The 49,308-nt window shown below is 61.6% G+C and carries 45 protein-coding genes and 1 pseudogene; 26 read left to right on the top strand and 20 right to left on the bottom strand.

The genetic code is table 11. From position 1 onward, the window contains the following. On the top strand, positions 1-212 hold a 212-nt coding region (locus HU806_RS26490), incomplete at its 5' end, for a hypothetical protein (RefSeq protein WP_238350177.1). Between the two features lie 25 nt (positions 213-237). On the opposite strand, the gene HU806_RS14320 is transcribed toward HU806_RS26490, so the two are convergent. From HU806_RS14320 to HU806_RS14295, 6 genes are all read right to left on the bottom strand, one after another. Beyond that, on the bottom strand, positions 238-1,494 hold the full coding sequence (locus HU806_RS14320) for an NAD(P)/FAD-dependent oxidoreductase (RefSeq protein WP_186612003.1): 1,257 nt from the start codon (positions 1,492-1,494) through the stop codon (positions 238-240). Further along, on the bottom strand, positions 1,491-1,727 hold the full coding sequence (locus HU806_RS14315) for a 2Fe-2S iron-sulfur cluster-binding protein (protein ID WP_186612002.1): 237 nt from the start codon (positions 1,725-1,727) through the stop codon (positions 1,491-1,493). The genes HU806_RS14320 and HU806_RS14315 overlap by 4 nt, the downstream gene beginning before the upstream one ends. Continuing rightward, a complete protein-coding gene (locus HU806_RS14310) occupies positions 1,720-2,835 on the bottom strand; it encodes an FAD-dependent oxidoreductase (protein ID WP_186612001.1) in 1,116 nt (371 codons plus the stop codon). Before HU806_RS14310 ends, HU806_RS14315 begins: the two co-directional genes overlap by 8 nt. Further along, positions 2,832-3,764 carry a 4-hydroxyproline epimerase gene (locus tag HU806_RS14305; RefSeq protein ID WP_186612000.1) on the bottom strand — a complete coding sequence of 311 codons (933 nt, stop codon included), beginning with the start codon at positions 3,762-3,764 and terminating at the stop codon, positions 2,832-2,834. The genes HU806_RS14310 and HU806_RS14305 overlap by 4 nt, the downstream gene beginning before the upstream one ends. 111 nt (positions 3,765-3,875) lie before the next feature. Next, the gene (locus tag HU806_RS14300) at positions 3,876-4,547 is read right to left on the bottom strand and encodes an FCD domain-containing protein (protein WP_186611999.1); all 672 of its coding nucleotides are present in this window, start codon (positions 4,545-4,547) and stop codon (positions 3,876-3,878) included. 79 nt (positions 4,548-4,626) lie between these two features. Further along, positions 4,627-5,793 (bottom strand): MFS transporter, encoded by a 1,167-nt coding sequence (locus HU806_RS14295; RefSeq protein WP_186611998.1) that lies wholly within the window; start codon positions 5,791-5,793, stop codon positions 4,627-4,629. Positions 5,794-5,927: 134 nt separating this feature from the next. Here HU806_RS14295 and HU806_RS14290 point away from each other — a divergent pair, with 134 nt between their 5' ends. Continuing rightward, positions 5,928-7,340 carry an aminotransferase-like domain-containing protein gene (locus HU806_RS14290; RefSeq protein WP_186611997.1) on the top strand — a complete coding sequence of 471 codons (1,413 nt, stop codon included), beginning with the start codon at positions 5,928-5,930 and terminating at the stop codon, positions 7,338-7,340. Positions 7,341-7,421: 81 nt separating this feature from the next. Beyond that, positions 7,422-9,572: a TonB-dependent siderophore receptor gene (locus HU806_RS14285; protein ID WP_186611996.1), complete on the top strand. Its 2,151-nt coding sequence runs from the start codon at positions 7,422-7,424 to the stop codon at positions 9,570-9,572. 55 nt (positions 9,573-9,627) lie between these two features. Here the strand turns inward: HU806_RS14285 and HU806_RS14280 are convergent, their stop codons facing one another. Further along, positions 9,628-10,362, bottom strand: a complete 735-nt coding sequence (locus tag HU806_RS14280; protein WP_186611995.1) for an SDR family NAD(P)-dependent oxidoreductase — start codon at positions 10,360-10,362, stop codon at positions 9,628-9,630. Positions 10,363-10,743: 381 nt separating this feature from the next. On the opposite strand from HU806_RS14280, the gene HU806_RS14275 reads away from it, so the two are divergent. Continuing rightward, positions 10,744-11,109, top strand: coding sequence for a profilin (locus tag HU806_RS14275; RefSeq protein WP_186611994.1), 366 nt, complete (start codon positions 10,744-10,746; stop codon positions 11,107-11,109). A 302-nt stretch (positions 11,110-11,411) separates the two neighbouring features. On the opposite strand, the gene HU806_RS14270 is transcribed toward HU806_RS14275, so the two are convergent. Beyond that, on the bottom strand, positions 11,412-11,597 hold the full coding sequence (locus HU806_RS14270) for a tautomerase family protein (RefSeq protein ID WP_527251152.1): 186 nt from the start codon (positions 11,595-11,597) through the stop codon (positions 11,412-11,414). A 452-nt stretch (positions 11,598-12,049) separates the two neighbouring features. Here HU806_RS14270 and HU806_RS14265 point away from each other — a divergent pair, with 452 nt between their 5' ends. Next, the gene (locus HU806_RS14265) at positions 12,050-12,316 is read left to right on the top strand and encodes a hypothetical protein (RefSeq protein WP_186611993.1); all 267 of its coding nucleotides are present in this window, start codon (positions 12,050-12,052) and stop codon (positions 12,314-12,316) included. Positions 12,317-12,494: 178 nt separating this feature from the next. On the opposite strand, the gene HU806_RS14260 is transcribed toward HU806_RS14265, so the two are convergent. Next, on the bottom strand, positions 12,495-12,701 hold the full coding sequence (locus HU806_RS14260) for a tautomerase family protein (protein WP_186611992.1): 207 nt from the start codon (positions 12,699-12,701) through the stop codon (positions 12,495-12,497). 125 nt (positions 12,702-12,826) lie between these two features. Here HU806_RS14260 and HU806_RS14255 point away from each other — a divergent pair, with 125 nt between their 5' ends. After that, positions 12,827-13,750: a LysR family transcriptional regulator gene (locus tag HU806_RS14255; protein WP_186611991.1), complete on the top strand. Its 924-nt coding sequence runs from the start codon at positions 12,827-12,829 to the stop codon at positions 13,748-13,750. Positions 13,751-13,913: 163 nt separating this feature from the next. Here the strand turns inward: HU806_RS14255 and HU806_RS14250 are convergent, their stop codons facing one another. Together HU806_RS14250 and HU806_RS14245 are read right to left on the bottom strand one after the other, a co-directional pair. Next, positions 13,914-14,345, bottom strand: a complete 432-nt coding sequence (locus HU806_RS14250) for a nuclear transport factor 2 family protein (RefSeq protein WP_186611990.1) — start codon at positions 14,343-14,345, stop codon at positions 13,914-13,916. 147 nt (positions 14,346-14,492) lie between these two features. Continuing rightward, positions 14,493-15,389, bottom strand: coding sequence for a LysR family transcriptional regulator (locus HU806_RS14245; RefSeq protein ID WP_186611989.1), 897 nt, complete (start codon positions 15,387-15,389; stop codon positions 14,493-14,495). Between the two features lie 199 nt (positions 15,390-15,588). Between HU806_RS14245 and HU806_RS14240 the strand changes: the two genes are divergently transcribed. The 5 genes and pseudogenes from HU806_RS14240 (at position 15,589) to nahK (ending at position 23,620) form a co-directional block, all read left to right on the top strand. Continuing rightward, entirely contained in the window at positions 15,589-16,896 is a 1,308-nt protein-coding gene (locus tag HU806_RS14240) for an MFS transporter (protein WP_238350182.1), read from the top strand. Continuing rightward, positions 16,893-18,167: a glucarate dehydratase family protein gene (locus HU806_RS14235; RefSeq protein ID WP_186611987.1), complete on the top strand. Its 1,275-nt coding sequence runs from the start codon at positions 16,893-16,895 to the stop codon at positions 18,165-18,167. Before HU806_RS14240 ends, HU806_RS14235 begins: the two co-directional genes overlap by 4 nt. 371 nt (positions 18,168-18,538) lie before the next feature. Beyond that, positions 18,539-19,722 (top strand): annotated as a pseudogene (locus tag HU806_RS14230) (porin). Positions 19,723-19,884: 162 nt separating this feature from the next. Further along, on the top strand, positions 19,885-21,048 hold the full coding sequence (nosP, locus tag HU806_RS14225) for a nitric oxide-sensing protein NosP (protein WP_186611986.1): 1,164 nt from the start codon (positions 19,885-19,887) through the stop codon (positions 21,046-21,048). Beyond that, entirely contained in the window at positions 20,978-23,620 is a 2,643-nt protein-coding gene (gene nahK, locus HU806_RS14220; RefSeq protein WP_186611985.1) for a hybrid sensor histidine kinase/response regulator NahK/ErcS', read from the top strand. The genes nosP and nahK overlap by 71 nt, the downstream gene beginning before the upstream one ends. Before the next feature lie 71 nt (positions 23,621-23,691). Here the strand turns inward: nahK and HU806_RS14215 are convergent, their stop codons facing one another. The 6 genes from HU806_RS14215 to pedA1 all read right to left on the bottom strand — a co-directional run bounded on the left by HU806_RS14215 (position 23,692) and on the right by pedA1 (position 28,762). Then, positions 23,692-24,357 carry a response regulator transcription factor gene (locus tag HU806_RS14215; protein WP_186611984.1) on the bottom strand — a complete coding sequence of 222 codons (666 nt, stop codon included), beginning with the start codon at positions 24,355-24,357 and terminating at the stop codon, positions 23,692-23,694. Positions 24,358-24,408: 51 nt separating this feature from the next. Next, on the bottom strand, positions 24,409-24,942 hold the full coding sequence (locus tag HU806_RS14210) for a PQQ-dependent catabolism-associated CXXCW motif protein (RefSeq protein ID WP_186611983.1): 534 nt from the start codon (positions 24,940-24,942) through the stop codon (positions 24,409-24,411). A 115-nt stretch (positions 24,943-25,057) separates the two neighbouring features. Beyond that, positions 25,058-25,855, bottom strand: coding sequence for a lanthanide ABC transporter permease protein PedC (pedC, locus tag HU806_RS14205; RefSeq protein WP_186611982.1), 798 nt, complete (start codon positions 25,853-25,855; stop codon positions 25,058-25,060). Beyond that, positions 25,852-26,583, bottom strand: a complete 732-nt coding sequence (gene pedB / locus HU806_RS14200; protein ID WP_186611981.1) for a lanthanide ABC transporter ATP-binding protein PedB/LutE — start codon at positions 26,581-26,583, stop codon at positions 25,852-25,854. Before pedB ends, pedC begins: the two co-directional genes overlap by 4 nt. Next, positions 26,580-27,569, bottom strand: coding sequence for a YVTN family beta-propeller repeat protein (locus tag HU806_RS14195; protein ID WP_186611980.1), 990 nt, complete (start codon positions 27,567-27,569; stop codon positions 26,580-26,582). Before HU806_RS14195 ends, pedB begins: the two co-directional genes overlap by 4 nt. Positions 27,570-27,595: 26 nt before the next feature. Then, the gene (gene pedA1 / locus HU806_RS14190; RefSeq protein WP_186611979.1) at positions 27,596-28,762 is read right to left on the bottom strand and encodes a lanthanide ABC transporter ABC transporter substrate-binding protein PedA1; all 1,167 of its coding nucleotides are present in this window, start codon (positions 28,760-28,762) and stop codon (positions 27,596-27,598) included. Between the two features lie 178 nt (positions 28,763-28,940). Here pedA1 and HU806_RS14185 point away from each other — a divergent pair, with 178 nt between their 5' ends. Both HU806_RS14185 and HU806_RS14180 read left to right on the top strand, forming a co-directional pair. Further along, a complete protein-coding gene (locus tag HU806_RS14185) occupies positions 28,941-30,194 on the top strand; it encodes a sensor histidine kinase (protein ID WP_186611978.1) in 1,254 nt (417 codons plus the stop codon). Beyond that, entirely contained in the window at positions 30,194-30,832 is a 639-nt protein-coding gene (locus HU806_RS14180) for a response regulator (RefSeq protein ID WP_186611977.1), read from the top strand. Before HU806_RS14185 ends, HU806_RS14180 begins: the two co-directional genes overlap by 1 nt. A gap of 150 nt (positions 30,833-30,982) precedes the next feature. Here the strand turns inward: HU806_RS14180 and HU806_RS14175 are convergent, their stop codons facing one another. Together HU806_RS14175 and exaA are read right to left on the bottom strand one after the other, a co-directional pair. Beyond that, positions 30,983-31,627: a pentapeptide repeat-containing protein gene (locus tag HU806_RS14175; protein WP_186611976.1), complete on the bottom strand. Its 645-nt coding sequence runs from the start codon at positions 31,625-31,627 to the stop codon at positions 30,983-30,985. A 61-nt stretch (positions 31,628-31,688) separates the two neighbouring features. Beyond that, entirely contained in the window at positions 31,689-33,545 is a 1,857-nt protein-coding gene (gene exaA / locus HU806_RS14170) for a quinoprotein ethanol dehydrogenase (RefSeq protein ID WP_186611975.1), read from the bottom strand. A 251-nt stretch (positions 33,546-33,796) separates the two neighbouring features. Between exaA and pedF the strand changes: the two genes are divergently transcribed. From pedF to yghX, 12 genes are all read left to right on the top strand, one after another. Then, positions 33,797-34,258: a cytochrome c-550 PedF gene (pedF, locus tag HU806_RS14165; protein ID WP_186611974.1), complete on the top strand. Its 462-nt coding sequence runs from the start codon at positions 33,797-33,799 to the stop codon at positions 34,256-34,258. 5 nt (positions 34,259-34,263) lie between these two features. Beyond that, the gene (locus tag HU806_RS14160; protein WP_186611973.1) at positions 34,264-35,139 is read left to right on the top strand and encodes a substrate-binding periplasmic protein; all 876 of its coding nucleotides are present in this window, start codon (positions 34,264-34,266) and stop codon (positions 35,137-35,139) included. 10 nt (positions 35,140-35,149) lie between these two features. Continuing rightward, on the top strand, positions 35,150-35,905 hold the full coding sequence (locus HU806_RS14155; RefSeq protein WP_186611972.1) for a quinoprotein dehydrogenase-associated SoxYZ-like carrier: 756 nt from the start codon (positions 35,150-35,152) through the stop codon (positions 35,903-35,905). A gap of 16 nt (positions 35,906-35,921) precedes the next feature. After that, entirely contained in the window at positions 35,922-36,860 is a 939-nt protein-coding gene (locus tag HU806_RS14150; RefSeq protein WP_186611971.1) for a quinoprotein relay system zinc metallohydrolase 1, read from the top strand. A gap of 146 nt (positions 36,861-37,006) precedes the next feature. Beyond that, complete coding sequence (locus HU806_RS14145; protein WP_186611970.1) at positions 37,007-38,782, top strand: PQQ-dependent methanol/ethanol family dehydrogenase; 1,776 nt, start codon at positions 37,007-37,009, stop codon at positions 38,780-38,782. Between the two features lie 254 nt (positions 38,783-39,036). Beyond that, the gene (gene exaC / locus HU806_RS14140) at positions 39,037-40,557 is read left to right on the top strand and encodes an acetaldehyde dehydrogenase ExaC (protein WP_186611969.1); all 1,521 of its coding nucleotides are present in this window, start codon (positions 39,037-39,039) and stop codon (positions 40,555-40,557) included. Positions 40,558-40,673: 116 nt separating this feature from the next. Then, positions 40,674-40,745, top strand: coding sequence for a pyrroloquinoline quinone precursor peptide PqqA (gene pqqA / locus HU806_RS14135; protein WP_003243383.1), 72 nt, complete (start codon positions 40,674-40,676; stop codon positions 40,743-40,745). A gap of 129 nt (positions 40,746-40,874) precedes the next feature. Then, positions 40,875-42,032 (top strand): alcohol dehydrogenase-like regulatory protein ErcA, encoded by a 1,158-nt coding sequence (ercA, locus tag HU806_RS14130; RefSeq protein ID WP_186612009.1) that lies wholly within the window; start codon positions 40,875-40,877, stop codon positions 42,030-42,032. After that, entirely contained in the window at positions 42,016-43,386 is a 1,371-nt protein-coding gene (locus HU806_RS14125) for an ATP-binding response regulator (RefSeq protein WP_186611968.1), read from the top strand. Before ercA ends, HU806_RS14125 begins: the two co-directional genes overlap by 17 nt. Positions 43,387-43,503: 117 nt before the next feature. Next, a complete protein-coding gene (locus HU806_RS14120) occupies positions 43,504-44,709 on the top strand; it encodes an acetyltransferase domain-containing protein (protein ID WP_186611967.1) in 1,206 nt (401 codons plus the stop codon). A gap of 377 nt (positions 44,710-45,086) precedes the next feature. After that, positions 45,087-46,727: a malate dehydrogenase (quinone) gene (gene mqo / locus HU806_RS14115; protein ID WP_186611966.1), complete on the top strand. Its 1,641-nt coding sequence runs from the start codon at positions 45,087-45,089 to the stop codon at positions 46,725-46,727. A 91-nt stretch (positions 46,728-46,818) separates the two neighbouring features. Further along, a complete protein-coding gene (yghX, locus tag HU806_RS14110; protein WP_186611965.1) occupies positions 46,819-47,709 on the top strand; it encodes a YghX family hydrolase in 891 nt (296 codons plus the stop codon). Between the two features lie 45 nt (positions 47,710-47,754). Here the strand turns inward: yghX and HU806_RS14105 are convergent, their stop codons facing one another. After that, positions 47,755-48,225, bottom strand: a complete 471-nt coding sequence (locus tag HU806_RS14105; protein ID WP_186611964.1) for an Rrf2 family transcriptional regulator — start codon at positions 48,223-48,225, stop codon at positions 47,755-47,757. Between the two features lie 139 nt (positions 48,226-48,364). Here HU806_RS14105 and HU806_RS14100 point away from each other — a divergent pair, with 139 nt between their 5' ends. Continuing rightward, positions 48,365-49,264 carry an NAD(P)/FAD-dependent oxidoreductase gene (locus tag HU806_RS14100; protein WP_186611963.1) on the top strand — a complete coding sequence of 300 codons (900 nt, stop codon included), beginning with the start codon at positions 48,365-48,367 and terminating at the stop codon, positions 49,262-49,264. Positions 49,265-49,308: the final 44 nt, after the last annotated feature.

Raw genomic sequence — 49,308 nt, 5'->3', positions numbered from 1 at the left:
CGATTATCCAGATACACCTTGCTGAATGGTTTTGGGTCTGCTGCGCAGCCCAGCGGGAGCAAGCTCCCTCGCCACAGGTTTATCGTTTGCTCTCGAAAGCGGCGTTTGCTTGTGCCAATGAAGACGAGGGAATTTGCTTACTTTTACGCTTCCTAAAAGTGAGTCGCTGTAAAAGCGAAACCATTAGCAGCCATTACCAAAAAAACGGATAAACCCGCAAGAACCCAGAAGCACACCCTACAGCGGCGGTGAATCTTCCAGGCATAGCAACGTCTCAATCCGCGCCGGGCTAAACGGCGGACGCGGAAGGGGCGGCGTCCAGCCCAGCAAATGCTCCAGCGCCGCGCCACAGACCCGCCCCTGACAAGCCCCCATGCCACAACGACTCGCCAGTTTGGCCTCACGCCAGTTCCCATGACTGCTCAGCTCGCCAAAAGACACGTCCTCACAGCGACAAACCAACGTGTCATCCCGAACCAGCTGCTTCAAGCGCAAATCCAGCGCAAAGGCAGTGTTCAGCGACCTAGCAAAACCCTGCCATCGCGCCCGAGGGGGCCACAAGCGCTGGGCAGCCAAGGTATCGCCGACGGCGGCGTGGCCAGCAATGGCGCCTTCGACCAAGGCCAGTTCGCTGCCGCCAAAACCGGTGCATTCACCTGCGGCATAGTGTTGAGGGCGAGTGGTGGCTTGCCAGGCATCGACCGCCAGGGCCTGTGCGTCAAGGCCGCAGCCCAATGCCTGGCCCAGCTGGGTATTGGGAACAAGGCCGAAGCCACAGGCCAACCGGTCGACGGCCAGTTCCACGGTTTTGCCGTGTTGCAGCAGGCGCACGCCTTCGAGCTTGTCTGTTCCGAAGGCTTCCAGCACGTGGGTGGCGGTGCGGTAGTGCCCGTCGAACAGGCTGAACGATTGCAGGAATTTACCCGGCCAGCGCGGCAGCTGCATGGCGAAACCGGCCACGGAGGAGCGGCTGGCCTGTTCGGCGATTCGTAGCACCTGCGCCCCGTGATGTCTCGCCGTGGCCGCGCTGGCAAGCAACAGTGGGCCGCTGCCGGCCACCACCAGGCGTTCGCCACGCACCGGCAAGCCGCCCTTGATCAGCGCTTGCAGACCGCCGGCGCCGGTGACGCCGGGCAGCGTCCAGCCGGGGAAGGGCAGCAGCAGCTCGCGGGCACCGGTGCAGAGGATCAAGCGGTCGTAGCTGATCAGCCAACCCCGTTCGGCATCTTCCACCAGCAGGGTTTTCTCAGCGGCACTGGCGATCACCCGGGTGCCGGTTCGGCACTGTATGTTGCTGCAACCGTGCAAGCGGTTGCGTAGCCGACGTGCTTCGGTGGGGAGCTGGGCCTGGGGACCGTCGCGCCAGATCTGTCCGCCCGGGATCGGGTTATCGTCCAGCAGGACGATGCGTGCACCGCTGCTTGCCGCCGCGAGGGCTGCCGCCATGCCGGCCGGGCCGGCACCGATGATCAGGATGTCTGTGGATTCGTTCATGGTCGTGTGTGCACCTGCATGCCTTCGCGGCACGGCGTCTGGCAGGCCAGCCGCCGACGGCCGTCGATCATGACCCGGCATTCCTGGCAGACGCCCATGCCGCATAAAGGCGCGCGACGCTGGCCGGTCACCGAGGTGCGGCTGCAGCCGTCCGCGCCCAGGGCCAACGCCGCCGCGACGCTGGTGCCGTCGGCAACCGACAATGGATGGCCATCAAGGAATAATTCAGGCATGGGCAGGTTCTCCCAGGAAGCGCTGCGGCAGGTAAGGCTGCGGCGCAAGCGGCGAAGCTTCGTTGAACAGCTGCGCGGCCAGCAGATCGGCGGTCGCGGGGGCGGTGGTAACGCCCAATCCTTCATGGCCAACCGCCAGCCACAGGCCCTTGCGCTGTGGATGTCGACCCACCAGTGGTAGGCCGTCGGGGCTCGCCGCGCGAAAACCGGTCCAGGCCCGAATGCCGTTGAGCTGTGCCAGCCCTGGCATGTAGTCCACGGCGCGCTTGAGCATCTTTGCCAACATCCAGCCTTCAACTTGCGGATCGACGTTGCCAAATTGCCGCGAGGCGCCGATGAACAATTGCCCAGTGGGTCGCGGTTGGATATTGCACGCAACCGATGGCCCACTGGCGTTGTGGGCGCTGGTGACATAGCCCAGCTCGACCAGTGTGTGGGTGACGCTGGCGGGGTAGCGATCGGTGATTAACAGATGCCCTTTCTTGGGTTCGATCGGCAGCTCCGGGCACAGCTCGGTGGCCTGGATGCCGTTGGCCAACACCACGGCTTCGGCGCTCAGCCAGCGACCATCGGCGAGGCGGACGCGGTGGCCGTCGACTTCGCTGACTTCGGCACGCTGTTGGCAGATGTTGTCGTGATCGAGCATCCACCGGGCAGCGGCGGGCGCATAGAGAATGCCGTCGCCCTTGATCAGCAATCCACCTTCCAGGCCCGCCCGCAGTTCCGGTTCGCGCTGGGGCAGCGCGGCGCAACCGATCAGTTCGCAGGCCTCGCCGTGGGCCATCAGGTTCAGGTATTTGCTGTGGGCCACGGCCATTTCTTCGGCGTTGGCCGCCAGCCACAGCGTACCGTTATTGCGCCAGGCGCAGCTTTGGGGCAGGGCAGGCGCCAGTTCGCGCCATCGTCGCAGGGAATATTGGCTCAGGGCCAGTTCCGCCGGGTTGTCATCGAGCACCAGCAGATGGCCCATGCCGGCGGCCGTGGCGCCGTGCCAACCGGCGTCCAGCACCAGGACCCGCAAGCCACGCCGGGCCAAGGTCCGGGCGCAGGCGGCGCCGATGATCCCGGCGCCGATGATGATCACATCGGCGGCGTGGCCTTCATTCACGAACGAATGCCCCAGGCGAACGGGTCGTCCGGGTCGATGATCAGCGTGGATTGCGCGCTGATGTAGGCTCGGCCGCGAATGGTCGGCACGATGCGCTCGCCCGAGCGCTCATAAGAACCTTCGAATTGGCTGCCGATGACACTGGCCTGGCGCCAGATCTGCCCGGGTTGTAGTTTGCCGTCGGCCGCCAGGCACGCCAGTTTGGCGCTGGTACCGGTGCCGCACGGAGACCGGTCATAGGCCTTGCCCGGGCAGAGCACGAAGTTTCGGCTGTCGGCATGGGGATCCTCGGCGAACAGTTCGATGTGGTCGATCAGCCCGCCGTCCTCGCCACGAAAGCCTTGTTGCTCCAACGCCTGCTGGACCGCAAAGGTGTAGGCGGTCAGCGCGTCGAGGTTGTCACCGGCCACGCGCTGGCCGTGGTCGGCGACCAGGAAAAACCAGTTGCCGCCCCATGCCACATCGCCCACCACCGGGCCGATGCCGGGCACTTCCAGGCGCAGCGCCTGGCGATAACGGTAGGCCGGTACGTTGCGCACGCTGACGCTGTGATCGTCATGCAGGGTCGCCTGCACGGTGCCCACCGGCGTTTCGATGCTGTGCACGCCGGGGTCGATCCTGCCCAGATGCGCGAGTGACGCCACCAGGCCGATGGTGCCGTGGCCGCACATGCCCAGGTAACCGCTGTTATTGAAGAAGATCACCCCGGCACAGGCCGACGGGTCCACCGGTTCGCAGAGCAAGGCGCCCACCAGCACATCGCTGCCGCGTGGTTCCAGCACGCACGCGGTGCGCCAGGCGTCATGCTGGTCGGCCAGCCGTTGCCGGCGCTCGGCCATGCTGCCTTGGCCCAAGTAGGGGAAACCGTCGGTGACCAATCGGGTCGGTTCGCCGCCGGTGTGGGAATCGATCACGGTGATGCGTTTCATGGCGCCACGTCCGTTCAGGTGAGTGACGGCAAGCGTGGCCCGTGTCGAGGGCTGGCGGCTTGAGCGTTTTATCTGCCGTGCGTGACGAAATCGGCACAGCACCAAGATGCATTACCGACTCGAAGGCAGAAACTCGAACAGCGTCTTGCAGACACCGGCGATATGCTCGTCCAGCAGTTTTACCGCACGCTCTACGTCACCGGCGCGGCAGGCATCGACGATGTCCCGATGCTCATGATCGGCGCGCTCCTTGCCGGCGGACAGGCTCATCTGCATGCGCAGGTAACGTTCCAACTTGTCGTGGACCGAGCGGATCAACCCCACCATGAAGGGCCGTTGCGCCGGTTCGTAGAGGCAGGCGTGCAGCTGCCAGTTCAGCTCTGCCCAGCGGCCGACGTCGTCTTCGCCGATGAATTCCCGGCAGATGCTTTCAGCCCGGGCAAAGGTATCTTCGGTCATGTTGGGAATCGCCAGGCGCAGGACTTTGTCCTCCAACAACATCCGCACCTCGAACATCTGCGCCAGTTCAGCCTCGGACATGCGCGTAACCATGGCCCCGCGGTTGCGCTGGAACATCACCAACCCTTCGGCCTCCAGCCGCTTGAGGGCTTCGCGCACGGGGATCTTGCTGACGTTGAACTGCCGGGCGATGTCGTCCTGGCGAATCGGCTCGTCCTCGGCAAAATGTCCGGCCACGATGGCATCGCGCAGATGCCGGGTGATGATTTCCGAGGTGGAAGGGGTGTTGCCCAGATCAGGCAGATTGAACTTGGATAAAGTCACGGCGGCAGGTCGTTCGGCTGATTTGGGGATATGGTATACGAATTTGCCGATAAATCCCTTGCCACCAGTGGGCGTGCGTTCAGCCAGGAGACTGTTGGGTGATGAAGGCAGCTGTCCGCACGATTAACAGCCCGGTGATAGAGGCACCCGCCAGCAGCGCCAGGCCGAACACGATCAGCGCGACATCAGCGCCGAAATGATCGGCCAGCAACCCCGTCACCACCACCGGAAGACTGAACCCGACATAGGCGAACAGGAAGAATCCGGCCGTGACCCGGGCCTTCTGCGCACCGGCCATGGCGGTGATGGCCGACAATCCACCCAAGTACAGAAAACCGTAGCACGCGCTGCTGGCGCCCAGCGCACCCAACAACACGGCGGGCAGCGAACCCTGGCTCGCGCCCCAGGCCAGCAGGGCGTAACTCAGAGGCAAGACCAATAACCCCAATCCGGTGGCCCTGGCCGGGTGCATGCGGCGTACCCACGGTTGAAAGACCAACCCACAGCTGATGACCGTGAATGTCGACAGGCCGGACCATTGCTGCAAGTCATGGGCGGCGAGCACCGAGGGCAGGATGGCGATCACCAGGCCCGACGTCGCCCAGGCCAGCAGCATGGAAAAGCTGTAGGGCAGGCTGCCACAGGGAAACACAGGCAGGCGTAGCAACGGCGCATGCTTGATTCTCTCGGCGGGGTCCGGCAGGCGCCAGACCACGACCAGGGCAAAGGCAGCGAGCATCAATTGCAACCAGAAGCTGCCAGGCGTGACGCTGGGAAGGGCGAGCAAAAACAGGCTGGTCAACGCCGCGCCCAGGCCAAAACCCAGCGACGTACTGGCCGTGACTCGGTTAGCCGGCGAACGGGCGTCGCACGTCGGCATCAGTTCCATCATGTACGCAGTCGAGGTCGCCGAGGCCAGCCCGGTCCCGACACCCATCATCAGGCGCGCCACGCCCAGGGCGATCAGGTTCGGCCAAAGCATCGTGACCACCGTCGCCAGCATCGACAGGCCAAGCGCCGCAAGGATCAGCGGCTTGCGGCCCACCCGGTCGGCCAATCCGCCGAAGGCCAGCAGCACCGGCAACACGCCCAGCACATAACCGGAAAACGCCACCGCCGTGGCGGCGGCGCCGTAGCCGGACAACTGCGCATAAGTGGTGTACAGCGGCGCCTGCAGATTGACCGCCAAGGTGATCAGGCAAAGACCGAAAGCCAATCCCCATGAGTGTCGTTGCTGTGTGTTCAAAAGTGTTCCTTAGCCGCGGTAGAGAGTCCTTGGACTATCACGGCAGGGCACCGCGCAAACAAGGAACAGACGGTCACCTTTTATGCTTAACTGTTCGTCCGAAATGAGCGAACACTTGCTCGAGAACCCGCACCATGGACCTGAAGATCGATCGCAACGCTAGGGGGTCGCTGCTGCGGCACCTCGTCGCCCAAATCACGGGCTGGATCAACACCCATGGCGTCCGCGCCGGCGCTCGAATGCCTTCGATCCGCCAACTGGCAACGGAAAATGACCTGAGTCTGTCGAGCGTGATCAAGGCCTATGACCAGTTGGTGGCGAGCGGGGTGTTGGAATCACGGCATGGCTCGGGTTTTTTCGTCGCGCAACAGCTGCCGGAGGTATTAGCGCCGGAGGCCGAAGAAACGCTTGCGTGGCGGTTATTCGATCAGCAATCGACGCAACTCAAGCTAGGGTGCGGCTGGCTGCCGGACGCGTGGCGCGACGACACCGATCTGGCCCAGGCGATTCGCCAGGTGGTGCGCAGCGACAATCAGGCGCTGTTCAACTACAGCACGCCGTTGGGCTCCGCTCATCTGCGCCTGCACATCCAGAAACGCCTGGGCCTGATTGACATTCATGTCGATCCCCGTCAGATCCTCACCACCCAAGGCGCCAGCCATGGTCTCGACCTGTTGGTGCGCACGCTGCTCAAGCCGGGTGACCTGGTGCTGGTGGAAAGCCCTGGTTATTACAACCTGTTCAACCTGCTGAAGTTGCACGGGGTCAGGACCCTGTCGGTCCCTAGAACCGCTCAAGGGCCGGACATCGCCAGCCTGGAGCGGCTGCTCGAAGAGCATCGACCTTCGTATTTCTTCATCAATAGCATGTACCAGAACCCCACCGGCACGAGCCTGGCGCCCAGCGTGGCGTATCGCCTGTTGCAACTGGCGACACTGCATGACTTTCGTCTCATCGAGGACGATATCTATGCCGACTTCCAGAACGGCCCGACGTCTCGCCTGGCCTCCCTCGACGCCTTGGACCGAGTGATATACCTGGCGAGTTTTTCCAAGACGTTGTCCAGTTCGTTGCGCATCGGTTACGTGGTCGCCCAACCCGAAATCATCAACCGCCTGGCCGAAATCAAAATGGTCACCGGTATCGGCTGCTCATTGCTGGCGGAAAACGTCGTGGCAACCTTGTTGGCCAACGGCGCGTATCGCAAGTTGATCCAACGCTTGCGCCTGCGCTTGAACAAGCAGATGGCGAGCACGCTGCGGCAGCTCGATCCGGCTTATTGGCAGGTCTTCGCCGAACCGAGCGGAGGCCTGTTCGTGTGGGCCAGGCCGCGGCATGTGCCGGCCGAGCGGGTGCAGCAGATCGCCGCGCAACTGCAGGTGCAGCTGTCGCGGGGTTCTTCGTTCTTGCCTCAAGGTGAAGCGTGTGACTGGTTGCGGTTGAACGTGGCGTACACCCAGGATGCCCGTGCGCAGTCTTTTTTCAGACAGATCGAGAATGAATCGACAATTGGCACAACAGTACTAATGGGAATTGATATCAAATAGGAATGAGTTACTGTATCTTTCGCGACACATTCTTGTCGGTCCACCAGTGGGCCGACGTTCTTTGGTTAGGATTGTGCGTCGATGCGTCGGATACTCGTTTCACTGTGTGTGCTCCAGGCTTATTCCATTCCCACGTGGGCAGAAGAGCCCAGTCCTGCAGACAGGGCACCTCTGGAGCTGCAAGCCACCGATATCGTAGGCACCGCGGATTTCGAAACCGCCCAGGGACCCGTGAAGGGTTATCGCGCGACCCGTTCGGCCAGTGCTACACGTACCGACACCGCGATCCATGAAACCCCGCAGTCCATTTCTGTCGTGTCCCGCGACGTCGTCGAAGACCTCAGCGCCACTCGCCTGCAAGACGCTCTCGATTACGCCGGCGGCGTAGGCCGGGCCAACAACTTCGGCGGCCAGGGCTTGACCACGTTTACCGTGCGCGGCTTCACCACCGGCGAGTTCTACCGCAACGGTTTTCCGATCAATCGTGGCTACCCGAACATGCCCGACGCCAACACCATCGAGCGACTGGAAGTCTTGCGCGGCCCCGCGACGATGCTTTATGGCCGTGGCGATCCCGGCGGCACTTTCAACGTGGTCTCCAAGCAACCGCTGGCCGAGCGCGCGGTGACCCTGGGCAGCCAGGTCAGCGACCAAGGGATGCGTCGAGGCACCCTGGACGCGTCCGGCCCCTTGGACGAAGAAGGGCGGTTGGCGTATCGCCTGAATGTGATCGGCGAGGGCGGCGACACGTTCCGCGACGATGTCGAGACCGAGCGCTATGGCGTTGCGCCCGTGGTCTCCTGGCAGGTCAACGACACCACGCGCCTGATCTTCGAAGGCGATTTCATGCGCAACAATCATCCCCTGGACCGTGGCTTGACCCACTATGCCGGGCAGCGTGGCACAGCGTCCCGCGACACCTTTTTCGGCGAAAAAGACGTCGGCAAACTGCACAACGACAACAGCATGCTGCAGGTGCGTTTCGAGCACATGCTCAACGACGATTGGACCCTGGCCGGCGGCACCCAGTGGCTTGACGGGACGCTTCAAGGCAACGCGGTCGAAGGCAACGGCATCGCCGCCGACGGGCGCACCCTGGGGCGAAATTTCAACTACCGCAAGCTGGAATGGACTGACCGTGACACCCAGCTCAACCTCACCGGGCATTTCTCTACCGGCGGGTTCGAGCACACGCTGTTGACCGGCGTGGAATATGAAGATTATGACTACCAGTCGATCATCCGACGTTCCGCCGCGGGCGCAGGCGCATATCCGATCGACATCTTCGATCCGGTGTCCGGTCAGCCGCGCCCGGCATTGACCCGCACGCCCACCGACGACCAGGAAAACCTCAAGACGTTTGGTGTGTTCGTCCAGGATCAAGTGGCCCTGACCGAGCGTTTGAAGGTGTTGGCTGGTGCGCGTTTCGAGCGATTCGAGCATCAATACGAGACGTTTGTGCCCGTCCCGGCTAACCAACGGCCAGGCAGCCGCAACTGGGACGTCACCGAAAGCGCGGTCACGCCGCGCCTGGGCGTGATCTACGACCTGACCGACACGGTGGCCGTCTACGCCAACACCGCCCGTTCGTTCAAACCCAACAACGGCGCCAGCCGCGAAGGCGGTGGGTTCAAGCCGGAAGAGGGCAAGTCGTATGAAATGGGCGTCAAGTGGGAAGCCATGGATCGCCAGTTGAGCGTCGATGCGGCGGTGTACCAGATCGAAAAACGCAACGTCTTGACCCCGGATCCGCTGGATTCAACCTTCAACGTGGCCGCCGGTGAAGTCCGCAGCCGTGGCTTCGACCTGAACGTGGCGGGCAACCTGACACCCGAGTGGCGCGTCATCGGCGGCTACGCCTACGTGGATGCCGAAGTGACCAAGGACACCAACATCCCTACCGGCACTCGCTTGCTCAACGTGCCCAAGAACACCTTCAGCCTGTTGAACATGTACGAGTTCCAAGACGGCGGCCTCAAGGGGTTGGGCCTGGGCGTGGGCACCAAGTATGTCGATGAGCGGGCCGGCAACACGGCGGCTACCACCTTCACCATGGACAATTACACCGTGGTCGACCTGCTTGGCTACTACAAGGTCAACGAGCGCATTCGTCTCAACCTGGACCTGAAGAACCTGTTCGACGCGGATTATGAAGAAGGCGCGTTTGGTGGCGTGTACGCCTATCCGGGCGCGCCGCGCACCGTGCAGGCGGGGATCTCCTACTCGCTGTAAATCCCACGTTTTTATAAAAAAACCCCGAAGGTCCTGCCTTCGGGGTTTTGTTTTTTTACCACTTGCCAGTGCTCATTCCGCCGTCCACCGGCAGAATCGCGCCGGTCGTAAAATCCGCGCCGGCTAGGTACAACACGGCTTCGGCGATCTCATCAATGGTGCCCACCCGACCGGCCGGAGCCAGGTTATTGAGGAAATCGCGATGCGCCGGGTCATGCATGGGCGTGTCGATGATGCCGGGTGCCACCGCGTTGACCTTGATGTTGTGGGGCGATAATTCCAGGGCCAGGGCGCGGGTCATCTGGTTCACACCGCCCTTGATCAGCACCGGCAGCGCGGCTGGCACCTGGATGTTCGGTTGCAGCGCTACCGAGGCGGAGATGTTGATGATGAAACCCTGCTGTCGGCTGATCATGTGCGCGGCCGCGGCCTGACTGGCGTAAACGAGCCCTTTGAGGTTGGTGTCCAGCAGCGATTCGAGGTCTTGGGGGCTGTATTCAACGAAGGGTTTCGGCAGGAAGAACCCGGCATTGTTCACCAGCCCATCCACGGCACCGAAGGCCTCGATGGCTTTGCCGATGAGGGCGGTTGAAGTCGCAGGGTTGGCAATGTCGCCCGCCACGCCGATGAAACTGGCTGGATGACCCAGTTGCCCCGCCGCGTCGTCCAGGCCAGCCTGGGAACGGGCGTTGCCCACTACGTTATAGCCGCGTGCCAGGAACGCCTTGACCAAGCCAAGGCCAATGCCGCTGGATGCGCCGGTGACGATGACGGTTTTGTTGATGCTCATGATTGGACTCCTGATCGTAGTGAATTGGACCGATGCGCCGGGTTGGGCGGGGTTGATATCAGGTTATTGGTGCGCTTGGGTTTGATAAATAGAAGGTCGGGTACTTGAGTTGATACCTGATGTAATGAATTGCTGAGCTTTCCTCAGTTGGTTCATATGCTTTATATGAGGGGTGTGCAATGAAGTTAAGTTATAAAAAACTGTCACTTCTTACAGGTTGCGTAAAGAGAGGGGTAGCTTAGATTTATATGGAAGTGATCAGAATGGTTCGGGCATATATCTCGTCCATTCGCTACCCACCGCCGGGGCATGCGTTTTCAGCGCTTTTGGATGGCATGAAACGGGGTATTTTCTGATGATAAATTTCCAGGAAGACATATTATGAGTTGGCAAGAATATATTGATACAAATCTCGTAGGCACCGGACACGTGAAACAAGCAGTAATTGCCGGTACTGACGGAAGATCCTGGGCGACATCTTCAGGGTTTGCCCCCTCCATAGAGGAACTACAAGCGTTGATTGCAGGATTCGAAAACCCAAGTAGTGTTGTGGGCAAGAAGCTCTTGATTTCAGGGAAGGGATATACAGTGACTAAGGCCGACGGCACTACTATAACTGGGGCAGAGTCTGCTAATGGAATTGTGGCGTGCAAGTCAGGTACTGCTATTGTTTTAGGTGTTTATGCAGAAGGGATTTCACCAGGTTCCTGCCGCGTGACTGTCGAGAGCGTTGCTGAATATTTGTGAGGGAGCGGTTATTAATTTGGGTGCGAGGTGTTAGTGTCAAGCATCTAAATCAGTGTCTTGTTTTATAAGTGAAATTTTCTAACAAGTGGCTATACGTCGCGATGCGTCATGGACCGTTAAGGCGAGGTTAGCGTGTAGAAAAAACCATACCTACCGTACCGGTTCAGCTCGCTCGCATCAGCGATTTTCAGTCGCATCGGAGTTGACTGATCTGCTGTGATCGGGAGTAAGCTCGCTCACGAGGTAGCACGTTGGCAGGCAAAAAGCCCGGTCAATCGGACCGGGCTCACAAGGGTGAAGCCTTATTCCTTAGGAAGACCTCCATACTCCGTCGTCGTCATCCCCGCGTATCCCCAATTATCCGTGTCGACTTCTTCGATCACGATATGGGTCAAATGCGGGTCCTTGCCCAGCACGCGCTGGAGGGTTTCGGTGATTTCGCAAATTACCTGGGCTTTCTGTTCACGGGTGACGCCGTCTCGGGTGATTCATTGACGAAAGGCATCTTGCACTCCAGCTGATGAAAATGTGCGCAGGATCGAGGACCACTGTATTCATACGTCGCGTGCTGGCAAACAGGTTTTGGGAATCATCAGTGGATAGTCGAATCTGAATTACCTGCTCCGTTACACCTCACCTCAAATCTATTACTGTGTGAACGATTGTTATCGTGTGTTTGGTGAGCGTAGCTTTATGCTTGTTGTTTATAGCGTAGCATCGAAATTGATATAAAAAACTGTTATTTCTTACAGGTTTCACAGGTAAGTAACAGTGGTTAAATTTCTACGCGCCCAATTAAAAATCCAGCGGATGTGGTTTTTAGTAAAGCCCGTTAGGTGGCGCTGATGAGGAAAATGGCAAACAGCTAAATCGGCTTCTAGCATTCGCTATGAATTAATACGATTTAGCAATATAAGCAAAATAGTTTGAGGAGAAAATCATGATCAATGTGCTTGGTAAGATAGCTCTAGCGACCGCTACCTCTATCGCGTTAATAACCCATCTCGAACTTGCCTTCGCGGCGACACCTGGTTCGGCATGTACTGTTGAAGAGCGGGTTCTTACGACAGGAGAGCAGATAGTCCGCCAAGGTACAGTAACTAATGATGGGCGCTCCTGTGAAATTGGAAATGGTACCCCTCCCAAACCTTGCTCCAGTCAGATTCATATTGGTGAAAGTGTTTATTACGGCCAATGCCCCTCTTGAGCATCCTACCTATGCCAGATACATTTTCAATAAACCTACTCTGGACGATTCTTATCCGGAAAGGGAAGCAAATGGTAGAGGACTGCGCATAAATGGCATGCTCAGGCTATGACTCAAGATGGGCACGGCCTGCTGGCTGACGCCCGGTCACTCGGACCGGGCTCGGGATGTTTAAGCGTCACTCCTTAGGAAGACTTCGATACTGCGTCGTCGTTATCCCTGCATAGCCCCAGTTATCGGTGTCGACTTCCTCGATCACGATGTGGGTCAGGTGTGGGTCCTTACCCAGCACGCGCTGCAAGGTTTCGGTGATTTCGGAAATCACCTGGGCTTTCTGCTCGCGGGTAACGCCGTCGCGAGTGATACGAACGTTGACGAAAGGCATGCTGGACTCCAATTGGACAAATGTACGCAGGAAGAGCCCCGCGCAATCGAGGCCACTGTATTTATACGCCACGGGCTGATAAACAGGCATTGGGAATATTCAGTTGATACGCGGTGTAATGAATCATGAAGCGTCATTTCGAAGACTTGCAGTTGGGCAGCATCGAATTGTTCTGCCTGGCGGCGGAGGCGGGCAGTTTTACCGCGGCGGCCCAAGTCGCGGGCGTTACCCCGGCGGCGGTGAGCCGTTCGATCTTTCGCCTGGAGGAGCGCCTGGGGTCGCGGCTGTTCGTGCGCACCACCCGCAGCATCCGGCTGACCGACGCCGGCCGGACTTATTTCGAGCAATGCCGCCAGGCGCTGACGCAACTGGTCGAGGCGCAACAGGAAATGATGGGCGCGCAGTCGGTGCCGTCCGGGCAGTTGCGCATCAGCGTGCCGACGACCTACGGTCATCACCGTATCCTGCCGCTGCTGCCGATGTTTCGCGCGTTGTACCCGCAAGTCAGCGTGGACATCCATCTGAGCAACCGCAACATCGACTTCGTCGCCGAGGGTTACGACTTGGCGATACGGGTCCGGGCCCAGCCGGATTCCTCGATGATCGCCCGGTTGTTGGAGGATGCCAGGCTGGTGGTGGTCGCCGCGCCGGATTACTTGCGCAAGGCAGGCACGCCGCTGACGCTGGAAGACCTCGACGTACATGACTGCATCCAGTTTGAATTGCCCAGCAGCGGTCGGCGTATCTCCTGGCTGTTCAACGTCGAGGGCAAGGAAAGGGAAGTGGTCGCCCAGGGGAGCTATTGCTGCTCCGACGATGTGCTGGGTGGGGTGACGCTGGCCAAGCATGGCGCGGGATTGTTCCAGACCTATCGGTTCATCGTTGAACGGGAATTGGCGGACGGGCAACTGGTGGAAGTGCTTGCGCCTTTCTCCGGGCGCTCGCGGCCGTTCACCTTGCTGTATCCCCATGGCCGGTATGTGCCGCAGCGGGTGCGGGCGTTTGTGGATTTCCTGCTGGAGTACCGGCAGCAATGGGCCGGAGCCTGACGCAAGGCGCCAGGGCTGAAAAGGCATTCCTGTGGCGAGGGAGCTTGCTCCCGCTGGGCCGGTCCGACGCCTCGGGCGCAGCAGCCCCAAAATGTTGCGGTCGCTGCGCAACCGAGCGGGAGCAAGCTCCCTCGCCACGGAAGTTTCCCGGCTTAACCTGCGATCAGAACCGGAACGCCTGACGCCCAATCAACAGCCACTTGCTGTTCTGCTTCTGCCAGATCTGGAAGTTTTCGATTTCGGTCGGGACCACTTCGGTGCCCTTGAGCGCCTGGGCGGAGAAATGGTTGCGTACCAGCGCCACGTCGCCAGACAGGGTGATTTTCTGGTTTTTCATTTCCAGGGTCTTGAACGCGCTCTTGCCGGTTTCGATGTCGGCGATGAAGGCTTTCTTGTCCTGGATGTTGCCGCTGGAGTGGCCGTAGGTCAGGTTTTCGGCGGCCAGGGCCTGAAGCTGAGGGATGTCCTTATGCAGCATGGCCTGGGTCAGGTGATCGACCGCTTGGGCGACTTCTTTCTCGGCCGAGGCGGGGGCGGCGGCGACGTAGCCGCTGAAGAGGCAAACGAAACCAACAAGCAGGGTTGCTTTTCTCATGGGTCTTTCCTTGTTGTTGTAGGTATCAGGAATGCGAGCGCTCGGTGCTCGTCGGTCATCGTACAACTTGTCAGAGAAGACTGGAATAGGCTGCTGTTAATGTGGCGAGGGAGCCAAGCTGTCTCGCCACGGGTTTCACTCCGGTAATCAAACCCCGTCCCGAACCGCCCCGCGAATCCCTTCCAGCAGCATGGTGAACGCCGGGTTGTCATTGTCCTCGCGCCACACCAAGTGCAGCTCGCTCTGCACGCCTTCGCCCAGGTCGATCTCGCGAAACACCACGTGCTTGAACACCACGCTGGTCGCACAACGCGGCACCAGCGCCAGGCCCATGCCGGCGTTGACCAGCGCCAGGATGGTCAGCGACGATCCCAGCCATTGCACGAACTGCGGCGCGACCCTGGCCGAGCGCAGCATGCCGGTGAGCAGTTCGTTGAAGGGCGGGTAGGCCGAGTGGGAGTACATGAGGAAGGGTTGCCCATCCAGATCCTGCACGCTGACAGACTCGGCGCCCGCCAGCGGATGTCCGGCGGGCACCGCCAAAACGAACGGCTCGCGCACCAGGCATTCGGTGGCGTAGCCGGTTTCCAACAGCGGTGAGCGGACTATTCCCAAGTCGGTGCGTCGGGCACGCAGGGCTTCGTGTTGCTGGTAGGTGTTCATCTCCGACAGGACGATTTTCACCTGTGGCTGTTTCAGCCGCGCCTCGGCGATGACTTTGGGCAGGAATTCATACACCGCGCTGCCGACGAAGCTGATGTTGACCGAGCCGATGTCGCCTTGGGCGAAACGCTTGGCTGCTACGGCGGCCTGTTGCGCTTGTTGCAGCAGGTTCTGCGCTTCGATGAAAAACGCCCGGCCGGCGGCGGTGAGGGCGACGCTGCGGGTGCTGCGAGTGAGCAGCTCGACGCCCAGGTGATGTTCCAGCAATTGGATCTGCCGGCTCAAGGGTGGCTGGGTCATGTTCAGGCGTTCGGCGGCACGGCGAAAGTTGAGTTCGGTCGCCACGGTGGTGAAGCAGCGCAGCTGGGCCAGTTCAAACATTGATTCAATCCGGGTATCAATCAAGTGCCAAGTTAGATTAGACGGGAACAATCCACGGCGTCCATCATCGCATCGCTCCTCACAAAGAAAAGCCCCACAAAAACAATATTGGGAGGCACCCGTGGATCACGCATCGGATTCAACCCTGGCCATCGCGGCGGCCAAGGTCAAACGTCACGTCCTGCCGTTGGTGGTGGTGATGTTCATCGTCAACTACATAGACCGCGTCAACATCGGCTTCGTACGCAGCCACCTGGAAACCGACCTAGGCATCGGCGCTGCGGCCTACGGGCTCGGTGCCGGGCTGTTTTTCATCGGCTACGCGCTGTTCGAAGTGCCGTCCAACATGCTCCTGCAACGCTACGGCGCGCGGGCCTGGCTGACGCGCATCATGTTCACCTGGGGCGCGGCGGCCATGGCAATGGCCTTCGTGCGCGGCGAAACCAGCTTCTATGTGTTGCGCTTTATCCTCGGCGCGGCGGAGGCGGGGTTCTTTCCCGGCATCATCTATTACTTCACCCAGTGGCTGCCGGCGAACGAGCGCGGCAAGGCGATGGCGATATTCCTGAGCGGCTCGGCCATCGCTTCGGTGATTTCCGGACCGGTGTCTGGCGCCTTGTTGCACATCAGTGGGCTGGGCCTGCACGGCTGGCAGTGGATGTTCCTGATTGAAGGCGGCGCGTCCATCGTGCTGTGCGGGTTCGTCTGGTTCTGGCTGCAATCTCACCCCAGCCAGGCCAAATGGCTGACGGCCGAAGAGAAGACTGTCCTGATCGCCGCGATTGCCGAAGAACAGCGGGCGCGGGAGGCTGCGCAAGTGGTCAAGCCGTCGATGTTCAAGTTGCTTGCCGACCGACAGATTGCGCTGTTCTGCTTCATCTACTTTTCCATTGCCCTGACGATTTACGGCGCCACGTTCTGGCTGCCCAGCATGATCAAGAAAATGGGCAACCTGGGCGATTTCCAGGTCGGCTTGTTCAATTCCATCCCATGGATCATTTCCATCGTCGCGATGTACGGCTTCGCCGCCCTGGCCGGTAAATGGAAATTCCAGCAGGCCTGGGTCGCGGTGACGCTGGTGATTGCCGCGTTCGGCATGTTCATGTCCACCACTGGCGGGCCGATCTTCGCCTTCGTCGCCATCTGCTTCGCGGCGATCGGCTTCAAGGCTGCGTCTGCGTTGTTCTGGCCCATTCCCCAAGGTTATCTGGATGCGCGCATCGCGGCGGCGGTGATCGCCTTGATCAACTCCATCGGCAACCTCGGTGGCTTCGTCGCACCGACGGCCTTTGGGTTCCTGGAGCAGACCACCGGGTCTATCGAAGGCGGCTTGTACGGATTGGCCATCACTTCGTTGGTCGCCGCGGTGGTGATCTTTTTCGCCCGCACCACACCCAAGCGCGACACCCCCAATTCATTGTCCGGCCGGCGTGAAAGCGTTGCCGACGCCCAATCACCGGAAAAACCCCAAGCCCTGAACCCTGGCCCATCGGGAGCCGCTGTATGAAGATCAAACGCGTCACCGTGACACCCATTGCCTTTCGCGATCCACCGCTGCTGAACGCCAGCGGCATCCACGAGCCGTTCGCGCTGCGTTCGATCATCGAGATCGAAAGCGACAACGGCTACATCGGCCTCGGCGAGAGCTACGGCGATGCGCCGGCCCTGGCGATTCAGCAACAGGTCCAGAGCCAACTGATCGGCCTGGATCCGTTCAACCTCAACCAACTGCGGACCATCGTCCAGGCAACAGTCGCGGCCCATAAACCTGCAAGCGTCGCCGGTGCTGAGCTGGCGCCGGGTTCTCACGCGAGCAAAGCTGTCAGCAATGCCTATTCGGCGTTCGAGGTTGCCTGCCTGGACCTGCAAGCGCATTACCTGAATGTGCCGCTGGTGGATCTGCTGGGCGGCGCGATCCGTGACGAAATACCGTTCAGCGCCTACCTGTTTTTCAAGTACGCCGAGCATGTCGATTCACCGTACCCGGCGGACAGTTGGGGCGAAGCGTTGAATGAGCAACAGATCGTCGCCCAGGCCCGGCGCATGATCGAGGAATACGGTTTCAAGAGCATCAAGCTCAAGGCCGGCGCCTTGGAGCCTGAGCATGAAGTCGCCTGCATCAAGGCGTTGAAGCAGGCGTTTCCCGGTCACCCGTTGCGCATCGACCCGAATGGCAACTGGTCGTTGGAAACTTCGATCCGCATGGCCGAGCTGCTCGGGGATGACTTGCAGTATTACGAGGACCCGACGCCTGGGCTGGAGGGCATGGCCGAGCTGCACAAACGTACGGGCTTGCCGCTGGCGACGAATATGGTGGTGACCGATTTCAACGAGTTTCGCCGCAGCGTGGCCCAGGACAGCGTGCAGATCGTCCTCGCCGACCACCATTACTGGGGAGGGCTGCGGGACACCCAAGTGCTGGCGAAGATGTGCGACACCTTTGGCCTCGGGGTGTCGATGCATTCCAACTCGCACCTGGGCATCAGCTTGATGGCGATGGCCCACGTGGCGGCTTCGGTGCCGAACCTGGATTACGCCTGTGACACGCATTATCCCTGGCAGGAGCCGGATGAAGAGGTGATCAAGGGCGGCAAGCTGCCGTTTGTCGATGGCTGCGTGAAAATCACCCGGGCGCCGGGTCTCGGACTGGAGCTGGACCGCGATCAACTGGGCAAGCTGCATGAGCAGTTCCTCAGCTGCGGCATCCGCCAGCGTGACGATGTCCGGCAGATGCGCCGCTACCGGCCGGATTGGAAAACTGTCAAGCCGCGGTTCTGATCTGAAGGCGAGGGGGCCTGCTGCGCAGGCCAGCGGGAGCAAGCTCCCTCGCCACAAGAGAGCGGGTCCGACTTCATTCCCAAGTACGGATACAGCCCCCGTGGCGAGAGAGCTTGCTCCCGCTGGGTTGCGCAGCAGCCCCGAAAACAGACAACTCGATGTCACTGCTCATTGAGTTGGTCCTCCCAGCCCACCCTGCGGCCCACACCGAAAGTACCGCGCCCCGCGTCATCGGGGTCGTACGCCAAAACTGCCGCGCCAGTCCAGCGCTGCCAAAGCACCCGCCAATCACCTCCAAGGCAGCGTATGACGCGCCCGGGTGCCTTTCGATAATCGCCTCCGACATCCCGTCCCCTGTTGCGGAGCGCGCCATGCACAACAATAAAAATACCTGCCTGCGTTTTTTGCCTGCGATAATCGCTGGCTTTTCGACCTTGGGGCTGACGCCTTGGGCCCAAGCCGAAATCATGCTGTACGACAAGGACCAGACGACCTTTTCCACCGACGGCTACATCAACGCCTTCTACGTCAACAGTGACGTGGACCGCGCCGGGGAGCAATTCGATCGTCGCCAATCTCGGGTCAAGATGGGTTTCCTGCCCAACTACCTGGGCTTCAACATGGGCAAGCAGGTCGATGACCTCAAGCTCGGCGCCCGCGCCTCGTTCTGGGTGACCATCAACGACAGCGAAACCAATGGCACCGACACCGCCATCGACGTGCGGCAGTTCTACGGCACCGTCGCCAACCCAGAGTGGGGCGAGGTGCTGATCGGCAAGGACTTCGGCCTGTTCGCCCGCTCCAACATTCTCCTCGATGAACTGCTGGCCGGTTACGGCCAGGTCAGCGACACCCTCGGGCTGGTGGACGGTGGCGGTGTGTCGTTCGGCAATATCGGCAGCGGTTATCCGTATCCGTTCCCGACCTCGCAGATCACTTATCGCACACCTGTCATGGATGGGCTGCGCGTGGCTGTGGGCATCATGGACCCAGTGGACACCAACGACAGCAGCACCACGGGCAAGGCCTACCAGGAAAACCCGCGCACCGAGAGCGAGGTCACCTACCAGTTCGACCTGGCCGGGGCGAAGATCTACAGCTGGCTCAACGGCAGCTACCAGACTTCCGACAATACCGACTCCAGTGTCGAGTCGGTGACTTCCAAGGGCCTGGGCTATGGCGTGCAAGCGAAAATGGGCGGGCTGTCGCTCACCGGCTCCGGATTCCAGGCCAAGGGCATCAACCCGTTCTTCACCAACAATGCCGGCGAAGCCACGTTGCGCAACGTCGACAGCAAGGGCTACCTGCTCCAGGGTTCCTACAAACTGGGCAAGAACCGCCTGGCGCTGTCCTACGGCAAGACCGAGGATGACGGCAACGGCGTGGTCGGCAGCGGTGCGGATATGAGACCCGCGGTGTCGCGCTGTTCCACGACATCAACGACAACCTCAAGCTCGTGGCCGAATACAACCAGTTCGAGATCAGTGGCCACGACACCAGGGCCCAGAATGAAGACACCGATACGTTTGCGGTGGGGGCGGTGTTGACCTGGTAAAGACGAATCGGAACCGTGGCGAGGAAGCAAGCTTCCTCGCCACAAAAGCAATCCCCATTGTTCTCGTTCCATGGAAGCGTCTATCCGCTACCCAAGTAGCATTCGTGCGCCGTGCCCGGGTTCGTACACTCAGGGCTCTATCACGCGCCGCCGGAGGCGAAGATGCAGCAGGTCCAGAGCGAAGGCGTGGTCAGCGCCATGTCCCAGGCGAAGGACGTCGAGCAGGTGGCTCAGGAACTGGCCCGGCAGCTGCTACACCCGTACCTGGGTTTCGTGCTGTTTTTCTGTTCCGCCGAATACGACTTGCCGGCCTTGGGCACTGCGCTGTCCCAGAGCTTTGGTGGGATCCGCCTTGTGGGCTGCACCAGTGCCGGGGAAATCACCCCCCAGGGTTATGGCCGCAACTGCGTGACGGCGGTGGGTTTCGATCATCGGCATTTTTCCATTGCCGCCGAACTGATCGGCGAGATGGAGCATTTCAGCCTGATCGATGCCCAACAGATGGTCGAGCGTTTGGCGGGTGGCTGCCGCAGCAATGCCCTGGCGCCGATCAAGGGCCATAGCTTTGCGCTGACTTTGCTCGACGGCCTGTCCAGTCGCGAGGAAATGGTGCTGGCCGCACTGAGTGCGGCCTTGGGCGATATCCCGCATTTCGGCGGTTCTGCCGGCGACGATAATTACCTGACCCACACTCACGTCTACTTCGAGGGCCAGTTCCACAGCGGCGCGGCCGTGGTGGTGCTGATCAACACCTGGCTGGAGTTCGAGGTGTTCACCACCCATCACATCCTGCCCCGGCAAGAGAAACTGGTGGTGACCGGTGCCGACAGCGCGTCGCGGCGAGTCTACGAACTCAATGCCGAACCCGCCGCCGAGGAATATGCCCGGCATATCGGCGTGCCGGTGAGCGCGCTCGACTACCGGGTCTTCGCCGCTCATCCCTTGGCCGTGCGCATCAACGACCAATACTATGTGCGCGCCATCCAGCAGGTGCACCCGGACCTGAGCCTGAGTTTTTATTGCGCGGTGGAGAACGGCATCGTCCTCACCGCCATGACTCCCGGGCCGTTGCTGCACAACTTGCAAAGTCTCTTCGACGGCTTGCAGGCGCGCCTCGGCGACGTGCTGCTGACCATCGGCTGCGACTGTTTCCTCAGGCGCCTGGAGCTGGAAAGTCGCGCGGGGCTGGAAGAGATTGGCCAGTTCCTGCGGGACCATCGGGTGATGGGCTTCAACACCTACGGAGAACAGTTTAATGGCATGCACATCAACCAGACCTTTACCGGAGTTGCCATTGCACGCCATCGCGTCCCCGGCCATCGCTGAGCTGCAGGCGCAGGTCGCCGCCCTGCAACATGAAAACCGCAAGCTGCGGCGCATCAACGACGCGCTGATCGAGCGGGTGGAATCCGGCGCTACCCGGGGCAACGATCCGTATGCGGCGTTCCATCACTCAGTGGTGCTCGCCGAGCAAGTCCGCGAGCGCACCGATGCCTTGAACCAGGCGATGGCCGAGCTCAAGGCCGGCAACCATTTACTGGGCGAAGCACGGCTGCGGGCGGAAACGGCGCATCGGCACCTGATCGATGCAATCGAAAGCATTTCCGATGCGTTCGTGCTGTTTGACGAACAGCAACGCATCGTCCTGTTCAACAGCCGCTTCAAGGCGTTCTGGGCCCACAGCCGGGTGCGGATCATCGCCGGGATGCGCCTTGGCGAGGTCAAGCGCCTGATGACCGCCAACGGCTTGTTCAGCGAGGAAACCCGCGGCCAGCCCGATGAACCGGTGCTGTACCGTTTGCAAAATGGCCGCTGGTTGCAGGTCAGCGAACGACCGACCCAGGAAGGCGGGCGGGTGATCCTGTTCACCGACATCACCGACGTCAAACTCAGCGAAACCGTGCGCCGCGAGCAGGCCATCGCGCAGAAATCCCACCTATTGCAGCGTGCCGTGGACAACCTTTCCCAAGGCGTGGCAATGGTCAACGCCCATGGCGTGCTGGAGCTATGGAACCGGCGCTTCCTGGAGCTCAGCGGCCTGGCACCAGTGGCGGCTCATCGGCCGTTCAACGAGGTGATCGCCGACAGTGAACTGCGGCTCCTGACCCCGGCCAGTCGCGACGGCAATGGCCGGCTGATCCACGAATGCGAGCAGCGCCTGTCCGATGGCCGCGTCCTGGAGGTCCGCACCCATCCGCTGCCCACCGGCGGCTACGTCAACACATTCACTGACATCACCGAGCGCTACCAGCATGCCGAGGCGCTGAGCGAAAGCGAGCGTTGGATCCGCCTGATCACCGATCATGTACCGGCGCTGATCGCCTATCTCAACGCCGACCTGGTCTACGAATTTACCAACAAGGTCTACGAGCAGTGGTATTGCTGGCCCCGTGGCGTGATGCTCGGCCAGAACCTGCGCGAAGCCCACAGTGAACAGCATTACCAGCGGCTGGAGGCATATGTGGCCCGGGCCTTGGCCGGCGAGAGTGTGACGTTCGAATTCGCCGAGACCAACATCAACAACCAGGAACGCTACATGTTGCGCTCCTACGTACCCAATCGGCTGGCCAGCGGCGAGGTGGTCGGTATCTTCGTGTTGATCCGCGACATCACCGAACGTCGTCGCACCGCCGAGGCACTGCACCAGGCCTACCAGAACCTGGAGCAACGCGTGCAAGAGCGCACGGCCGAACTGACCACTCTCAACGATCAGTTGCTGCGCGAGATCGAGGAGCGCAGCCGGGTGGAGCTGCGCCTGCGCGAGGCCAAGCGAGAGGCCGAGCGGGCCAACCTGTCGAAAACCAAATTTCTTGCGGCGGTCAGTCACGACCTGTTGCAACCGCTCAACGCGGCACGGCTGTTCACCAGCGCCTTGCTTGAACGCCGCGAACCGGTGGCGAACGCGCAACTGGTGCGCAACGTCAGCAATTCGTTGCAGGACGTCGAGAATCTGCTCGGCACGCTGGTGGACATTTCCAAACTCGATGCCGGCGTGATCATGCCCGACGTCGCACCGTTCGCCCTCAGTGAGCTGCTCGACAACTTGGCCGCCGAGTACGTCCAGGTCGCGCGCAGCGAGGGCCTGGCGCTGCGCTTTGTACCGTGTTCCGTGCTGGTGCGCAGCGATATCCAGTTGCTGGCGCGAATCCTGCGCAACCTGTTGAGCAACGCCATCCGCTACACCCCCCACGGGCGAGTGGTGCTGGGATGCCGGCGGCACGGTGATCGTGTATCGATCGAGGTCTGGGACACCGGCATCGGTATCGCCCAGAATCGGCTGGAGGAGATTTTCCAGGAATTCAAGCGCGGCGACGTCCAGCGGCCGGACCAGGATCGTGGGCTGGGCCTGGGACTTGCCATCGTCGAGAAAATCGCCGGCATCCTCGGCCACCGGATCCAGGTGTGCTCATGGCCGGGCAAAGGCTCGGTGTTCGCCGTCGAGGTGCCGACCAGCGCCACCGCGCCCAAGCCGCTGCCGTGCCTGGACATGAGCGAGCCGATGCTCGAGCGCCTGCGCGGGGCACGGGTATGGGTCCTGGATAACGACGCGGCGATCTGCGCTGGCATGCGCACGTTGCTGGAGGGTTGGGGCTGCCGGGTAGTCACGGCGCTGTCGGAGCAGGACCTGGCGCGGCAGGTGGATGGCTACCGTGCCGAAGCGGACCTGTTGATCGCCGATTATCATCTGGACCATGACCAGAACGGTGTGGATGCGGTTGCGCGGATCAACGCCTGCCGCACCTCACCGATCCCGGCCATGATGATCACCGCCAACTACAGCAATGAACTCAAACAGCAGATCCGCGAACGCGGCCACACGCTGATGCACAAGCCGGTGCGGCCGATGAAACTCAAGATTGCGATGAGTCATTTGTTGGGCGGATCAACCAGCCGTTAACTCAACCGCTCTTGTGGCGAGGGAGCAAGCTCCCTCGCCACAAGAGGGTTCTACCCTGAATCAATTGGTGTTCAGCGCCGCAAATAAGCCCCGAAATCGATATCCCCCGCACTGAGAATCGCCTGCACCCGGTTATGCACGTTGAGCTTGCGCAGGATCGCCGAGACGTGGGCTTTCACCGTGGTTTCGGCGATGTCCAGCGTGTAGGCGATCTGCTTGTTCGATTCGCCCTTGGTCATGCGCTCAAGCACCAGTAATTGCTTGCGTGTCAGGGCCTGGAGCAGTTCGGGCGGGAATGCCGGGGTTTCGTTCAGGCGTCGGCCGGTCGGGCTCTTCTGCGTACGGATGATGTTGGGCGGCAGGTAAACGTTGCCATTGAGGATCTGCTCGATGGCGTCGGTCATTTGCGAGCGCGGCGACGACTTGGTGATGAAACCCACCGCGCCATAAGTAATGGCCTGCAGGACGATCTGCTTGTCCTGCTCGGCGGAAACGATCACCACCGGGATGGTCGGCGCCTCGTTGCGCAGGTTGATCAGGCCGTTGAGACCGTGCATGCCGGGCATGTTCAGGTCCAGCAAGATCAGGTCCAGGTCGTCGTGTTCGCGGGTCAGCGCCAGGGCACTGTCCAGGTCGGCGGTTTCCATCACCTCGCTACCGGCGAAACCATCGCTGATCACGTTGTGGATGGCTTCGCGAAACAGTGGGTGATCGTCGGCTATCAGGATTTTATACATGGCCATTCACCTCGTTATTGTCGTGTTGGAGCTGTTGCGCACGCTTGCAGATCAAGGAAAGGGTTCGGGGCGGGCCGCTTGCACGGGCAGATCGGCCGCCTCCCATGCATCGAGGCCGTCGCGGTACCAATACACCTGTTTATAGCCCATGGCCGCAGCGCGTTTTACCGCGTTCCAGCTCAGCCAGCAATCGGAGCGGCAGTAAAAGACCAGCGGTTGATCCGCGTGCCCGGCGGTGGCTTTGCGCAAGTGAAAAGTGAAGTAATCCTGCCAGGTCGCATCCAGCTCGCCGTCGCCGGTATTGGCCAGCCACAGGCTGCCGGGGAGATTGGAATGAGGCTCTGTGTCAATGAAACGGCCTTGGACCCAGGGGCGACGGTAGACGTCGATCAACACCGGAGCGGGCGTTTGCCCGAGCAAACGCTGTAAGGCTTGGGTGTCAAGGGTTTGCGCGCCTTCGGCAGATGCTGGCGTCGGGCTGCGGTACTGAGTGAGGCGATAACCCGCTGCGGAAAACAGCGCGGTGTCAGCCTGCGCGACATTCAGCGACAGGCCCAGCAAGACAATCGCCAGCAAACGGGGCATAGGATTTATCCTTTTTGTTATGCGCCCATTACATGCCAGGGTCGAGGCCTTGTGAATGCGACCATAGACAGGAAAACCGCTACTAAAGTAGTAAATTCCCCTTCGTGCGGCCCCATCAGGCCTGGCTGGCCTTGCGCAACGCCGCATGCTGCGGATTGAACGTCCACACCGCCAGCAGCGCAAACACCAGCGTCAACCCCAGGCACACCGCCAGCGCCAGCAAGTTGAATTGCTCATACAAGGCAAACCGCACCAGTTCCACGCCATGGGTGAACGGGTTGACCGCGCACAGCCAATACAGCCAAGGGCTGGCCTCGAGCATTTTCCACAACGGGTAGAGCGCCGAAGACAGGAAGAACATCGGGAAGATGACGAAATTCATCACCCCGGCAAAGTTCTCCAGCTGGCGGATCGCATTCGAGAGCAACAAGCCCAGGGCGCTGAGCATCAAAGCCACCAGCAGCAGGGCCGGCAGGGCCGTCAGCAGGCCGATGGCCGGCGGCTGCACGCCGTACAACCAGGCGATGGCGAGAAAGGCGTAGACCTGCAACAGCGAGATCAGCGAGGTCGCCAGCAATTTGCTCGCCAGCAGGAACGCCCGGGGCAGGGGGCTGGTCAGCAATACGCGCATGCTGCCCATTTCCCGGTCATAGACCATCGATAGCGAACCCTGCATCCCATTGAACAACAGGATCATGCAGGCCAACCCTGGCACGATATACACCTCGTAGGGAATGTAGGTGTCGTAGGGCGCGATGATGGCGATGCCCAGCGCCGCGCGAAAGCCGGCGGCAAACACCAGCAGCCACAACAAGGGTCGCACCAGGGCGCTGAGCAACCGCGTGCGTTGCAGCACGAAGCGCAGCCATTCGCGCAGGACGATGCCGCTGAAGCACTGCCAATATGCGCTCATCGCGCGGCTCCTCCGGCGGTCAAGCGAGTGAAGGCCGAGCCGAGGCTGCCACCATGCCCAAGGCTTACGTCCTCAGCGCGACCGCTGGCGACCAGCCTTCCCTGGTGGACGATCAGCAAGTCGTCGCTGGGCTGCACTTCATCCAGCAGATGGGTGGTCCAAAGCACGCTGATGCCTTGTTCGCGACACAGCTGGCGAATATGTTCGCCCAGGGCCTGGCGACTGGCCGGGTCGAGGCCGACGCTCGGTTCGTCCAGCAGCAACAGTTGCGGTTCATGGAGCAGCGCGCGGGCGATCTCTACCCGGCGGCGATGCCCGCCGTTGAGGTCGCGGACCCGTTCATGGCGCCGCTCGGTCAACTGCTGGCGGGCCAGTTCGGCATCGACCCGGACGCCGCCCTGGCGTCGCGAAATACCCTGCAGCGCGAGGTGATAACGCAGGTTCTGCTCAATGCTCAGGTCCAGGTCAAGCGTGCTTTGCTGGAACACCACACCCAACTGGCGCAGGGCCTGGCGGGGCGAGGTTTGCAGCGAATGGCCGCCGACATGGACCGTGCCGCGCTGCACATCGTAGAGCCGCGTCAGCAGCGCAATCAGCGTCGACTTGCCAGCCCCGTTGGGCCCCAGCAGCGCGGCGAAACGCCCGGCGGGCAGGCTGAAACTCATCTGGCGCAAGGCTTCCCGGGCACCGTAGGCGAAGCCCAGGCCGCTGACTTGCAGCGCGTTCATGGCGTCACCACCACGCCCCAGGGATAGCGCCCGACCTTCACTGACTTGAGCACCTTGCGGCTTTGCACGTCGATCACCGAGACGTCGCCGCTGACGCCATTGGTCGCCAGCAATTGTTTCTGGTCCGGGGTGAACGCCAATTGCCAGACCCGTCTGCCCACCAGCAGGTAGTCCAGGACTTCGAAGGTTTTCGCGTCGATGACCGCCACGTGATTAGCCGGGCCCAGGGCGACGAACGCCAGCGCGCCGTCGGCACTGAGCTTGATGCCTACCGGCTGTACTTTGTCCGGGTGCACGCCTTTGATCTTGAAGGTCAGGGTCTTGAGGACCTGGCGCGTGGCAACGTCGAGAATGGTCAAGGTCCCGCCGATCTCCGCCGAGGCCCAGAGCTGTGTGCCGTCGCGATTGAATTCAACGAAGCGCGGGCGCTGGTCCACCAGGGTGTTGTCCGCCAGTGTCTGGGTGCTGGTGTCGATCCAGTGCAGCATGTTGGTGGTCTCGCTGGTGTTGACCGCCCATTTGCCGTCCGGGCTGACGGCCATGCCTTCCGGCTCGACGCCCACGCCGATCTGGCCCAGCACTTCGGAGGTCTGGGTGTCGATCACCGTGACCAGGGCGTCGTCTTCGTTGGAAACATAGAGCCAGCGGTCGTTGGGGTGCAAGGCAAACTGCTCCGGGTCTTTGCCGGAGGGCAGTTCCTTGATGATCTTGCGGGTGGCGACGTCCATGACCTGGACGCGGTCCGAATCGCTGGCGCAGATGTACAGCAAGCGATTGTCATGGGACAGCAGCAGGCCCCGGGGGCGCTGGCCGACCGGTAGGGTGTCGATGACTTGCAGGCTCTGCATGTCGATCAGGCTCAGGCTGTTGTCTTTTTCGTTGGAGACCCAGGCGATGCCAGCGGTGGCAGGGCCGGCAATCAGCAGCGCGGCGCCGAGGGCAAGCATCTGGCAGAAAAGAGCGGGTTGAAACGGCGTGCGGCGCATGGCGTTTTCCTTATTGTTGTTATCGATCAGGGGTAGCGGCAGCTCACTTCAGGCCGGTCATGGCCCAGGCTGTCCATTTCGTTGAAAGGGTGCAGGAAGCCGTCTTGGGGCGAGGTGCTGACCAATGCCCTTGGCTGCACCAGCGCGATGGGTTGGCGCAACTGGCCGTTCCAGGGCCGATAGCTGAGCTTGCGGCCCTTGAACCCGTCCAGGGGCAGTTGGTCGCTGAGGGCCAGTTGGCGGATGGCGAGCGGGTCGTCCTGGCGCAGCTTGCTGACGGCGGCGGCGATGCTGCGCACGGCGATCCAGGCGGCAAAGTCGCGATCGTTCATCCAGCGCCCGGCGAGGGCTTCGAAGCGTTTTTGCAACTGCGCCGCGCCGTAGGTCTCGACGGTCTTGTGCCAGCCGGTGGGCGTCAGGCCCTGAGTACCGGCTACCGGGCGTGGACACCAGGTCTGGTAAGGCACATATTCGCCGAAGTCGCCACGCTCGTCGGCCACCAGCACCACGTCGTACTCGGCGGTCTGGGTGAACAGCGGCATGTCGGCCTGGGCGCTGCGCCGCTGGTCGTTGTCGAAGTGCCAAGCCTTCTCGGCGACGATCTTCATGCCGAAGCGTTTCATGGCCCGGCGCAGGGCGCTGGCGTAGGCCTGGTCTTCAGGCGTCTGGCCGACGATCAGCAAGGCCCGTTGCCATTTGCGCACGACGCTGAACTGGATCAGCGCATCGGCCAGCGTCGCCCGGTCGGGCAGGCTGTGCAGCACGTTGCTCAGGCAGTCGGTGCTGCGCAGGCTGTCATCGGGGCTGCCTGCGTTGAACAGCAGGCTGTCGGGCAAGGCGGCGCTGAGTTGGCGCAGGTTCGCCGCCGGCGCATTGACCACAAACAGGCGCAGGCCTTGCTCATGCTGGGCGCGAGCGGCCTCGAGCAGGGCTTGGGGACTGTCGACGCTGGCGCTTTCGAGGCGATAGTCATGCTTGAGGAAACGCCCCGTGCTGTTGCTGTCGATGATCGCCAGCTCGGCCCCGCGCAGCCCGGCATCGGCAGGCTCGGCGATCACGTTGGACAACAGCGGGCCAGCGTCGGGCTGGTAACCGAGGTAGCCGATGCGCACTTGCAACGGCACGGCATCGCCGGCTTGCACAGTGGTCGCTGCCAGCAGGGATACCAAGGCGTAACTGACGAGCCGGCGCATAAGACCTCCATTGCGGGTAGCGCCAGCATAGGAAGGCCGCGGCCTCGGGGAAATATGTAGAAAGTACCGCCGGGGCAGTACCAAGGTAGTAAATCGCCCCGGGCCTTGGGGTTCTAGGATGCAGATAATCGTCATTCGCACAGCGGATTGCTGTGAATCAGGAAATGGATTGCGAGCTATGTCAGCCCTCTGGCGAATCAATCTTTGGGTCACGATTTTTTTCGCCCTGGTTACCCTGGCGTACGCAACGCTGCTGTTGCACCAGGCCATGGCCGATGTGAAACGCGAATTGCAATCGGCCGAGTCGGTGGTGCACTACCTGAGCGAAACCGCCCAGCGCGACCCGGCCGGCCTTCAGTCACGACTCACCGGCAGCCTGCGTCACGTGCGGGTGCGCTGGTTGGCGCCAGGGGAGACGTCCCCAGCGGCCGAGGACGGGGTGAAAGCCTGGGCAGGGCGGCGGTTATTGGCCGACGGCCCCGCTGCTCAAGTGGTGAATCTGGATGACGGTCGTCGGGCCTGGATTGCCGTGGATCCTCGGGATGAAATCGACGAGATCCTCGACTCCCTGGCGCAACTGCTCGGGGTCTGCGCGATGGCCTTGCTGGTCAGCTTGTTGGTGATCCGCTGGGCGGTGCGCCGGGGTATGCGTTTGCTTGATGAATTGCTCCATGCGCTGCATCAGGTGTCCGCCGGGGACCTGCAGGTGAACTTGCCGGCCGGAGGCGTTTCGGAGGCCCAACGGCTGGCGGAGCATTTCAACCGGATGACCGCCGCCCTGGCCCAGGCCCGAGCGGACAATACCCGACTGACCCAGGCGTTGTTGGCGGTGCAGGAGAAGGAGCGCACGCAACTGGCGCAGACTCTTCACGATGACCTCGGCCAATACGTGGCGGGCATCCGCGCGCGAGCGTGCCTGTTGCAAATGGTGATCGATCAACCGCTGGTACTTGAGCGCGCGGCCAGTGAGCTGGAAGAACACTGCAATCATTTGCAGCAGGGCTTTCGCGCGTTGGTGCACGACTTGTACCCCGTGGTGTTGCAGCACCTGCCGCTGTGCGAGGCGATCGGGATGTTGGCGCGGCAATGGCAGGATAGCCAGGGCATCGCTTGTCAATTACGGATCGATGGCGTGCTGCCGTCGTTGTCCGCACCGAACAATGTCCATCTGTATCGCCTGTTGCAGGAAGCACTGACCAACATCGCCCGGCATGCCGGAGCCCGCCAGGTACGGATCCGGATTCAGCACCGCACGGGGCGTTTGCGGCTGCTGGTACGCGATGACGGCTGTGGCGCGACGCAACCGGCCCGACCGGGCATGGGCCTGCATTCGATGGCCGAACGGGCGCGAAGCCTGGGCGGTGAGCTGCGCATCATCAGTCGACCTGGCGCCGGATGGGCGCTGGCCTTGAATATTGCGCTGGAGGTGTGATGAACATTTTATTGGTGGACGACCACGCGGTGGTTCGGCAGGGCTATGCCAGCCTGTTGCGGGCACTGATGCCGGAACTGCACGTCCGCGAAGCGGCTTCGGGAGAAGAGGCGCTGAGCCAGGTGCAAGAGCAGGTGCCAAACCTGGTGATCATGGATTTTGGCCTGCCGGGCATCAGCGGCCTGGAAACTACCCGGCGCCTGCGCCAACGCCTGCCGCAGCTGCGGGTCTTGTTCTTCAGCATGCACGACGAATTGCCCTTGGTCCGCCAGGCACTGGACGCTGGCGCCGCAGGCTACCTGACCAAGAATTGCGCGCCGCCAATCCTGGTGGAAGCGGTGAGACGCGTGCTGGCCGGCCATGCCTATATCGAGCAAACCCTGGCCACCCAATTGGCCTGCGCCGGCAACCGCAACGATGTGGATCCGCGCCTGCAATCGATGACCCAGCGCGAATTGGAAATCTTCGTGATGCTCGCCAAGGGTACCCCGGCGCGTACCATCGCCGAACAGCTGTGCATCAGCGCCAAGACCGTGTCCAACCATCTCACGCTGCTCAAGAGCAAGCTGCAGGTCAGCTCCCATACCGAGTTGGTGCATTTGGGAATCGACATGGGCGTGGTGCGGATTGCCGGGTAAATCCAGGCAATGCAGATCAACTGTGGCGAGGGAGCTTGAAGTGCGCCCCAAAACCAGACACCGCGGATATGCCAGATAAACCGCGTCGGCCGGCTTGCGACTGCTGCGCAGCCGAGCGGGAGCAAGATCCCTTGCCACAGGGGTTCTGCGTCAACGATCCCAAGTCGTCGGGCAACCGGTGCAACCCTGCATGTTCGCATCCTGGAAATTCCCATAATGCTGGCGAGAGCCACTGAGGTTGGCCTGTTCGAGGTTGCTTTCGCCAAGCTTCACTTCCTGCAGATTGGCATCGCGCAGGTCCGCGCCCTTGAGGTCGGCTTTGCTCAGCCAAGCCATTTCCAGGTCGGCGGCTTGCAGGTTGGCAGCGTGGAGCCGGGCGCCGGACAAGCGGGCGAACTGCAAATAGGCGCCGCTCAGGTCGGACCGCTGGAACTGCGCGCCCTGGGCAAACAGCCCCCAGCCCTGGATTGCCTTGAGCGTCGCACCGCTGAAGTCCGCCAGGCGCAGGTTGCTCTGTTGCAGGTTTGCTCGGTTCAGGTTGGCGCCTTGCAGTTGGGCTTTCTCCAGGTTGGCCAGGTCCAGTCGGGCGTGACGCAAGTCGGCATCGCGCAGGTCTGCGCCGCTGAGATTCATCTTGCGCAGGTCCTGGTTCGTCAGATTCGCCCCTCGCAGGTCGGCGCCGGGGCATTGGCTGGCTTCGGCGATGACGCAGCCATTGATCGTCAGCGGAACGTCGGGGGTGTCGGCGTGGGCCTGGGTACCGACGAGCAACAACACAAAAGACAAATATTTCATGGCGAGAACTCAATGGTTGTGGGGGGGCGAAGCAGACTCGCTCCCCCACAGAGGATTGGAGTTATTGCTTGGCCGTCGCCTTATCCCAACTCGGTATCTTGAACACCCAGAACGAACCACCTTGGGCGACCGGTTTGGTCAGCTCGGCCATGTCGCCGCCCCACAGCGGCACGGCGCCGCCATAACCGACGGTCACGCCGATGTATTGCTCGCCGTCCTGCTCCCAGGTGACGGGCGGGGAAACGATGCCGCTGCCGGTCTGGAACTTCCACAGCTCCTTGCCGGTTTTCGCATCGAAGGCCTTGAAGAAGCCGTCGCCAGTGCCGGTGAACACCAGGTTGCCCTTGGTCGCCAGCACGCCGGCCCACAGCGGTAGCGGTTCCTTGTGCTCCCACACGACTTTACCGGTGGTGGGGTTCATCGCCCGCAGGCTACCGACGTGATCGTCGTACATGCGCTTGATGCGAAACCCCATGCCGAGGTAGGCCGAGCCTTTCTTGTAGCTCACTTCTTCGGTCCAGTACTCCTCTTTCCACTGGTTGCCGGGGACGTAGAACAAGCCGGTGTCCTGGCTGTAGGCCATGGGGTTCCAGTTCTTGCCACCGAGGAAGGGCGGCGAGACCTCCACCGGCTTGCCTTTGGTCTCGCCGGGCAATGGCTTGGCCGGACGCTGGCCGGGATTCTCCACCGGACGACCGGACTTGAGGTCGATGTGGCTGGCCCAAGTGATGTTGTCGACAAAGGGGAAGGCGTTCTGCAGCTTGCCGTTGTTGCGGTCCACTACGTAGAAGAACCCGTTGCGGTCGGCGTGGGCGGTGGCTTTCACCACGTTGCCGTCCTTGTCCTTGTAGTCGAACAGCACCAACTCGTTGTTGCCGGAGAAATCCCAGGCGTCATTAGGGGTGTGTTGGTAGAACCACTTCACTTGGCCAGTGCTCGGGTCGACACCGACCTGGCCGGAAGTGTAGAGACTGTCGTAATCGTGGGGATTGCCGTCCTTGGCCGTGCGCGCCCAGGTGTTCCAGGGGCCGGGGTTGCCCGCGCCGACGATGATCGTGTTGGTCTCGGGATCGAAACTGGCGCTCTGCCAAGGCGCGCCGCCGCCGTGGCTCCACGCTTCGACCTTGCCGGTCTCGGTGGTCTTGTCGTCAGGCCAGGACGGGGCCTTGACGTCGCCGGTCGGCGTGCTGTCCTTGCCATTGAGGCGGCCCATATGGCCTTCGACAAACGGGCGCATCCAGACTTCTTCGCCAGTGTCCGGGTCGCGGGCGAACAGTTGCCCGACCACGCCGAACTCGTCGCCGGAACTGCCGTGGATCAGCAGCACCTTGCCGCTGGTCTTGTCCTTGATCAGCACCGGGGCGCCGGTCATGGTGTAGCCGCCGGCGTGATCGCCGAACTTCTTGTTCCACACCACCTTGCCGGTGTTTTTGTCCAGGGCGACCACCCGCGCGTCCAGCGTCCCGAAATAGATCTTGTCGCCATAGATCGCCGCGCCTCGGTTAACCACGTCGCAGCATGGGCGGATGTTGTCCGGCAGACGGTGGTTATAGGTCCACAGGCGCTTGCCGGTCCTGGCGTCGAGGGCGAATACCCGCGAGTAGGAGCCCGTCACGTACACCACGCCGTCACTGATGATGGCCTGGGATTCCTGGCCGCGCTGCTTTTCGTCGCCAAACGAATACGACCAGGCCGGAGTGAGCTTGAACACGTTTTTGTCATTGACCTGGGCCAGCGGGCTCCAGCGCTGGGCATTGGTGCCCATGCCGTATTGCAGCACGTCCTGGGTGGTCAGGTGGTCGTTGGCGATGTCTTCCCAGGTAACGGCGGCGTTCGCCTGCGGGCCCAGGGCCAGGCTGCCGGCCAGCAGCAAGGCGACGGTCAGGGAGGAGAGGGCAGGTAGCGTTTTTATTGTCATGGTGGGATTTCCCAGTGAGGTTTTGGCCTGACTAGGTTCGGGGCTGGCAAGCCTGTCCGATACGGAAAAAGTCCCGCCCTTGCCGGGAAGATTTCCCAAACCGACTGTATTTGCGACTTGAGTCGGATGGCCCGCTACCAAGGGAGTAGAACGCGGCCACCAAAGCAGCATTCGGCTGGTGGCGAGCGGTTCCTAAGATGACGGCACGGCTTCCTTGCAGAAGCCTGCGTGCAATCTGAGAGGGCATAACAATGACAACAAAACGCAACGCCATCATCGCTACCGCATTGCTGATAGGGCTGGCTGGCGCAGGCTCGGTATGGGCTCATGGCAACGTAGTGCCCCAGGCAGTGGAAACTCAAGGTCTGACACCGATCAAGGACACCAACCTGCCGTTGGACGCCGATGGGTGGGCAGCGCAGAACCCGTATCGCAATGCTCCCGAGCGAGACAAAGCCGTGGAAATTGGTGCCTCGGCCTATAACCAGAACTGCGCGGCTTGCCATGGCCTGGAAGCCAAGTCCGGCGGGATCGCCCCGGACCTGCGCATGCTCGACGCGGCCGAGGCCGGTGATGAGTGGTTCGTGGAGCGCGTGCGTCACGGCGCGGTGCGCGACGGCCGCGTCTACATGCCAAAAATGGCCGATTACTTGAGCCAGGAAGCCTTGTGGGCGGTGCGCACGTACCTTGACAGCGTGCATGTCGAGGAGTGATTGCCATGCGCCTGTTCCCGTGGCTGATGTGCGGCCTGCTGCTGTGGGGCCAGGCGGTGCAGGCGCAAGTGCGTAGCTACGATCAGATGATCGCCGCTGGCGAACTGAAGGTCGCGGTCTACAGGGACTTCGCGCCCTACAGTTTTGAAGACCAGGGCCAGCCCCGGGGCGTGGACGTGGAATTGGTACAGGCCTTGGCCCAGGCGCTCGGCGTGCGCCTGAAACTGATCTGGGCGCCACCCGGCGAAAAGCTCGACGACGACCTGCGCGACTATATCTGGCGTAGCAGTCCGCTGCACGACCGACAACTGGCCGACCTGATGATGCGGGTTCCGTACGATCACGATTACGTCCAGAGGCGCAACGACATCGGCGAGCTGGAAAATGCCCAGGTGGTGATGTTCGGACCGTACCAGCAGGAATGCTGGCAGGTGGCATACGACCGGCGTCGGCTGGATTCGGTCGGCAGCGTCGCGGTGTTCCAGCAGCACCCCATTGGCGTTGAAGTCGACAGCGTACCGTCGTTCTACCTAACGTCTGTGTTCAACGGCATGCTCGGTGCCAAGACCCGCCACTATCCCAGCGTTGCCAAAGCCTTCACTGCCATGCAAGCGGCGGAAGTGGATGCAGTGATGGCGATGCGAGGGGAAATCGATTGGCAGGTGCACCGAGCGGCCGATCCGCAATTGGCGCTGGCCGAAAACGCTTACCCGAACATGGGCAAGCAACGCTGGGAAATCGGCATGGCGGTGCATGAAAGCAACCGGCAACTGGCCTATGCGGTGGAAGAGGCGCTGGAAGCGTTGATACGCGACGGCAGCCTCAAGGCCATCTATACCCGATACGGCCTGCGTTACGAAGTCCCCGAAATGTACCAATAGGAGCGCAGGGATGAACTGGCGAGCGTATGGCCTGCTGTTGGGGTGCCTGCCGTGGCTGGCGATGGCGGTGGAGCCGGGTAAGGATCCCGTGCCCTCGGTGATGTGGGCCTTCTACCACAAACAATTGCTCGCCGACGCGCCCTTTGTGTTCGACGAGCGGGTACGCGTGTTGGCGCCGCCCTTCGCCGAGGATGCGCGCCAGGTGCCGCTGGAAATCGATGCGCGGGCGTTCACTGGCGACGTCGTGCGCGTACTGGCCTGGGCCGAGTTGAATCCCTTGCCGAAAATCGTCGATTTCCAGCCATCCGAGAGGGTGCTGCCCTGGCTCTCGGTCCGCATTCGCATCGAGCAGGCCACCCCATTGCGCGCCGCCGTGCAAACCCGTGACGGGTTGTGGCACGTCGGCTCGACCCTGATCGACGCGGCCGGCGGCGGTTGCACCGCGCCCAGCGTCGTGCGCACGCAGCCGGGCTGGGAGGAACACCTGGGCGAAGTACTGGGCGGCCGTTATCCACGCGGGGATTCGAGTCGCCTGCGCCTGCAGATCGCTCACCCCATGGACAATGGCCTGGTGAGCGGCATCCCGGAATTTTTCATCAATCAGGCGCGACTGCTGGACGTCGATGGCCTGCAACTGGCGAGCCTGGAGCTGTTTCCGGCAGTCAGCGAAAACCCCAACCTGGGCTTCGACATCAAGGGCCCCGGGCAGACCCGCCTGGTATTGCGCGACAACAGCGGCAACGAATTCGAAGCGGCAATTCCCTGATCAAAAGGAGCACACCATGCGCTGGTTGTTGCTGATCTGCCTTGGGCTGTGCCTGCCGGCGTGGTCCTCCACCGATTATTCCCTCAAGCCTCGGCAGATCGCCGAGGGCACGTGGCTGCTGGAGGGCAGCACCGATAATTTCGCCAAGGCCAACGGCGGCAACATCGTCAACACGGCGTTCATCGTCACCGCCGCTGGAGTGGTGGTCATCGACACCGGGCCGTCGAAGCGTTATGGCGAGGCGTTGCGCCAAGCCATTGCCGCGACCACTGACAAACCGCTGATCCAGGTGCTGATGACCCATCACCATCCGGATCATGTACTGGGCAACCAGGCGTTCAGCGACGTGCCCATCGGCGCGTTGGCCGGCACCACCGACCTGCTGCGCCAGCAGGGCGATGCGATGGCCGAGAACATGTACCGGCTGGTAGGGGACTGGATGCGCGGCACCGAGGTGGTGCTGCCGACTCAGGTGCTGGAACCCGGCACGCTGAAAGTCGGCGACCATTCGCTGCGCCTGCTAGCGCTTGCCGGGCACACCGGGGCGGATCTGGCGATCTTCGATGAAACCACCGGTGTGCTGTTCGCTGGTGACCTGGTGTTTTACGAGCGCGCCCTGACCACACCGAACAGTCCTGGGCTGGATGTCTGGCTCAAGGACCTGGAGACCTTGCGGGCTTTGCCTTGGAAACAGATCGTGCCCGGCCACGGACCGGTGGCGAGCGATGCCCGGCCTTTTGCGCAAATGCGCGACTACCTGGGCTGGCTCGACCAACTGATGCGCGACGGCGCGGCGCGCGGCGATGACATGGCCGAGATGATCCGCAGCCCCATTCCCGAACGCTTTGCCGGGATCAGCCTGAGTCGTTATGAATTGATTCGCAGCGTCAGTCATCTGTATCCGCGTTATGAGCGGGCGGGGATGAAGCGGGTGGATACCCGCGACCCTGGCTGAGCACACATCTCTATGGTTTCCATGTGTACCAAGGAACTAGAAAACTCAGCACAGCGGGCAATTGTTGGCAGCGGCCCCTGGCCCAAGAATCTGTGGCAGACCGGGAAAATTTCCCGGGTATAACAATAACCGCAGAGGTAGCCGCCATGACCCATCCCGCACGTCGCCAACCCTTCGCCGTGAACCTGCTGCTCAGTGCCATGCTGCTGTCCGGTTCGGCCTTGGCCGCCGTGACCGACCAGGAAATTCTCCAGGACCCGAAAAACCCGCAACAGGTCGTGACCAACGGCCTGGGCGTGCAGGGCCAGCGCTATAGCCCGCTCGATACCCTGAACGTCAACAACGTCAAGGACCTGCGGCCGGTCTGGGCGTTCTCCTTCGGCGGCGAAAAGCAGCGCGGCCAGCAAGCCCAGCCGATGATCAAGGACGGGGTGATGTACCTCACCGGTTCCTATTCGCGGGTATTCGCGGTGGACGCCCGTAGTGGCAAGAAACTCTGGCAATACGACGCGCGTCTTCCAGACGACATCCGTCCTTGCTGTGATGTGATCAACCGTGGCGTGGCGCTGTATGGCGACCTGGTGTTCTTCGGCACCCTCGACGCCAAGCTGGTGGCCCTGAACAAGGACACCGGCAAGGTGGTGTGGAGCAAGAAGGTCGCTGACCATAAGGAAGGTTATTCCATCAGCGCCGCGCCCATGGTTGTGAATGGCAAGCTCATCACCGGCGTTGCGGGGGGCGAGTTCGGCGTGGTCGGTCAGATCAGCGCCTACGATCCGAAGAATGGCGAGCTACTGTGGACCCGTCCGACCGTGGAAGGCCACATGGGTTATGTCTATAAGGATGGCAAGGCGGTGGAGAACGGAATCTCCGGCGGCGAAGCCGGCAAGACCTGGCCCGGCGATCTCTGGAAAACCGGCGGTGCGGCGCCTTGGCTGGGCGGCTACTACGACCCGGAAACCAACCTTTTGCTGTTCGGCACCGGCAACCCGGCACCGTGGAACTCTCACCTGCGTCCTGGCGACAACCTCTATTCCTCGTCCCGCCTGGCGTTGAACCCGGACGACGGCAGCATCAAATGGCACTTCCAGAGCACGCCGCACGACGGCTGGGATTATGACGGCGTCAACGAGCTGATCTCGTTCAACTACAAGGACGGCGGCAAGGACATCAAGGCTGCGGCGACCGCCGACCGTAATGGCTTCTTCTACGTGCTTGATCGCACCAACGGCAAGTTTATCCGTGGCTTCCCGTTCGTTGACAAGATCACTTGGGCATCTGGCCTGGACAAGGACGGGCGGCCGATCTATGTCGAGTCCAGCCGTCCGGGTGCACCGGGCAGCGAAGCCAAGGGCAGCTCGGTGTTCGTCGCACCGGCGTTCCTCGGCGCGAAGAACTGGATGCCGATGGCCTACAACCAAGACACTGGCCTGTTCTACGTGCCGTCCAATGAATGGGGCATGGACATCTGGAACGAAGGCATCGCCTACAAGAAGGGCGCGGCGTTTCTCGGCGCCGGTTTCACTATCAAGCCGCTGAACGAGGACTACATCGGCGTGCTGCGGGCCATCGATCCGAAGACCGGCAAGGAAGTCTGGCGTCACAAGAACTTCGCGCCGCTGTGGGGCGGTGTGTTGACCACCAAGGGCAACCTGGTTTTCACCGGCACGCCTGAAGGCTTCCTGCAGGCCTTTAATGCCAAGACCGGCGAAAAAGTCTGGGAATTCCAGACCGGCTCCGGCGTGCTCGGCTCGCCCATCACTTGGGAAATGGACGGCGAGCAATACGTCTCGGTGGTCTCGGGCTGGGGCGGCGCGGTGCCGCTGTGGGGCGGCGAGGTGGCCAAGCGGGTGAAGGACTTCAACCAGGGCGGCATGCTCTGGACCTTCAAGTTGCCGAAAGAGCTAGTGGCTAAACGCTAAAACCTGCGGAGAACCGTGGCGAGGGAGCTTGCTCCCGCTCGATTGCGCAGCAATCGCAAAATGTCGGGTCTGCTGCGCAGCCCAGCGGGAGCAAGCTCCCTCGCCACAGGTATCTGCGCTGGCCTTGAGCTTGAAACCTACGACCAAATAACGAGAGTCCCCCTGCCAACGACGCATTCGTCCACCGCGCGGGGCTCTCTACCATCGGCCTATCGCCTGTCCCGCGACAGGCATCGACCAGGCAGAGGCCCATCATGATCTACGCACAACCCGGAACCCCAGGCGCCGTCGTTTCCTTCAAGCCGCGCTATGGCAACTTCATCGGCGGTGAGTTCGTCGCGCCGGTCAACGGCGACTACTTCACCAACACCTCGCCGGTCAATGGCGAAGTCATCGGCGAATTCCCACGCTCCGGTGCCGCCGACATCGACAAGGCCCTGGACGCGGCCCATGCCGCGGCCGACGCCTGGGGCAAGACCTCGGTCCAGGATCGTTCCCTGGTGCTGTTGAAAATCGCCGACCGCATCGAGCAGTACCTGGAAGTCCTGGCCGTCGCTGAAACCTGGGACAACGGCAAGGCCGTGCGCGAAACCCTCAATGCCGACGTGCCGCTGTCGGCTGACCATTTCCGTTATTTCGCCGGCTGCATCCGCGCCCAAGAGGGCGGGGCCGCCGAGATCAACGAACTGACCACGGCCTATCATTTCCACGAGCCCCTGGGCGTGGTCGGGCAGATCATCCCGTGGAACTTCCCGCTGCTGATGGCCGCCTGGAAACTCGCCCCGGCCCTGGCCGCCGGCAACTGCATCGTGCTCAAGCCAGCGGAGCAGACGCCGCTGTCGATCACCGTGTTCATGGAACTGATCGCCGACCTGCTGCCGGCCGGTGTCTTGAATATTGTCCATGGCTTTGGTCGCGAGGCCGGTGAAGCCTTGGCCACCAGCAAGCGCATCGCCAAGATTGCCTTCACCGGCTCCACCCCGGTGGGCTCGCACATCATGAAATGCGCGGCCGAGAACATCATTCCGTCCACCGTGGAGCTGGGCGGCAAGTCGCCGAACATCTTCTTCGAAGACATCATGCAGGCCGAGCCGGCGTTCATCGAGAAGGCCGCCGAGGGCCTGGTTCTGGCGTTCTTCAACCAGGGCGAAGTCTGCACCTGCCCATCTCGGGCGTTGGTGCAGGAATCGATCTACGTGCCGTTCATGGCCGAGGTCATGAAGAAAATCGCCAGGATCAAGCGCGGCAATCCCCTGGACACCGAGACCATGGTCGGCGCCCAGGCGTCCCAGCAGCAATACGATAAGATCCTTTCGTACCTGGACATCGCCCGGGAAGAGGGCGCCGAGCTGCTCACCGGCGGAGCGGCCGAACGTCTTGAAGGCGATCTGTCGAGCGGTTATTACATCCAGCCGACCCTGCTCAAGGGCCACAACAAGATGCGCGTGTTCCAGGAAGAAATCTTCGGCCCGGTGGTGGGCGTGACCACGTTCAAGGACGAAGCCGAAGCCCTGGCGATTGCCAACGACACCGAGTTCGGCCTTGGCGCCGGCCTCTGGACCCGCGACATCAACCGCGCCTACCGCATGGGCCGGGCGATCAAGGCCGGTCGCGTGTGGACCAATTGCTACCACCTGTACCCGGCGCATGCTGCGTTCGGCGGCTACAAGAAGTCCGGCGTGGGCCGTGAGACGCACAAGATGATGCTCGACCACTATCAGCAGACCAAGAACCTGCTGGTGAGCTACGACGTCAATCCGTTGGGATTTTTCTGACGGCCTGTACTACCAACGCACCCCACCCATTGCTCCGAAAGTAGCATTCGAGCCTTGGCTGGCCCATGCATTAATGACCCTGCCGGAATCGCCCGGTACAAGAAGAGGAAAGACCCATGTGGACTAAACCCGCGTACACCGACCTGCGTATTGGCTTTGAAGTGACGATGTACTTCGCCAACCGATGAGTGCCGGCCCGGCCAGGCGCGATCTGGCCGGGCTACCTATTGGTCTGATTGCATTCACGGCGGGATGCTTTAGGCTCAGGGTATGTCAAGACAATAAGAACAGGCTTACCGATGAGCCCCCCCGAAAAAATGAGCCTCAGTCCGCTGCGCAAGTTCGTTTCCCCAGAAATCATGTTCGGTGCCGGTTGCCGGCACAATGTCGGCAATTACGCCAAGACCTTCGGTGCCCGCAAGGTGCTGGTGGTCACCGACCCCGGGGTCATCGCCGCCGGTTGGGTCGGTGACGTCGAAGCCAGCCTGCAAGCCCAGGGCATCGACTATTGCATCTACAGCGCGATCTCTCCCAATCCCCGCGTGGAAGAAGTAATGCTCGGCGCCGAGATGTACCGTGAGAACCACTGCGACGTCATCGTCGCGGTCGGTGGCGGCAGCCCCATGGACGGCGGCAAGGCGATTGGCATCGTCGTCGCCCATGGTCGCAGCATCCTCGATTTCGAAGGCGTCGACACGCTCTACATGCCGAGCCCGCCGCTGATCCTGATTCCCACCACGGCCGGCACTTCGGCGGACGTGTCGCAGTTCGTCATCATTTCCAACCAGCAAGAACGCATGAAGTTTTCCATCGTCAGCAAGGCGGCGGTGCCCGATGTGTCGTTGATCGACCCGGAAACCACCCTGAGCATGGACCCGTTCCTGTCGGCCTGTACCGGCATCGATGCGCTGGTGCATGCCATTGAGGCATTCGTCTCCACCGGTCACGGACCGCTGACCGATCCCCACGCCTTGGAAGCGATGCGCCTGATCAACAACAACCTGGTGCAGATGATTGCCAACCCGGCGGACGTCGCCCTGCGCGAAAAAATCATGCTCGGCAGCATGCAGGCGGGATTGGCGTTCTCTAACGCAATTCTCGGCGCAGTGCATGCGATGTCCCATAGCCTGGGCGGTTTCCTCGACCTGCCTCATGGACTGTGCAATGCGGTGCTGGTGGAGCACGTGGTGGCGTTCAACTACACCTCGGCACCGGACCGTTTCAAAGTGATCGCCGAGACGCTGGGCATCGATTGCCGCGGGCTCAATCATCGACAGATCCGCACCCGGTTGGTGGAACACCTGATCGCGCTCAAGCGCACCATCGGTTTCCACGAAACCCTCGGGCTGCACGGCGTCAGCACCTCGGATATTCCGTTCCTGTCACAACATGCGATGCATGACCCGTGCATCCTCACCAATCCTCGGGAGTCGAGCCAGCGGGATGTCGAGGTCGTCTATGGCGAAGCCCTCTGACGAACAGCAAAAAGCCCTGGCCGGGCTGCTGGGGCTGGGCAACCACTCGACACGCAAGAGTCACTACCCGGAGCTCGCGGCGCGCCTCGATGAATTGGAGCAAGCCCGGCATCACCTGCAACAGCTCAACGACCAATTGGAGCAGCGGGTGGCCGAGCGCACCGATGCGCTGCTGGAGGCCAACCATAACCTGCAACAACAGATCGCCCAGCGCGAGCTGGTCGAGCAACAGCTGCGCGATGCGCGCGACGCCGCCCAGGCCGCCAATCGCAGCAAGGACAAATACCTGGCCGCCGCCAGCCATGACCTGTTGCAGCCGCTCAACGCCGCGCGGCTGCTGATCGCCACGTTGCGTGAACGCACCTTGCCGGCCGCCGAGCATGTGTTGGTGGAGCGCACGCATCAGGCGCTGGAAGGGGCGGAAGACCTGCTCACCGACCTGCTGGACATTTCCCGGCTGGATCAGGCTGCCGTCAGGCCCGATCTGGCACCGTACCGGCTGGATGAGCTGCTCGCGCCGCTGGTGTCGGAGTTTCAATCGGTAGCCGGTGCCGCGGGCCTGGACCTGCGGGTGCGGTTTGCCGATGAGGCGGTGTTGACTGACCTGCGGTTGATGACGCGGATCCTGCGCAACCTGCTCAGCAACGCGTGTCGCTACACCGACCAGGGCGGCATTCTGCTGGCGGCGCGGCGTCGGGGAGGGCGCGTGAGCCTGGAAGTCTGGGACACCGGGCGGGGCATCGCTGCGGATTGCCTGGAGTCGATTTTCCTCGAGTTCAACCAATTGGATGTCGGCCGAGCGGCGGATCGCAAGGGCGTGGGCCTGGGACTGGCGATTGTCGAGCGTATCGCCCATGTCCTCGGTTATCGCGTGCAGGTGCGCTCGCGTCCAGGACGCGGCTCGGTGTTCAGCATCGAGGTGCCGCTGTCCGCCGAGCGACCGCTGCCCATATCACTGATTCCTGCGCAGGCGGTTACCGGCAATCCGCTACCGGGCCGTCGCCTGTTGGTTATCGACAACGAGGTGAGCATCCTGCAAAGCATGGCGGCGCTGCTGGGGCAGTGGGGCTGCGAGGTATTGACAGCCACCGACGAAGCGGGCGCCTTCGACGTGCTGCAAGGCCGCGCCCCAGAGTTGGTCCTGGCGGATTTTCATCTCGACCATGGGGTAGTCGGCTGCGAGGTGGTCAAGCATCTGCGCGAGCATTTCCAGCAGGCAATCCCGGCGGTGATCATTACCGCCGATCGCAGCGACCAATGCCGCCGTGCCTTGCGCAAACTGAATGCGCCGCTGCTGAACAAACCGGTCAAGCCCGGCAAGCTGCGGGCGGTGTTGAGTCAGATACTCGGGTAGTCGAGCCCGCACGTCTGAGGGACGATCAGAAAAGTTTGTGTTATGTTATCCGCTTTCGTTTGGCAGGAATTCTCATTCCTGGCCCGGCACGGACCACCGACTTTCCTGAGTATCGCCATGAGCCTATCCCCAAGCGCGACAAACCCGTGCGCTGTCATCGCTCCGTCCCTCGCGTCCAGCACCGCTACAACCGCTACCCGGTTGCTTGCGATCGATGCCCTGCGGGGTTTCGTCATGTTGCTGATGCTGGTTGACCACGTACGCGAGACCTTCCTGCTGCACCGTCAAGTCACCGACCCCATCGATGCCTTGAGCGTGACCCCAGACCTGTTCTTCACGCGCTTGCTCAGCACGCTCTGTGCGCCGGTGTTCATCTTCCTCACCGGCTTGTCAGCCTGGCTCTACAGCCAGAAACACACGGCCAATGAGACTTCGATATTCCTGCTCAAGCGCGGCCTGTTCCTGGTGTTCCTGGAATTGACCTTCGTGTGTTTCGCCTGGAATGCCGAGTTCCCGCCCAAGACCCTCTGGTTGCAGGTGATCTGGTGCATCGGTATCTGCATGATTGTCCTGGCGGCGCTGCTGCATCTCAAGCGTAGCTGGCTGATCGTGCTGGGCCTGGCCATTATTGCCGGGCACAACTTGTTGGACGGCGTGGTGCTGGGGCCGGATTCGCCGTTTTTCGTGCCATGGTCGATCCTTCACCAGCGGGCATTCATCGACATCACTGAGTTCACTCGGGCCCGCACCACGTATCCGGTGCTGCCCTGGATCGGCGTGATTGTGCTGGGCTGGGCCATCGGGCCTTGGTTCGGCAAGGACATGGATCCCGCCGTCAGGTTGCGGCGGTTGTTTACCGTCGGCATTGGCCTGCTGGTCGCTTTCGTGCTGATTCGCTACCTCAATGTGTATGGCGACAAACCCTGGGTACACACCGGTGACGCGCTGCGCACGTCCATGAGTTTCCTGAGCGCCACCAAGTACCCGCCATCGCTGATGTTCCTCCTGCCAACGCTCGGCGTGGGCTTGATCCTTCTGGCAGCCTTCGAGAAGGCCCAGGAGAAAGGCAGCATTGCGGTGCTCGCGGTGTACGGTGGCGCACCGATGTTTTTCTACCTGTTGCATCTGTACGTGCTCAAGGCCATGTACCTGGTCGCCGTGATGATCTGGGGCACCAACCAGGGCGTTTACTTCGGCTTCGACCAGTTGCCAATGGTCTGGTTGTGGAGCGTGTTGCTGGGCGTCGCGCTGTTTTTTCCAACCCGTTGGTTCGCAGCCTTGAAGCAACGTCGTCGCGACATTGCGATCCTCAAGTACCTTTGACTTGAAGGAGGGGCCGCACGCACGGGACCGAACGGAGCCATTAAAACGCCGTCATTTGGTCGGCGTTTTTACCTCGAATGCAAAAATGCGCTTCGGTCTGCTTATTTCCTTCTGTAAACTCCCCCCGCTGCGACAATCGGGCACGGTCACGCCGGGCCCGATCCAGACCGTTTTGCAGTGTCCCTCACCCAGCTGAAGCCAAGACCTACAAGAAGACAGCGCCGGAGAGACATAAATGTGAGGCCGATATTGCTCGGCCCTGTAGGTCCATCCTCCAGTCCATTCGATACCCGCCCGCTGGCTGTGCCGGCATGGATGTGGTCATGCCTCGAACAGGATTGGAGGGCGGAATGGCGTTTTATCCTAGGGATACACACATGTTGAAGAAAACACATACGGCGCTGCTGGGCCTGGCGATGGCGATGGGTCTTGCGACCACGCACGCCGCCGAGCCGAAAAAAGTGGATGTCTTGCTCATTGGTGGCGGCATCATGAGTTCGACCCTCGGCGTTTGGCTCAATGAGCTGGAGCCAGGCTGGACCATGGAAATGGTCGAGCGCCTGGACGGTGTTGCCGAAGAGAGCTCCAATGGCTGGAACAACGCCGGTACCGGTCACTCCGCGCTGGCCGAGCTGAACTACACGCCGGAAAAAGACGGCAAGGTCGATATCTCCAAGGCCATCGAAATCAACGAAGCCTTCCAGATCTCCCGCCAATTCTGGTCCTGGCAAGTCAAGAACGGCGTGTTGAAGAATCCGCGCTCGTTCATCAACTCCACGCCGCACATGAGTTTTCTGTGGGGCGACGAGAACATCGCGTTCCTGAAGAAGCGTTACGAAGCCCTCCAGGCCAGCCCGTTGTTCGCCGGCATGCAGTACTCCGAAGATCCTGCGCAGATCAGCAAATGGGTTCCGCTGATGATGCAGGGGCGCGACCCGAGCCAGAAAGTCGCGGCCACCTGGAGCCCGCTGGGTACTGACGTGAACTTTGGCGAAATCACTCGCCAGTTCGCCACTTACCTGCAAACCAAGCCAAACTTCTCCCTCAAGCTGTCCAGCGAAGTGCAAGACATCACTCGCAATGAAGACGGCACCTGGCGCGTTTCGTACAAGAACCTGAAGGACGGTACCGAAACCGAGACCGACGCCAAGTTCGTGTTCATCGGCGCCGGTGGCGGTGCGTTGCACCTGCTGCAGATGTCCGACATCCCCGAAGCCCGTGAATACGCCGGTTTCCCGGTGGGTGGTTCGTTCCTGGTGACCGAGAACCCGACCATCGCCCAGGTGCATCTGGCGAAGGCATACGGCAAGGCTTCGGTTGGCGCGCCACCGATGTCGGTTCCGCACCTGGATACCCGCGTGCTTGATGGCAAGCGTGTGATCCTGTTTGGCCCATTTGCCACGTTCTCCACCAAGTTCCTGAAGAACGGCTCGTACTTCGACCTGCTGACCAGCACAACGACCCACAACGTGTGGCCGATGACCAAGGTCGGCATCGAACAGTACCCGCTGGTGGAATACCTGGCAGGCCAGTTGATGCTGTCGGACGAGGATCGTTTCAACGCGCTGAAGGAGTACTTCCCGGAGGCCAAGCAGGAAGACTGGCGCCTGTGGCAGGCCGGCCAGCGCGTGCAGATTATCAAGCGTGACGAAGAGAAGGGCGGCGTGCTGAAACTCGGCACCGAAGTCGTCGCTTCCGAAGATGGCAGCATCGCCGGCCTGCTGGGTGCCTCGCCAGGCGCCTCGACCGCCGCACCGATCATGCTGACCGTGCTTGAGAAAGTCTTCAAGGACAAGGTGGCCACCCCGGCCTGGCAGGAAAAACTGCGCCAGATCGTCCCAAGCTACGGCACCAAGCTCAACGAGAGCCCAGAGCGTGTCGCCCAGGAATGGGCCTACACCAGCGAGGTCCTGCAACTGGACCCGCCACCGGCTGTCGGCAAGGTAAATGCCGCTGCAGTACCGGCCAAACCGGCTGCTGCCAGTGAAGCCAATCCAGCGGCTGACATGGCGCTGTAAACCGGACGCTGTCTGGTAAAAAGAAACGCCGCTCCTGGAGCGGCGTTTTTTTTCGGCTATGATTTTTCGATCCCAGCCGAGGACCCAGCCCATGACACGTCTCACCGCCAGGGACTTTGCTCCCGAACTGCTTGAACTCTACGACTTCTACGCCCATGGCCGGATTTCCCGGCGGGTCTTCCTCGAACGGGCCAGCCAATTCGCGGTGGGCGGGCTCACGGCGGGTGCGCTGTTGGCATCATTGAGCCCCGATTATGCCCAGGCGATGCAGGTGAATTTCACCGACCCGGATATCCTGGCGCAGTACATCACCTATCCCTCGCCAAACGGCCACGGCCAGGTGCGTGCCTACCTGGTGCGGCCAGCCAAGGCCAGCGGAGCTGTGCCCGGCGTGGTGGTGGCTCATGAAAACCGGGGGCTGAACCCATACATCGAAGACGTCGCCCGACGCGTCGCCAAGGCCGGGTTCGTCGCGCTGGCACCCGATGGCCTGACATCGGTGGGTGGTTATCCGGGCAATGACGACAAGGGGCGCGAGCTGCAACAGCAAGTCGACCCGGAAAAACTGATGAACGATTTTTTCGCTGCCTTCGAGTTTCTCGGCAGGCATGAGGCCGTGGGCGGGAAAAAAGTCGGCATCACCGGTTTCTGCTACGGCGGTGGGGTGGCCAACGCGGCTGCGGTGGCGTACCCCGAGCTGGGCGCGGCGGTGCCGTTCTACGGACGCCAACCCAAACCCGAGGACGTGCCACGGATCAAGGCGCCGCTGTTGATCCACTACGCTGAACTCGACACGCGGATCAACGAAGGCTGGCCGGCCTATGAAGCGGCGCTCAAGGCCGGGAAGAAGGACTATCAGGTCTACATTTATCCAGGCGTCAATCATGGCTTTCACAACGACTCGACACCGCGTTATGACGAAGCGGCAGCCGACCTGGCATGGTCGCGAACAATTGACTGGTTCAAGCGCTATCTCGCCTGAACGCCCGCAAACACAGCCCGTGCCATGGCGGGCTGGGTACTCGCTTCAATGATGGCTATGTTCTGTCCCTGTGCCCGCCTCACCGGCAAAGAATTGCTGATAACGCTGATCAAAATCCTCCGCCAGCTTCGCTAACGTAATGCTGCCCAGGCGCTTTAGCAGCAACGCCTGCGCCTCTTCGAACGCGTCTGTCAGCGCCGCGTTCACGGCCTGTTCCACCAGACATTGTGGGTGGTCGGTGGACAGGCCAATGGCAAAGATCGAGGTGCTGCCCAGCGCTTGGTGGATGTCGAGCAAGGTCATTTCCGACAAAGGCTTGGCCAGGCTCCAACCGCCGCGATGGCCTTTTTCCGACGTGACGTAACCCTGTTCCTTGAGCAGCGCCATGGTCCGGCGCACCACCACGGGATTAGTGCCGAGCATTTGGGCGAGGGTATCGGAGGTGGCGGATTGCTGGTGCCGGTCCATATGGATCAGTACGTGCAGCATGCGGGAAAGACGCGTGTCGTTTCTCATGAAAATATCCGAAGGGTAAAACCGTGCGAAGTATCGCCTGTAATCGCAAAAGTTACGAGACTATTGACAGCGGTTTTTCAAGAAACATACGATGTGTCGAGACTTTCCCATGCCCTCGTAAACATCTTGGAGAACGCTCATGGAATACGACGTCATCATTGCAGGCGGCAGCTATGCCGGTATGTCCGCAGGTCTTCAGTTGGCCCGTGCCCGTCGCACAGTGCTTGTCATCGACGCCGGCGAGCGTCGTAATCGGTTTGCCGCGACATCCCACGGTTTTCTCGGACAGGACGGCCGCGCACCCGATGGCATTGTCGATGACGCCCGAACGCAGCTCCTGGCGTACCCGACGGTGAAATGGGTTTCAGACACCGCAACCCACGCCGCCAGGCACGAGGAGGGCTTCATCGTCGAAACCAGCCACGGGCAACGCTACAGCGCTCGTCGTGTGTTGCTCGCCACCGGGGTAACCGACGAACTGCCAGCGGTGCAGGGACTGGCGGAACGCTGGGGAAAAAGTGTCTTTCACTGCCCGTACTGCCATGGCTATGAGCTGGACCAGGGGCCGATTGGCTCCCTGGCGACCTCGCCGATGTCGCTCCACCATGCGTTGATGCTGCCAGACTGGGGGCCGACGACTTTCTTCACCAACGGCGTGTTCGAGCCGGATCCTGAGCAGCTGGCGAGCCTTGAGCAGCGCGGTGTTGCCGTGGTGGCGGAGCGTGTCGAGCGCATCGAAGGCGAACAGGCCGACGTTGTGTTGGCCAGCGGTCGTGTGATCGCCGTCGCCGGTCTGTTTGTCCTGCCGCGCACCCGGGTCGCCAGCTCGCTCGCGCAAACGTTGGGCTGTACGTTTGAGGACGGCCCACTCGGGGCTTTCATCCAGTGCGATCCGATGACGCGTGAAACCAGCCTGCCGGGGGTGTTTGCCTGTGGCGATGCGGCGATGCCGTTCGGCTCGGTCGCGCTGGCCGTGGGCGATGGGGTGAGGGCGGGTTCGGGGGTGCATCGGTCGCTGATCTTCCAAACCCAACCTTGAAACTCATACCTGTACATCGGTGAACAGTGTGCGGTCACGGCCAT

Source organism: Pseudomonas sp. SWRI154, from assembly GCF_014268645.1.
In the GTDB taxonomy this organism is placed as follows: domain Bacteria; phylum Pseudomonadota; class Gammaproteobacteria; order Pseudomonadales; family Pseudomonadaceae; genus Aquipseudomonas; species Aquipseudomonas marvdashtae.
Note: the sequence above shows the minus strand (reverse complement) of the source record. Positions and strands in the feature narration are given on the sequence as shown.

Bases quoted from the DNA above. Each gene is read 5' to 3' on its own strand.
- HU806_RS14280 (WP_186611995.1), bottom strand. From the start codon at position 10,362: ATGAGCATCAACAAAACCGTCATCGTCACCGGCGCATCCAGCGGCATT.
- ercA (WP_186612009.1), top strand. From the start codon at position 40,875: ATGAGCCTCAGTCCGCTGCGCAAGTTCGTTTCCCCAGAAATCATGTTC.
- HU806_RS14260 (WP_186611992.1), bottom strand. From the start codon at position 12,701: ATGCCTTTCGTCAACGTTCGTATCACTCGCGACGGCGTTACCCGCGAG.
- HU806_RS14250 (WP_186611990.1), bottom strand. From the start codon at position 14,345: ATGAGAAAAGCAACCCTGCTTGTTGGTTTCGTTTGCCTCTTCAGCGGC.
- HU806_RS14255 (WP_186611991.1), top strand. From the start codon at position 12,827: ATGAAGCGTCATTTCGAAGACTTGCAGTTGGGCAGCATCGAATTGTTC.
- HU806_RS14125 (WP_186611968.1), top strand. From the start codon at position 42,016: ATGGCGAAGCCCTCTGACGAACAGCAAAAAGCCCTGGCCGGGCTGCTG.
- HU806_RS14290 (WP_186611997.1), top strand. From the start codon at position 5,928: ATGGACCTGAAGATCGATCGCAACGCTAGGGGGTCGCTGCTGCGGCAC.
- HU806_RS14215 (WP_186611984.1), bottom strand. From the start codon at position 24,357: ATGTATAAAATCCTGATAGCCGACGATCACCCACTGTTTCGCGAAGCC.
- HU806_RS14245 (WP_186611989.1), bottom strand. From the start codon at position 15,389: ATGTTTGAACTGGCCCAGCTGCGCTGCTTCACCACCGTGGCGACCGAA.
- exaA (WP_186611975.1), bottom strand. From the start codon at position 33,545: ATGACAATAAAAACGCTACCTGCCCTCTCCTCCCTGACCGTCGCCTTG.
- HU806_RS14155 (WP_186611972.1), top strand. From the start codon at position 35,150: ATGAACTGGCGAGCGTATGGCCTGCTGTTGGGGTGCCTGCCGTGGCTG.
- HU806_RS14195 (WP_186611980.1), bottom strand. From the start codon at position 27,569: ATGCGCCGCACGCCGTTTCAACCCGCTCTTTTCTGCCAGATGCTTGCC.
- HU806_RS14160 (WP_186611973.1), top strand. From the start codon at position 34,264: ATGCGCCTGTTCCCGTGGCTGATGTGCGGCCTGCTGCTGTGGGGCCAG.
- HU806_RS14180 (WP_186611977.1), top strand. From the start codon at position 30,194: ATGAACATTTTATTGGTGGACGACCACGCGGTGGTTCGGCAGGGCTAT.
- HU806_RS14210 (WP_186611983.1), bottom strand. From the start codon at position 24,942: ATGCCCCGTTTGCTGGCGATTGTCTTGCTGGGCCTGTCGCTGAATGTC.
- HU806_RS14235 (WP_186611987.1), top strand. From the start codon at position 16,893: ATGAAGATCAAACGCGTCACCGTGACACCCATTGCCTTTCGCGATCCA.
- HU806_RS14120 (WP_186611967.1), top strand. From the start codon at position 43,504: ATGAGCCTATCCCCAAGCGCGACAAACCCGTGCGCTGTCATCGCTCCG.
- nosP (WP_186611986.1), top strand. From the start codon at position 19,885: ATGCAGCAGGTCCAGAGCGAAGGCGTGGTCAGCGCCATGTCCCAGGCG.
- HU806_RS14145 (WP_186611970.1), top strand. From the start codon at position 37,007: ATGACCCATCCCGCACGTCGCCAACCCTTCGCCGTGAACCTGCTGCTC.
- HU806_RS14285 (WP_186611996.1), top strand. From the start codon at position 7,422: ATGCGTCGGATACTCGTTTCACTGTGTGTGCTCCAGGCTTATTCCATT.
- HU806_RS14320 (WP_186612003.1), bottom strand. From the start codon at position 1,494: ATGAACGAATCCACAGACATCCTGATCATCGGTGCCGGCCCGGCCGGC.
- HU806_RS14105 (WP_186611964.1), bottom strand. From the start codon at position 48,225: ATGAGAAACGACACGCGTCTTTCCCGCATGCTGCACGTACTGATCCAT.
- yghX (WP_186611965.1), top strand. From the start codon at position 46,819: ATGACACGTCTCACCGCCAGGGACTTTGCTCCCGAACTGCTTGAACTC.
- nahK (WP_186611985.1), top strand. From the start codon at position 20,978: ATGGCATGCACATCAACCAGACCTTTACCGGAGTTGCCATTGCACGCC.
- HU806_RS14185 (WP_186611978.1), top strand. From the start codon at position 28,941: ATGTCAGCCCTCTGGCGAATCAATCTTTGGGTCACGATTTTTTTCGCC.
- HU806_RS14100 (WP_186611963.1), top strand. From the start codon at position 48,365: ATGGAATACGACGTCATCATTGCAGGCGGCAGCTATGCCGGTATGTCC.
- HU806_RS14265 (WP_186611993.1), top strand. From the start codon at position 12,050: ATGATCAATGTGCTTGGTAAGATAGCTCTAGCGACCGCTACCTCTATC.
- HU806_RS14150 (WP_186611971.1), top strand. From the start codon at position 35,922: ATGCGCTGGTTGTTGCTGATCTGCCTTGGGCTGTGCCTGCCGGCGTGG.
- pedC (WP_186611982.1), bottom strand. From the start codon at position 25,855: ATGAGCGCATATTGGCAGTGCTTCAGCGGCATCGTCCTGCGCGAATGG.
- pedB (WP_186611981.1), bottom strand. From the start codon at position 26,583: ATGAACGCGCTGCAAGTCAGCGGCCTGGGCTTCGCCTACGGTGCCCGG.
- HU806_RS14315 (WP_186612002.1), bottom strand. From the start codon at position 1,727: ATGCCTGAATTATTCCTTGATGGCCATCCATTGTCGGTTGCCGACGGC.
- HU806_RS14305 (WP_186612000.1), bottom strand. From the start codon at position 3,764: ATGAAACGCATCACCGTGATCGATTCCCACACCGGCGGCGAACCGACC.
- mqo (WP_186611966.1), top strand. From the start codon at position 45,087: ATGTTGAAGAAAACACATACGGCGCTGCTGGGCCTGGCGATGGCGATG.
- HU806_RS14275 (WP_186611994.1), top strand. From the start codon at position 10,744: ATGAGTTGGCAAGAATATATTGATACAAATCTCGTAGGCACCGGACAC.
- pedF (WP_186611974.1), top strand. From the start codon at position 33,797: ATGACAACAAAACGCAACGCCATCATCGCTACCGCATTGCTGATAGGG.
- HU806_RS14175 (WP_186611976.1), bottom strand. From the start codon at position 31,627: ATGAAATATTTGTCTTTTGTGTTGTTGCTCGTCGGTACCCAGGCCCAC.
- HU806_RS14240 (WP_238350182.1), top strand. From the start codon at position 15,589: ATGTTCATCGTCAACTACATAGACCGCGTCAACATCGGCTTCGTACGC.
- pedA1 (WP_186611979.1), bottom strand. From the start codon at position 28,762: ATGCGCCGGCTCGTCAGTTACGCCTTGGTATCCCTGCTGGCAGCGACC.
- exaC (WP_186611969.1), top strand. From the start codon at position 39,037: ATGATCTACGCACAACCCGGAACCCCAGGCGCCGTCGTTTCCTTCAAG.